The sequence below is a fragment of the Ruegeria sp. CH11 genome (assembly GCF_056537105.1).
This window is the reverse complement of the sequence record NZ_JBQFQX010000006.1, coordinates 53,425-109,561: the sequence shown is the minus strand read 5'-3', so window position 1 is coordinate 109,561 and position 56,137 is coordinate 53,425. Positions and strand designations below refer to the sequence as shown.

At 59.5% G+C, this 56,137-nt stretch carries 54 protein-coding genes, 1 tRNA gene and 1 other RNA gene (2 of these 56 running past the window's edge); 26 read left to right on the top strand and 30 right to left on the bottom strand.

Annotated features, from left to right (window positions below; translation table 11 throughout):
* A protein-coding gene (locus ACR0LX_RS11640; RefSeq protein ID WP_480783862.1) for an IclR family transcriptional regulator crosses the window boundary here: on the top strand, positions 1 to 815 show its 3' portion. 7 nt of this gene lie to the left of the window's left edge; 815 of the gene's 822 nt are visible here — the last part of the coding sequence; its start codon lies off the left edge, out of view; it ends in the stop codon at positions 813 to 815.
* 9 nt (positions 816 to 824) lie between these two features.
* On the opposite strand, the gene ACR0LX_RS11635 is transcribed toward ACR0LX_RS11640, so the two are convergent.
* Together ACR0LX_RS11635 and putA are read right to left on the bottom strand one after the other, a co-directional pair.
* Positions 825 to 1,568, bottom strand: coding sequence for a rhomboid family intramembrane serine protease (locus ACR0LX_RS11635; RefSeq protein ID WP_480783861.1), 744 nt, complete (start codon positions 1,566 to 1,568; stop codon positions 825 to 827).
* 42 nt (positions 1,569 to 1,610) lie between these two features.
* Positions 1,611 to 5,012 (bottom strand): bifunctional proline dehydrogenase/L-glutamate gamma-semialdehyde dehydrogenase PutA, encoded by a 3,402-nt coding sequence (putA, locus tag ACR0LX_RS11630; RefSeq protein WP_480783860.1) that lies wholly within the window; start codon positions 5,010 to 5,012, stop codon positions 1,611 to 1,613.
* A gap of 103 nt (positions 5,013 to 5,115) precedes the next feature.
* Here putA and ACR0LX_RS11625 point away from each other — a divergent pair, with 103 nt between their 5' ends.
* Positions 5,116 to 5,604 (top strand): Lrp/AsnC family transcriptional regulator, encoded by a 489-nt coding sequence (locus tag ACR0LX_RS11625; RefSeq protein ID WP_480572732.1) that lies wholly within the window; start codon positions 5,116 to 5,118, stop codon positions 5,602 to 5,604.
* A gap of 54 nt (positions 5,605 to 5,658) precedes the next feature.
* On the opposite strand, the gene ACR0LX_RS11620 is transcribed toward ACR0LX_RS11625, so the two are convergent.
* Positions 5,659 to 7,548: a PhoX family protein gene (locus ACR0LX_RS11620; RefSeq protein ID WP_480783859.1), complete on the bottom strand. Its 1,890-nt coding sequence runs from the start codon at positions 7,546 to 7,548 to the stop codon at positions 5,659 to 5,661.
* Positions 7,549 to 7,780: 232 nt separating this feature from the next.
* Here ACR0LX_RS11620 and ACR0LX_RS11615 point away from each other — a divergent pair.
* The 4 genes from ACR0LX_RS11615 (at position 7,781) to ACR0LX_RS11600 (ending at position 12,818) form a co-directional block, all read left to right on the top strand.
* Positions 7,781 to 7,854, top strand: a tRNA-Gly gene (locus ACR0LX_RS11615).
* A 158-nt stretch (positions 7,855 to 8,012) separates the two neighbouring features.
* Positions 8,013 to 9,833, top strand: coding sequence for an ABC transporter transmembrane domain-containing protein (locus ACR0LX_RS11610; RefSeq protein WP_480783858.1), 1,821 nt, complete (start codon positions 8,013 to 8,015; stop codon positions 9,831 to 9,833).
* Positions 9,834 to 9,989: 156 nt separating this feature from the next.
* Positions 9,990 to 11,879, top strand: a complete 1,890-nt coding sequence (locus tag ACR0LX_RS11605) for an acyl-CoA synthetase (RefSeq protein ID WP_480783857.1) — start codon at positions 9,990 to 9,992, stop codon at positions 11,877 to 11,879.
* Between the two features lie 15 nt (positions 11,880 to 11,894).
* A complete protein-coding gene (locus ACR0LX_RS11600; RefSeq protein WP_480783856.1) occupies positions 11,895 to 12,818 on the top strand; it encodes an alpha/beta hydrolase in 924 nt (307 codons plus the stop codon).
* A 4-nt stretch (positions 12,819 to 12,822) separates the two neighbouring features.
* Here the strand turns inward: ACR0LX_RS11600 and ACR0LX_RS11595 are convergent, their stop codons facing one another.
* The 12 genes from ACR0LX_RS11595 to ACR0LX_RS11540 form a co-directional block, all read right to left on the bottom strand.
* Positions 12,823 to 13,659 (bottom strand): alkaline phosphatase family protein, encoded by an 837-nt coding sequence (locus ACR0LX_RS11595; protein ID WP_480783855.1) that lies wholly within the window; start codon positions 13,657 to 13,659, stop codon positions 12,823 to 12,825.
* A gap of 144 nt (positions 13,660 to 13,803) precedes the next feature.
* Positions 13,804 to 15,441 (bottom strand): ABC transporter ATP-binding protein, encoded by a 1,638-nt coding sequence (locus ACR0LX_RS11590; RefSeq protein ID WP_480783854.1) that lies wholly within the window; start codon positions 15,439 to 15,441, stop codon positions 13,804 to 13,806.
* Positions 15,438 to 16,253, bottom strand: coding sequence for an ABC transporter permease (locus ACR0LX_RS11585; RefSeq protein WP_480783853.1), 816 nt, complete (start codon positions 16,251 to 16,253; stop codon positions 15,438 to 15,440). Before ACR0LX_RS11585 ends, ACR0LX_RS11590 begins: the two co-directional genes overlap by 4 nt.
* The gene (locus ACR0LX_RS11580) at positions 16,250 to 17,206 is read right to left on the bottom strand and encodes an ABC transporter permease (RefSeq protein WP_480572748.1); all 957 of its coding nucleotides are present in this window, start codon (positions 17,204 to 17,206) and stop codon (positions 16,250 to 16,252) included. Before ACR0LX_RS11580 ends, ACR0LX_RS11585 begins: the two co-directional genes overlap by 4 nt.
* Positions 17,207 to 17,218: 12 nt before the next feature.
* Entirely contained in the window at positions 17,219 to 18,808 is a 1,590-nt protein-coding gene (locus tag ACR0LX_RS11575; protein ID WP_480783852.1) for an ABC transporter substrate-binding protein, read from the bottom strand.
* Between the two features lie 356 nt (positions 18,809 to 19,164).
* Complete coding sequence (gene dtd, locus ACR0LX_RS11570; protein ID WP_480783851.1) at positions 19,165 to 19,602, bottom strand: D-aminoacyl-tRNA deacylase; 438 nt, start codon at positions 19,600 to 19,602, stop codon at positions 19,165 to 19,167.
* Positions 19,603 to 19,715: 113 nt separating this feature from the next.
* Positions 19,716 to 20,807 carry a TFIIB-type zinc finger domain-containing protein gene (locus tag ACR0LX_RS11565; protein ID WP_480783850.1) on the bottom strand — a complete coding sequence of 364 codons (1,092 nt, stop codon included), beginning with the start codon at positions 20,805 to 20,807 and terminating at the stop codon, positions 19,716 to 19,718.
* Positions 20,808 to 20,846: 39 nt separating this feature from the next.
* Complete coding sequence (locus tag ACR0LX_RS11560; protein WP_480783849.1) at positions 20,847 to 21,995, bottom strand: SPFH domain-containing protein; 1,149 nt, start codon at positions 21,993 to 21,995, stop codon at positions 20,847 to 20,849.
* 21 nt (positions 21,996 to 22,016) lie between these two features.
* On the bottom strand, positions 22,017 to 22,973 hold the full coding sequence (locus ACR0LX_RS11555; RefSeq protein ID WP_480572758.1) for a DUF2927 domain-containing protein: 957 nt from the start codon (positions 22,971 to 22,973) through the stop codon (positions 22,017 to 22,019).
* Between the two features lie 7 nt (positions 22,974 to 22,980).
* A complete protein-coding gene (locus ACR0LX_RS11550; protein WP_480783848.1) occupies positions 22,981 to 24,171 on the bottom strand; it encodes a toxic anion resistance protein in 1,191 nt (396 codons plus the stop codon).
* Between the two features lie 29 nt (positions 24,172 to 24,200).
* Positions 24,201 to 25,115, bottom strand: coding sequence for a 5-bromo-4-chloroindolyl phosphate hydrolysis family protein (locus ACR0LX_RS11545; RefSeq protein WP_480783847.1), 915 nt, complete (start codon positions 25,113 to 25,115; stop codon positions 24,201 to 24,203).
* Positions 25,116 to 25,288: 173 nt separating this feature from the next.
* Complete coding sequence (locus tag ACR0LX_RS11540) at positions 25,289 to 26,104, bottom strand: pseudouridine synthase (RefSeq protein WP_480783846.1); 816 nt, start codon at positions 26,102 to 26,104, stop codon at positions 25,289 to 25,291.
* A gap of 61 nt (positions 26,105 to 26,165) precedes the next feature.
* Here ACR0LX_RS11540 and ACR0LX_RS11535 point away from each other — a divergent pair, with 61 nt between their 5' ends.
* Complete coding sequence (locus ACR0LX_RS11535; RefSeq protein WP_480783845.1) at positions 26,166 to 26,615, top strand: nucleoside deaminase; 450 nt, start codon at positions 26,166 to 26,168, stop codon at positions 26,613 to 26,615.
* Positions 26,616 to 26,617: 2 nt separating this feature from the next.
* Here the strand turns inward: ACR0LX_RS11535 and ACR0LX_RS11530 are convergent, their stop codons facing one another.
* Positions 26,618 to 27,310 carry a metal-dependent hydrolase gene (locus ACR0LX_RS11530; protein WP_480783844.1) on the bottom strand — a complete coding sequence of 231 codons (693 nt, stop codon included), beginning with the start codon at positions 27,308 to 27,310 and terminating at the stop codon, positions 26,618 to 26,620.
* A 57-nt stretch (positions 27,311 to 27,367) separates the two neighbouring features.
* On the opposite strand from ACR0LX_RS11530, the gene ACR0LX_RS11525 reads away from it, so the two are divergent.
* Positions 27,368 to 28,033 carry a ceramidase domain-containing protein gene (locus ACR0LX_RS11525; RefSeq protein ID WP_480783843.1) on the top strand — a complete coding sequence of 222 codons (666 nt, stop codon included), beginning with the start codon at positions 27,368 to 27,370 and terminating at the stop codon, positions 28,031 to 28,033.
* 99 nt (positions 28,034 to 28,132) lie between these two features.
* Here ACR0LX_RS11525 and ACR0LX_RS11520 read toward each other — a convergent pair whose 3' ends face one another.
* Both ACR0LX_RS11520 and ACR0LX_RS11515 read right to left on the bottom strand, forming a co-directional pair.
* Positions 28,133 to 28,696 carry a DUF4202 domain-containing protein gene (locus tag ACR0LX_RS11520; protein WP_480783842.1) on the bottom strand — a complete coding sequence of 188 codons (564 nt, stop codon included), beginning with the start codon at positions 28,694 to 28,696 and terminating at the stop codon, positions 28,133 to 28,135.
* A 148-nt stretch (positions 28,697 to 28,844) separates the two neighbouring features.
* Complete coding sequence (locus tag ACR0LX_RS11515; protein ID WP_480572773.1) at positions 28,845 to 29,009, bottom strand: hypothetical protein; 165 nt, start codon at positions 29,007 to 29,009, stop codon at positions 28,845 to 28,847.
* A 195-nt stretch (positions 29,010 to 29,204) separates the two neighbouring features.
* On the opposite strand from ACR0LX_RS11515, the gene gatC reads away from it, so the two are divergent.
* From gatC to rnpB, 5 genes are all read left to right on the top strand, one after another.
* Positions 29,205 to 29,492, top strand: a complete 288-nt coding sequence (gene gatC / locus ACR0LX_RS11510) for an Asp-tRNA(Asn)/Glu-tRNA(Gln) amidotransferase subunit GatC (protein ID WP_050602932.1) — start codon at positions 29,205 to 29,207, stop codon at positions 29,490 to 29,492.
* Between the two features lie 3 nt (positions 29,493 to 29,495).
* Positions 29,496 to 30,983: an Asp-tRNA(Asn)/Glu-tRNA(Gln) amidotransferase subunit GatA gene (gene gatA / locus ACR0LX_RS11505; protein WP_480783841.1), complete on the top strand. Its 1,488-nt coding sequence runs from the start codon at positions 29,496 to 29,498 to the stop codon at positions 30,981 to 30,983.
* A 41-nt stretch (positions 30,984 to 31,024) separates the two neighbouring features.
* Positions 31,025 to 31,717 (top strand): hypothetical protein, encoded by a 693-nt coding sequence (locus ACR0LX_RS11500; protein WP_480572777.1) that lies wholly within the window; start codon positions 31,025 to 31,027, stop codon positions 31,715 to 31,717.
* On the top strand, positions 31,701 to 32,357 hold the full coding sequence (locus ACR0LX_RS11495; protein WP_480783840.1) for an N-acetylmuramoyl-L-alanine amidase: 657 nt from the start codon (positions 31,701 to 31,703) through the stop codon (positions 32,355 to 32,357). The genes ACR0LX_RS11500 and ACR0LX_RS11495 overlap by 17 nt, the downstream gene beginning before the upstream one ends.
* A 124-nt stretch (positions 32,358 to 32,481) precedes the next feature.
* Positions 32,482 to 32,881: RNase P RNA component class A (rnpB, locus tag ACR0LX_RS11490), an RNA gene on the top strand.
* Between the two features lie 9 nt (positions 32,882 to 32,890).
* Here rnpB and ACR0LX_RS11485 read toward each other — a convergent pair.
* The 3 genes from ACR0LX_RS11485 to ACR0LX_RS11475 form a co-directional block, all read right to left on the bottom strand.
* Positions 32,891 to 33,223, bottom strand: a complete 333-nt coding sequence (locus ACR0LX_RS11485) for a GYD domain-containing protein (RefSeq protein ID WP_480572781.1) — start codon at positions 33,221 to 33,223, stop codon at positions 32,891 to 32,893.
* A gap of 84 nt (positions 33,224 to 33,307) precedes the next feature.
* Complete coding sequence (locus tag ACR0LX_RS11480) at positions 33,308 to 34,135, bottom strand: DUF2182 domain-containing protein (RefSeq protein ID WP_480783839.1); 828 nt, start codon at positions 34,133 to 34,135, stop codon at positions 33,308 to 33,310.
* A 13-nt stretch (positions 34,136 to 34,148) separates the two neighbouring features.
* Positions 34,149 to 34,784: a DUF1326 domain-containing protein gene (locus tag ACR0LX_RS11475; protein WP_480783838.1), complete on the bottom strand. Its 636-nt coding sequence runs from the start codon at positions 34,782 to 34,784 to the stop codon at positions 34,149 to 34,151.
* A gap of 261 nt (positions 34,785 to 35,045) precedes the next feature.
* Between ACR0LX_RS11475 and ACR0LX_RS11470 the strand changes: the two genes are divergently transcribed.
* The 3 genes from ACR0LX_RS11470 to ACR0LX_RS11460 all read left to right on the top strand — a co-directional run bounded on the left by ACR0LX_RS11470 (position 35,046) and on the right by ACR0LX_RS11460 (position 36,749).
* Positions 35,046 to 35,750, top strand: coding sequence for a DUF533 domain-containing protein (locus ACR0LX_RS11470; protein ID WP_480572787.1), 705 nt, complete (start codon positions 35,046 to 35,048; stop codon positions 35,748 to 35,750).
* A gap of 116 nt (positions 35,751 to 35,866) precedes the next feature.
* A complete protein-coding gene (rpmG, locus tag ACR0LX_RS11465) occupies positions 35,867 to 36,034 on the top strand; it encodes a 50S ribosomal protein L33 (protein ID WP_005630270.1) in 168 nt (55 codons plus the stop codon).
* A gap of 208 nt (positions 36,035 to 36,242) precedes the next feature.
* A complete protein-coding gene (locus ACR0LX_RS11460; protein WP_480783837.1) occupies positions 36,243 to 36,749 on the top strand; it encodes a hypothetical protein in 507 nt (168 codons plus the stop codon).
* A 121-nt stretch (positions 36,750 to 36,870) separates the two neighbouring features.
* Here ACR0LX_RS11460 and ACR0LX_RS11455 read toward each other — a convergent pair whose 3' ends face one another.
* Positions 36,871 to 37,647, bottom strand: coding sequence for a Bax inhibitor-1/YccA family protein (locus tag ACR0LX_RS11455; protein WP_480783836.1), 777 nt, complete (start codon positions 37,645 to 37,647; stop codon positions 36,871 to 36,873).
* Between the two features lie 175 nt (positions 37,648 to 37,822).
* Positions 37,823 to 38,041 (bottom strand): DUF1127 domain-containing protein, encoded by a 219-nt coding sequence (locus ACR0LX_RS11450; protein ID WP_480783835.1) that lies wholly within the window; start codon positions 38,039 to 38,041, stop codon positions 37,823 to 37,825.
* 127 nt (positions 38,042 to 38,168) lie between these two features.
* On the opposite strand from ACR0LX_RS11450, the gene ACR0LX_RS11445 reads away from it, so the two are divergent.
* Positions 38,169 to 39,050 carry a LysR family transcriptional regulator gene (locus tag ACR0LX_RS11445; RefSeq protein WP_480572794.1) on the top strand — a complete coding sequence of 294 codons (882 nt, stop codon included), beginning with the start codon at positions 38,169 to 38,171 and terminating at the stop codon, positions 39,048 to 39,050.
* Between the two features lie 3 nt (positions 39,051 to 39,053).
* Here the strand turns inward: ACR0LX_RS11445 and ACR0LX_RS11440 are convergent, their stop codons facing one another.
* The gene (locus tag ACR0LX_RS11440; RefSeq protein ID WP_480783834.1) at positions 39,054 to 40,010 is read right to left on the bottom strand and encodes an NADPH:quinone oxidoreductase family protein; all 957 of its coding nucleotides are present in this window, start codon (positions 40,008 to 40,010) and stop codon (positions 39,054 to 39,056) included.
* 342 nt (positions 40,011 to 40,352) lie between these two features.
* Here ACR0LX_RS11440 and ACR0LX_RS11435 point away from each other — a divergent pair, with 342 nt between their 5' ends.
* The 3 genes from ACR0LX_RS11435 (at position 40,353) to ACR0LX_RS11425 (ending at position 43,012) form a co-directional block, all read left to right on the top strand.
* Complete coding sequence (locus tag ACR0LX_RS11435) at positions 40,353 to 40,724, top strand: helix-turn-helix domain-containing protein (RefSeq protein ID WP_480572798.1); 372 nt, start codon at positions 40,353 to 40,355, stop codon at positions 40,722 to 40,724.
* A 45-nt stretch (positions 40,725 to 40,769) separates the two neighbouring features.
* Entirely contained in the window at positions 40,770 to 41,561 is a 792-nt protein-coding gene (hisN, locus tag ACR0LX_RS11430; RefSeq protein WP_480783833.1) for a histidinol-phosphatase, read from the top strand.
* A gap of 116 nt (positions 41,562 to 41,677) precedes the next feature.
* Entirely contained in the window at positions 41,678 to 43,012 is a 1,335-nt protein-coding gene (locus ACR0LX_RS11425; protein ID WP_480783832.1) for an 8-oxoguanine deaminase, read from the top strand.
* On the opposite strand, the gene guaD is transcribed toward ACR0LX_RS11425, so the two are convergent.
* Positions 43,009 to 44,298 carry a guanine deaminase gene (gene guaD, locus ACR0LX_RS11420; RefSeq protein WP_480783831.1) on the bottom strand — a complete coding sequence of 430 codons (1,290 nt, stop codon included), beginning with the start codon at positions 44,296 to 44,298 and terminating at the stop codon, positions 43,009 to 43,011. The genes ACR0LX_RS11425 and guaD overlap by 4 nt on opposite strands.
* A 139-nt stretch (positions 44,299 to 44,437) precedes the next feature.
* Between guaD and mgtE the strand changes: the two genes are divergently transcribed.
* Both mgtE and ACR0LX_RS11410 read left to right on the top strand, forming a co-directional pair.
* Complete coding sequence (mgtE, locus tag ACR0LX_RS11415; RefSeq protein ID WP_480783830.1) at positions 44,438 to 45,832, top strand: magnesium transporter; 1,395 nt, start codon at positions 44,438 to 44,440, stop codon at positions 45,830 to 45,832.
* On the top strand, positions 45,829 to 46,386 hold the full coding sequence (locus ACR0LX_RS11410; protein WP_480783829.1) for a 5-formyltetrahydrofolate cyclo-ligase: 558 nt from the start codon (positions 45,829 to 45,831) through the stop codon (positions 46,384 to 46,386). Before mgtE ends, ACR0LX_RS11410 begins: the two co-directional genes overlap by 4 nt.
* Positions 46,387 to 46,392: 6 nt before the next feature.
* Here the strand turns inward: ACR0LX_RS11410 and ACR0LX_RS11405 are convergent, their stop codons facing one another.
* Positions 46,393 to 46,620: a putative hemolysin gene (locus ACR0LX_RS11405; RefSeq protein ID WP_480572810.1), complete on the bottom strand. Its 228-nt coding sequence runs from the start codon at positions 46,618 to 46,620 to the stop codon at positions 46,393 to 46,395.
* Between the two features lie 88 nt (positions 46,621 to 46,708).
* Between ACR0LX_RS11405 and ACR0LX_RS11400 the strand changes: the two genes are divergently transcribed.
* From ACR0LX_RS11400 to ACR0LX_RS11390, 3 genes are all read left to right on the top strand, one after another.
* On the top strand, positions 46,709 to 47,521 hold the full coding sequence (locus ACR0LX_RS11400) for a TIGR00282 family metallophosphoesterase (protein WP_480783828.1): 813 nt from the start codon (positions 46,709 to 46,711) through the stop codon (positions 47,519 to 47,521).
* A 91-nt stretch (positions 47,522 to 47,612) separates the two neighbouring features.
* On the top strand, positions 47,613 to 49,391 hold the full coding sequence (locus ACR0LX_RS11395) for an SLC13 family permease (protein WP_480783827.1): 1,779 nt from the start codon (positions 47,613 to 47,615) through the stop codon (positions 49,389 to 49,391).
* 96 nt (positions 49,392 to 49,487) lie between these two features.
* Positions 49,488 to 50,237 carry a YbaY family lipoprotein gene (locus ACR0LX_RS11390; RefSeq protein WP_480783826.1) on the top strand — a complete coding sequence of 250 codons (750 nt, stop codon included), beginning with the start codon at positions 49,488 to 49,490 and terminating at the stop codon, positions 50,235 to 50,237.
* Between the two features lie 10 nt (positions 50,238 to 50,247).
* On the opposite strand, the gene ACR0LX_RS11385 is transcribed toward ACR0LX_RS11390, so the two are convergent.
* The 4 genes from ACR0LX_RS11385 to ACR0LX_RS11370 all read right to left on the bottom strand — a co-directional run bounded on the left by ACR0LX_RS11385 (position 50,248) and on the right by ACR0LX_RS11370 (position 55,373).
* Positions 50,248 to 51,909, bottom strand: coding sequence for an FAD-binding dehydrogenase (locus ACR0LX_RS11385; protein WP_480783825.1), 1,662 nt, complete (start codon positions 51,907 to 51,909; stop codon positions 50,248 to 50,250).
* 11 nt (positions 51,910 to 51,920) lie between these two features.
* The gene (locus ACR0LX_RS11380) at positions 51,921 to 52,778 is read right to left on the bottom strand and encodes a bile acid:sodium symporter family protein (protein WP_480783824.1); all 858 of its coding nucleotides are present in this window, start codon (positions 52,776 to 52,778) and stop codon (positions 51,921 to 51,923) included.
* 71 nt (positions 52,779 to 52,849) lie between these two features.
* The gene (locus ACR0LX_RS11375; RefSeq protein ID WP_480783823.1) at positions 52,850 to 53,584 is read right to left on the bottom strand and encodes a glutamine amidotransferase; all 735 of its coding nucleotides are present in this window, start codon (positions 53,582 to 53,584) and stop codon (positions 52,850 to 52,852) included.
* Between the two features lie 16 nt (positions 53,585 to 53,600).
* Positions 53,601 to 55,373: an SLC13 family permease gene (locus tag ACR0LX_RS11370; RefSeq protein ID WP_480783822.1), complete on the bottom strand. Its 1,773-nt coding sequence runs from the start codon at positions 55,371 to 55,373 to the stop codon at positions 53,601 to 53,603.
* A 110-nt stretch (positions 55,374 to 55,483) separates the two neighbouring features.
* Here ACR0LX_RS11370 and ACR0LX_RS11365 point away from each other — a divergent pair, with 110 nt between their 5' ends.
* Positions 55,484 to 56,137: the 5' portion of a YebC/PmpR family DNA-binding transcriptional regulator gene (locus ACR0LX_RS11365; RefSeq protein ID WP_480783821.1), read on the top strand. Its footprint extends 87 nt past the window's final position; only the first 654 of its 741 coding nucleotides appear in the window; it begins with the start codon at positions 55,484 to 55,486; its stop codon lies off the right edge, out of view.

Below are 56,137 nucleotides of genomic sequence, written 5' to 3'. Positions count from 1 at the left end.
CTCAGAAAAGACCACGGGGCAGGCCCAAATCACAGTTCAAGGAAAGCTCGGCGGGGACGATGCAGTCGCTGGACCGGGCCTTGGGTGTTCTGACTGCGGTCGCCCGCGTCGAGCGCGCAGCGTTAAGCGATCTGGCGCGCGAAACCGGCGTGCCCACGGCCACCACGCATCGGATTCTGACCACGCTGCAAAACCATGGTTTCGTCACCTTCGACGACGAACGGCAGGAATGGATGATCGGGATCGAGGCATATCGGACCGGAGCGTCTTTCCTGCGCCGCAACAGCGTGCTTGAGGTTGGACGCCCGATCCTGCGTCGCCTTATGCAGCAAAGCGGTGAAACGGCCAATCTTGCGGTACCAGATGGGGCCGAGGTTGTGTTTGTGGGGCAGGTCGAAACGCAGAACCCGATCCGTGCCTTTTTCCCGCCGGGTGCGCGGACGCCCATGTATGCCTCGGGCACCGGTAAGGCGATCTTGTCAGAGCTTGGCGAAGGCGCTGTGACCAAACTGATGCAACGGTTGGACGCTGAGGCTTTTACTGAACATACGCGGTTGCCGGGCGATGACTTGATGCGGGATCTGGCGGAAACCCGTGCCCGGGGCTGGTCGCATGACCGGGAAGAACGATATTATGGCATGTCCTGTATTGGTGCGGCCATTTTCGACAACAAGGCTGAACCCTGTGCCGGTGTTTCGGTTTCGGGGCCGACGGTGCGGTTCGGGCAAGATCGTGCGGCGGATCTGGCCGCGCTGGTGGTTGAGGCTGCATCCGAGATCACCGACCTCAGCGGTGGCCACCGTCCATCGGACTGATCCCCGTCTTTACCTACGGGGCACGCGCGGTATGCGCGATTGCGACAGCTTGTATTTGTGTTCCGGGTGAGGCGGGTGCCCGTGTGTGCGCGTCCAATACTCGGTGCCGCCGCGTTTCAGCCAAAGCGGAATGCACAAAACAAGGCCCACGGCGAAGCCGCCGGTATGAGCCCAATAGGCAACTCCGCCCTGATCCGGGTCGCTGGCAAAGCTACCGACGAATTGCATCCCAAGCCATACGCCCAGCATTATGTAAGCAGGGATCGTGAAGATGCGAAAATAAACGATCAATATCAAAAGGATATCAACGCGGGCTTTGGGGAACAGCAGCAGATAGCCCCCCATCACCGCAGCGATCGCACCGGACGCGCCGATGGTCGGCACAACCGACCCCGGTGCGGTCACAACATGGACAAGCCCGGCCCCGATACCGGCGACAAGATAGAACAGAAGAAACGGCAGGTGACCCATTTCGTCCTCCAGATTGTCGCCGAAAATCCAAAGAAACAGCATGTTTCCCGCAAGATGCATCCAGCCGCCGTGCAGGAACATCGACGTCACCAGTGTTTCCAGCGCGAAACCATCCGCAATCCGGGCCGGGATGATGGCATAATCGAAATACAGCCGGTTGATCAGCCGAACCTCGTCCATGATCCCGACATAGCTGAGGAAGATCAGGATATTCAATGCCATCAACGCATAGACGACATAGGGCGTGCGGCCCGAGGGATTATGATCGCGGATCGGAAACATGGCGCGACGCTGGGCTTTTCGCGGCCCAGCGTCAAGGGCCGCTTACGCCGCACCTCCCAACAGGGCGGCATTGCCACCTGCTGCTGTGGTATCGACGCAGACATGGCGTTCGGCCAGAACCCGCGTCCTGTCCGGAAGACCGGGGATCAGCGGCAGGATCGGTCCGGGGCGGCGCGCCAGATGTTGCTCGATCTCGCGCGCGGTGCTGTCATCCCCCCACCAAAGGACGCCGGCAAATCCGGTCAGTTTCTCAAGCCGGTGCAGATCCAATGCGCCGGTCGCGCAGATCGCCCTACCACCTAGGGCCTGCACCGCCTTAACCTGAGCCTGCGTTGCTTCGTTTCCCGGCCCAAGGCACAAAAGCGGGGGGCGAGGGAATTCACTCAACCGGTTGGACTCACCGGTTGGTCCGGGCAAAGATCGGGTCTCTTCCTGAGCTGGGCTACCTGCGGCGGTGGGTAAGTCGGCCATTGTCGTGTCCCACGTCTCAGACGTCGCTTGCCGATCCGGAGCACAGAATCGAGCCAGATAGTTCGGCCCGCCCGCTTTGGGACCGGTGCCGGACAAGCCTTCACCTCCGAACGGTTGCGAGCCGACAATGGCGCCGATCTGGTTGCGGTTGACATAGATATTGCCCGCGTGGATGGCGTCGGTCACATGCTGTACGCGGTCGTCGATCCGGGTGTGCAGACCAAAGGTCAGACCATACCCAGTTGCGTTGATATCAGAGATGACTGCGTCGATCTCCTGCGCTTTGAACCGGGCGACGTGCAGGACGGGGCCAAATATCTCGCGCTCCAGCGCCGCGATGCCCGATACCTCGATCAGGGTTGGCGCGACGAATGTACCAATCGGCGGGGTCGGCAATTCTTTCAGAACCCGGCCCTCTAGGCGCGCCGTAGCGATGTGATCGGTGATCGTTTGCAGGGCCTGCGCATCAATGACCGGACCGCAATCGGTAGAAATCTTCCAGGGCTCGCCAACCTGCAAAGCATCCATTGCGCCTTGCAGCATGGTCAGCAGGTCGTCGGCGATGTCTTCCTGCACGTACAGGCAGCGCAATGCTGAACAGCGTTGTCCCGCCGACTGAAACGCGCTTTCGATGATCGATTGTACCGCTTGTTCGGGCAGGGCGGTACTGTCGACGATCATGGCATTCAGACCGCCGGTTTCGGCGATCAACGGCGTCCCGGGGCGCAGATTGTCCGCCATTGCAGATCGGATTTTCTGAGCCGTTGCCGTCGACCCGGTAAAGGCCACGCCAGACACGCGCGGATCCGACGTCAGCGCTGCACCGACCGACAGACCGCCGGGCAGCAATTGCAGCGCGTCGCGCGGCACCCCTGCCTCGTGCATCAACTGGACAGCGCGATGTGCAATCAGAGGCGTCTGCGGCGCGGGCTTTGCAAGCACTGCATTGCCAGTGGCCAAAGCGGCGGCAATCTGACCGCTGAAAATCGCCAGAGGAAAGTTCCACGGGCTGATGCAGGTGAAAATGCCAGCAGGGTCTGCCTGCGGGATTCTAGCGGCGTAGTAACGCAGGAAATCCACCGCCTCGCGCAGTTCCGCGACCGCGTCCGGCACGGATTTTCCAGCCTCACGCGCCAGTAAGGCAAAAAGCTCGCCATAGTGCGCTTCGTAGAGGTCGGCGGCGGCGTTCAGCACGCGGCTACGATCCTGGGGCGTCGCATTCCACGGTCGCGCGGACGCCAATGCAAGTTCCACATCAGAATCGCTGGCTGCAGCAACCGAGCCGACACGATCCTGAGGCTGCGCCGGGTTGATGACCGGGTGCTCATCCAGCGGCTTGGCATCACCGGACAACAGCGGGCAGGCGTACCAGTGATGCGCGCGGAACGCGTCGCGGGCAGCATCGATCCGGTCCAGCGTAGGTGTGTGCTGCAGATCGAACCCTCGGGCGTTCGGGCGTTCGGGTTCAAACAGTTGCGGCCCGGTCGGCAACGATGCAGATGGCCCCCCTACGGTCAGGAACGGATCGGCGGCCACTTCTTCGGGTGCAACATCTTCATCAACGATCTGGTTCACGAAGGACGAGTTCGCGCCGTTTTCCAACAGGCGCCGGACCAGGTAAGCCAGAAGATCACGGTGCGCACCAACCGGGGCGTATATGCGGCAACGTGTGTTTTGCTGATCCTTGACGATTTGATGCAACGTTTCACCCATGCCGTGCAGGCGCTGAAACTCGAACGGCTGAACATCTGCCATATGCAGGATGGCGCTGACAGTATGGGCATTATGCGTCGCGAATTGCGGATAGATCCGGTCGGTCATGCCCAGCAGTTTGCGGGCATTGGCGATGTAGGACACGTCCGTCGCGGCCTTTTGCGTGAAGACCGGAAACCCATCGACCCCTTCGACCTGCGCGCGCTTGATCTCAGTATCCCAATAAGCACCTTTGACCAGCCGTACCATCAGCTTGCGGTCATACCGTTCCGCCATGTCGTATAGCGTATCCAGAACCAAAGCCGCACGCGGGCCATAGGCCTGAACGACCACGCCAAATCCGTCCCATCCGGCCAGTGCGGGCTCGGCCATCACTTCTTCGATGACCTGAAGCGACAGGGACAGACGGTCGGCTTCCTCGGCATCCACATTCAGGCCCATACCTGCGGCTTTGGCCAGCAAGGCCAGCGCCCGCAGGCGCGGTACCAATTCCTCCATCACCTGCTGTTCCTGCGCCAATTCGTAGCGCGGGTGCAAAGCGGACAGTTTCACCGAGATGCCCGGATTGGCGCGGATATCGTCGTGGGTGCAGGCCTCGGCGATCGCTGCAATGGCACGCGAATAGGACAGATGATAACGCGCGGCGTCGGCTTCGGTCCGGGCGGCCTCACCCAGCATGTCGTAGGAATAGGTATAGCCTTTGCCCTCCATCCCGCTGGCGCGGGACATGGCGGACTTGATGGTCTCACCCAGAACGAACTGGCGCCCCATTTCTTTCATTGCGCGACCGACGGCGGTGCGGATTACCGGTTCGCCGAGCCGTTTGATCGCACCCCGTATGGCGCTGACGGGCGAGGTTTCGCCATCGTCCAGAACGCGCCCGGTCAGCATCAACGCCCAGGTCGATGCATTGACCAGTGGCGACGACGACTGACCCAGGTGCTTGCCCCAATTCGATGGTGCAATCTTGTCTTCGATCAAAGCGTCGATCGTGTCGGCATCAGGGACACGCAGCAGTGCTTCGGCCAGACACATCAGCGCCACGCCCTCGTCGGTGGACAGACCATATTCGGCCAGAAAGACCTCCATCAGACCCGGCGCGGTGCTTGAGCGGATGTCGCGCACCAACTGTGCCGCTGACTCGCAAATGGCGCTACGGTCGGCTGGTGCCAGATCGGCCTGCGCAATCAGCGCATCAAGAATGTCGGATTGATCGGCATAGGTCAGAGAGTCGATCTTTGTGCGCAGGCTGTGTGACATGTGTACTCCGGTGCTTTTGTCCAGTATAGCTGTGAATGACCGGGACGATGGACCGAAAATTGACATTTAGAGGTCGATTGGATCGAAATTAAGGGGATTTGCGATGCAAAAAGACTTGTCCGGTCTTGACCGCTTTGATCAGGCGATCCTGACCGCATTGGCCGAAGACGGACGGATTTCGGTGGCGGATCTGGCGCGTCGGATCGGGCTTTCCAAATCGCCAACGCAGGCGCGGCTCAAGCGGCTTGAGGCAGACCGGATCATTACCGGATATCGCGCCATGCTGGACCCGATCCGGTTGGGGCTGGATCACGTGGCCTTTGTCGAAGTTCGCCTGACAGACACACGCGAACGGGCGCTGGCTGAATTCAACGCGGCGGTTCAGCGGATTGCCGAGATCGAACAGGCCCACATGATCGCTTCAAATTTCGACTACCTGCTCAAGGTACGTACCGGTTCGATGTCGCAATACCGCGCTGTGTTGGCCGAAAAGATCTCATCGCTGCCGCATGTGGCCAACACGTCGACCTTCGTTGCGATGGAGGCGGTTAAGGAGACGGGTTTGATGGACCCACCGGGTTCAGAGGGTTGAGCCAAATTGAAAACGCCCCCAATTCTTGGGGGCGCTGTATTCTTATGGACAAGGTCAGCCGACCAAACCGTTGTCGGCCCGCTTAATCGCGATCACCGACGAACGGGGGGTGCCGCCGTCGGGCCAATTGCTGCCCGGGTGTTGGATGCCGACAAACATGGTGCGCCGATCGTTCGACCACGCCAGCCCGGTGACTTCACAGCCATTCGGGCCGGTCATGAAACGAGCAATCTCGCCGGTGACGGGGTCGCCAACCAGCATCTGGTTGTTGCCGTTGCCCGCGAAATCGTCTTCGTTGTCGTCATTGCCGTCGGTCTGAATCCAGACCAGACCGGTTGAATCGATGGCCATACCATCGGGCGAATTGAACAGGTTGCCTTCGTTCACGTTGGGCGAACCAGCGCGGTCATCCGAATGTACCGTGGGATTGCCCGCCATGACGTAGAGATCCCAGTCAAAGCCGGTGGCCGCGTGATCCTCGTCTGCCGGGCGCCAGCGAACAATCTGACCGTACTTGTTGGCGTCCCGCGGGTTGGGGCCGTTGGCAGCGGTGTCATCCCCTCCGGCATTTGGTTTCACGCCTCGGTTCTTGTTGTTGGTCAGGCAGCAATAGGCCTCGACCGTGACAGGGCTGGAGGCCACCCATTCGGGGCGGTCCATGGTTGTGCCGCCCGCAGCGGATGCGGCCATGCGGGTGAAAATCAGGATTTCGGCCGCGTCCATGCCAGTGGTTTCCGGCGTCAGCGGCAGCCATTCGCCGGACATGTCATCATTGAACTTTGCAACATAGAGCGTGCCGTCGTTCAGCAGGTACTGGGTATCGACACCGGGCGCGTAGGCGGCGTTCGAGACGAACTTGTACAGATACTCACCCCGCTCATCATCGCCCATATAGACCACGACACGACCGTCCGCTGACAAGGCTACTTCAGCATTCTCATGCTTGAAACGGCCCAGGCCAGTGTGCTTGACCGGGGTGCTTTCGGGCTTGGTCGGGTCGATTTCAACAATCCAGCCCGCGCGGTGCGGCTCGTTTGGGTTTTTCGACGTGTCAAAGCGCGGGTCGAACAGCTCATAGCCGTTCCAGCTTTCGGCTTTCACGCCATAGCGCTTGAAGCCGTCGGCAACTTTTTGGTCGTAGTTGGCATTTTCGTCGGACGAGCCAAAGTAGCCGTTGAAGTTCTCTTCGCAGGTCAAATACGTGCCCCAGGGTGTTTTGCCTGAACCGCAGTTGTTCATCGTTCCCAGCGATGCGGTACCGGTCGGGTCGGCTTCGGTCTTCAACAGGTCATGACCGGCGGCGGGGCCGACAATTTTCATCGGGCTGTTGTGGTGGATACGACGGTTGAAGGGGCTGTCCTTGACAACCGACCAGCCGTCGGGGCCTTCTTTGATCTCCATCACCGTCACGCCCTGAATGTTCTGAAGTTTCAGGACATCGTCGGCGCTGGCCGGTACACCATCTTGCGCGGCGGGCAGGTTGATCTTGCGGTTCGGGTATTCGTGATTGATCGCGATCAATTCATGACCCCGGAACGAGAAGGTCTCCATTCCATCGGTGTTCTCGCCAAAGATTCGGTCGGAGTTTTCGACCGCACCGCCGTCGGTCAGATCATAGCCCTGCGCATCCGAAAACAGCGGATCGCCCCAACGCATCAGCATTTTCCACTCGTACCCCTCCGGTACGTGGACATTACCGTCGGTTTGCGCAGCAATCGGGGTAAAGGCAAAGCGCGACGCTTCGACAGCCTGCGCGGCGGTCGAGCTTAACAGACCTGTGCCCATCGCGGCAGCGCCGGACCCAAAGGCCACGACTCCGGCCAAAAATCCACGCCGGGAAACGGCGGCTTCCACAACCCGGTCAAAGTCGTTTTCCGCAGGGCGTGGGAAATGCAACTCGTCCCAGTCGTCGGCAGACAATGTGGTGGGGTTGATGTCGGTCATGGATAGCTCCTGGCTGTCTGAGTCGGTAGAATGAGCCGGATGTAGCTGTGGATTGTGACAGGAAAGTTAAACATGTCTTAAGGCAAGGTGCAGCATTTGTCCGCGCGCGTCTGTGTCTTGGAACAAGACTATTCAATCGGTATCGCTGATGATGCAGCATGGCTGAGCGGAAAGAATTCCAACTTCCTGCTTGACGACAGTTGGCACATAAAATAATCAGCCAAGACGCTGAGCGGGTATAGCTTAATGGTAAAGCCCCTGCCTTCCAAGCAGGCTATGTCGGTTCGATTCCGTCTACCCGCTCCAGCTCAGCCAGACAGCTTTGTACAGGATTTTGCTTGCGTCAAATGGCCCCCAATGGACGTGGCAATCGGGTTGACCGCTTGACCCCGGGTGCCCGTATCGCCAAGAAGTTTTGACACCGGGGACACCCCGGTCCCGAAATCTGAAGGCAAGGGCCAAAAATGGCAAGATCACGTACCGATACCCAGGTTCAGACCCAGGCCCCCGGTGCCCAGGAAGAGCGGGCGAGCTCGAAAAAGCTGGGTGTTCTTGCGTCTTTGTGGCCCTTCATGAAAGCCTATCGTGGGCTGATGATCGGTGCCACGCTTGCGCTGGTGTTGACAGCCGGGATGACCTTGACGCTGCCACTGGCGGTGCGGCGGGTCGTCGACAATTTCCGCATCGAGGACGGAGAGCTGCTGGATTGGTATTTTCTGGCGGCGCTGGGCATTGCGGCCATTCTGGCGGTGGGAACGGGTGTGCGCTACGCGCTGGTCACGCGGCTAGGCGAACGGGTCGTGGCCGATATCCGCAAGGCGGTGTTCGACCGGGTCATCGGGATGAGCCCCGAGTTCTACGAACGCATCATGACCGGAGAGGTCCTGAGCCGCATCACCACCGACACGACCCTGATTCAATCGGTCATCGGCTCGTCGGTGTCGATTGCATTGCGCAATTTGCTGATGTTCATCGGCGGGCTAGTCCTGATGTTGCTGACTTCCGCCAAGCTGACCGGTCTGGTGTTGTTGCTGATCCCGATCGTCATCGTCCCGATTTTGGTTCTTGGGCGCCGCCTGCGCGTCATCAGCCGCGAAAATCAGGATTGGATCGCAGCATCTTCGGGCAATGCAGGCGAGGCGTTGGGTGCGGTGCAGACCGTGCAGGCCTTTACACACGAACAGGCCAGCCGCAAACAATTCGGTGACATGACCGAGACGTCCTATCTGGTGTCTTTGAAACGCATCTGGACGCGCGCGATTCTGACGGTCATCGTCATCTTTCTGGTGTTTTCGGGCATTGTCGGCGTGCTGTGGATGGGTGCCAACGACGTGCGAAACGGCATCATGACCGAGGGCGTTCTGATCCAGTTCGTGATCTATTCGGTCATCATGGCGGGCTCGGTTGCGGCGCTGTCGGAAATCTGGAGCGAATTGCAACGCGCCGCCGGGGCGACCGAACGCCTGGCCGAGTTGCTGAATGCGCAAGACACCGTGACCGATCCGTCGCGGACCGTGGCTCTGCCGCAGCCGGTACGTGGCGAGATTTTGTTCGACGACGTCACCTTCCGCTATCCGTCGCGGCCCGAACATGCGGCGCTGGAGCAACTCAACCTGTCGATTAAACCGGGGGAAACCGTGGCATTTGTCGGCCCGTCCGGTGCGGGCAAGACAACTGTCATCCAACTCATTCAGCGGTTCTACGATCCCGAGGCGGGGCAGGTCTGTCTGGACGGTGTGAACCTGCGCGATCTCGACCGTGCGGAATTTCGCAAACACATGGCGCTGGTGCCGCAAGACCCGGTGATCTTTGCCGCCTCGGCCCGTGAAAATATCCGGTTCGGGCGTCTGGACGCCACCGATGCCGAGGTTGAAGCCGCCGCCCGTGCCGCCGCAGCACATGACTTCATTGCCGCCTTGCCGCAAGGCTATGACAGTTTCGTCGGCGAGCGCGGCGTCATGCTGTCTGGTGGTCAAAAGCAGCGTATCGCCATCGCACGGGCCATTCTCAGGGATGCGCCGGTCCTTCTGCTGGACGAGGCGACCTCGGCCCTTGATGCCGAAAGCGAACGTGCGGTGCAGGGCGCGGTCGACCAGATGCGGGCTGGTCGGACAACGTTGATCGTGGCACATCGGCTCGCGACCGTAAAAAAAGCGGATCGGATCGTGGTGCTTGAGGCAGGCCAAATCGTGGCGCAGGGCGCGCATGACGATCTGGTGGCTCAGGACGGGCTTTATGCCCGCCTTGCGCGGCTTCAGTTCACCGATGGTGTGGCCGCCGAATGAAGTGACGTACCGGCATTCCGGGACTCGCCGTAGCGTCATTCTACATTTTGTTGCTTTCCATAGCTAAGCCCTTGCTTGCGCGGGCCCTCATTTGCTTCCATCTTGGAGCGAACAGAAGCCCGTGCACGACACGGGAGAAAAATGGGGAGGAGCCACATGGCCTTTGTGGGATTGGAAGACAAAGCGCGCATCGAACAGGAAATGCCATGGGAGGATCGGGATGTGCCGGTCACATTCCATCAGTTGTTGTCGCGTACCGCGGGAAAGTTCCCGAACCACAAGGCGATCAGTTTTCAACTGTTGTCCGGTCCGACGGACAAGGCCGAGACGCTGACATGGTCCGAACTACTGGGCAAGGTCAATCAGGCGGCTAACCTGTTCCGCTCGTTGGGTATCGGGGAAAAAGACGTGGTTGCCTATGTGCTGCCCAATTGCAACGAGACGCTGGTCACCATGATGGGCGGTGCTGTCGCCGGGATCGTGAACCCAATCAACCCGCTGCTGGAACCCGAACAGATCGCGGCCATTCTGCGCGAAACCGGTGCCAAAGTTGTTGTCACGCTGAAATCCTTCCCCAAAACGGATGTGGCCCAGAAGGTTGAAGAGGCCGTGCGTCACGCGCCCGGGGTCAAGACCATTCTGGAAATTGACCTGAACCGATATCTGACGCCGCCAAAATCGTGGCTGGTCCCGTTTCTGCGCCCCAAAATGGGCGACAAGGAAAAGCTGGCACACGCAAACTATCTGAACTTCAACAACGAACTGGCCAAGCAGCCGACGACCTTGGGTTTTGAAGACAGCAAGGAAGATCGGGTCGCCTGCTATTTCCACACCGGCGGCACGACGGGCATGCCGAAAGTGGCGCAGCACAAGTATTCGGGCCTGATTTACAACGGCTGGCTGGGCAACACGCTGCTCTTTGACGAAAATGACGTCATCATGTGCCCGCTGCCGATGTTCCACGTCTTTGCGGTACATGTGATTGTCATGGCCGCTGTGTCGTCGGGCGCTCATGTCATATTCCCGACACCCGCCGGGTATCGCGGCGACGGCGTGTTTGACAACTTCTGGAAGCTGATCGAACGTTGGAAGGTGACATTCATCATCACCGTCCCGACCGCAATCTCGGCCAAGATGCAGCGGCCCGTCGATGCTGATATCTCAAGCGTGAAAACTGCGTTCTCAGGCTCGGCACCTTTGCCGGTCGAACTGTTCCGCCGCTTTGAAGAAGCGACTGGTGTCACCATCGTCGAAGGCTACGGCCTGACCGAGGCGACCTGTCTGGTGTCGTGCAATCCGGTGGACGGTGAGAAAAAGATCGGCTCAATCGGCATTCCGTTCCCGTACACGGATGTCAAAATCCTGAAGGACGGACCGAATGGGCCAGCCGAGTGCGGCGCGGATCAGATCGGTGAAATCTGCATCTCGAACCCCGGCGTTTACGCGGGCAACACCTATACCGAGGTCGACAAGAACGCGAATCTCTACCATTTCGACAAATACCTGCGGACCGGAGATCTGGGACGGTTTGATGAAGATGGCTATCTGTGGATCACAGGCCGCGCCAAGGACCTGATCATCCGCGGCGGCCACAATATCGACCCGGCTGAAATTGAAGAGGCTTTGCTGGGCCATGACGCCGTCGCTTTTGCAGGGGCAATCGGCCAGCCGGACGCGCATTCGGGTGAAGTTCCTTGCGCCTTTGTGGAGCTTGTCGAAGGGGCGACCGCAACCGAAGAAGAATTGATGGAATTCTGCAAGGTGCACGTGCATGAACGCGCGGCGCAGCCAAAGCACATGACCATCCTGGGCGAGTTGCCCAAAACAGCCGTTGGCAAAGTTTTCAAGCCCGATTTGCGGAAACAGGCGATCACCCGCGTTTACAACGGCGCGTTGGAAACCGCCGGCGTCGCTGCCCGGGTCGTTTCGGTCGTTGACGACAAGAAACGCGGGCTTGTCGCGCAGCTTGACGCGAACGGCTCCTCCGAGGACGATGTTTCGAAAGTGCTGGGCTCATTCACCCGGCCGTGGGAATGGTCTGACTAAAGAGCCGGAGGAACAATGGACTATGAACGCCTGATCGACGAAGAGACCTGGGCGTTCATACGCCGTTCCAACGAAAGCTATCCAGACAACGCGGTTGATTTGTCGATCGAGGATCAGCGCCGCGTCTACGACGCGATGTGCGCCGATTTCCAACAGCCAAGGCCGAAGGGTGTTAGCACCAAAGACCAGATGGCCGACGGCGTGCCGGTTCGTGTCTATACGGCCGGAGACCCCACCCGAACCGTCGTCTATTTTCATGGCGGCGGTTTTGTCGTTGGGGGATTGGACAGCCATGACGATATCTGCGCCGAGATATGTGCCCAGACCGGGTACCGGATTGTTGCCGTCGATTATCGTCTTTGCCCCGAACATGCGCATCCTGCGCAGTTTCAAGACAGCTGGACGGCAACCAACTGGGCCGCTCGGGAATTTGGCGATCCTCTGGTACTGGCGGGCGATAGCGCGGGTGGCAATCTTGCTGCGGCAGTTGCGCATCATGCGCGCGGTCGGTTGCCGAATGTGTTGGGGCAGGTTCTGATTTATCCCGGCTTGGGCGGAGACAGCGACAAGGGCTCGTATGTCGAACACGCCCAAGCGCCACTTCTGACGCGCGACGAGATCGCATTTTACGACAAAGTGCGATGCAACGGCACAGCCCCCCAAGGCGATCCGACATTTGCGCCTTTGCACGACTCGGATTTCTCAGGCCTGCCACCAACTGTGGTGGTGACTGCGGATTGCGACCCCTTGCGGGACGATGGCCCCGTCTATTGCGACAAGATCACCGCCGCTGGCGGGCAGGCGTGTTGGATCAACGAACCCGGTCTGGTCCACGGCTATCTGCGCGCGCGCCACTCGGTCAAACGTGCGGCGGATAGTTTTGAACGCATCTCGGTCGCGATTGAGGCGCTGGGGCAGGGGCTTTGGGCCTACGACTGATCGATTACCTCAAAAACGGTGCCGCTTTCATCGTCTCCGCCAGAGGAGCGCCCAAACGGTTCAGGATCGTAGGCGCAAGCTGTAGCTGGTCGATCACCGCATCGGCCTCGGGGCCTTCGGCATCGCCGAAGTAGTACAGAGCGGTTTCCTGTTGCAGCGGGTCCCTGCCACCGTGGTGGCCACGTTCGTCTTGCCCATGATCGGCGGTCACGATGACCTCGTAGCCCATCTGCCGCCAACGCGGGATGAACGGGGCCAGCATTTCGTCCATGACGAAGCAGGCATGGTCCATCTCTTCACAGTCGTGAAAGAACCGGTGTCCCATGCTGTCCAGCGTGCAGGTATGCAGGATGCCGTAATCCAGCCCGAACCGCAGGCACAGATTTGTGAGCGTTGCAAACAGGTCCAGATCACATGGCGTCATCTGGTTCGCCTTGCCGTAGCCGGTCATCGAGTGAAACCGGCCATGGTTGATCGTCATGCTGTCCGGTTCGTCATATTCCACGTCGCGGACATAATCAAAGGGATGGCGATTGAAGAACGAGGACCAGAAACTGTGGGTGACTGCGCCGGTCACGCCACCGGCCTCGCGGACCTGGCTGAAGATATCCTTGTGTTTCAGGCGAAAGACATTTCCGTTGCCGGTGCAGCCGTGCTCTTGCGGGGTCACGCCGGTGTGGATCGATGCGTAGCAACTGGCCGAGGTCGAAGGCAACACCGAGCGATGTTTCCAAATCCGCGCCGTGCCGTCGTCGACCCAGCCTTCGAGATTGCCGAAGAGGCGACGAAAATTGCGGTAGGGAACGCCGTCCAGGATGATCAGCAGCAGTTTGCGGTCCATGCGTGGTCTTTCTTGATGCAGTTTCGTTTGGCACTCTACGCGTACGCTTCAGGTGCGGTCGCCTGTTCGCGCCCTGGATAGCAAAATCCCGACACTTGATTGTGACAAGCGCCGGGATTTTGAAGTTTTGCAGGCAGGACGAGCTCAGTTCCCAGCGCTTTCCATCTTGCGGTGGGCAACGACCTCTTCCAGCCAACCCAGATGCATCTCGGGCACCGAGCTGAGCAGAAGGTCGGTATAGTCGTCGAATGGCGGCGTCAGCACTTCGCTTTTTGAGCCATAACGCGCCACGCGCCCCTGATACATCACCGCGATGCTGTCGCTGATGGCACGCACCGTTGCCAGATCGTGGGTAATGAACAGATAGGCCACATCCTCGATCTTCTGCAGTTCCAGCAGCAGCTTGAGAATGCCGTCCGCCACCAGCGGATCCAGCGCCGAGGTGACCTCGTCACAGATGATCATCTTGGGCTTGGCCGCAAGCGAGCGCGCAATACAGACACGCTGTTTCTGACCACCGGACAGTTCCGCCGGATAGCGGTCGATGAACTTCTCGCCCAACTCGATCTCATCCAGCAATTCGATGATCCGCTTGCGTTTTTCAGCGCCCCGCATGTTGAAGTAGAACTCCAACGGACGGCCAATGATCGTGCCAACTGTCTGACGCGGGTTCATCGCCACATCGGCCATCTGATAGATCATCTGCAACTCGCGCAGATCCTCGCGAGAGCGGCCCGCGAGGTCAGAAGACAGCTTGCGCCCGGCAAATGTTATCTCACCTTCGCGCGGTGGCAGCAGCCCGGTGATCACTCGCGCCAGTGTCGACTTGCCCGAACCGGATTCTCCGACAATCGCCAGGGTTTGACCCGGATGAAGCTCGACATTGACGTTGTGCAGCACATCGAAATTCAGCCCCTTGTAGCGCGCGGTGATACCGTCGACGCTCAGCACCGGTTCCGGCGTGGGTTTCTTTTCTTCGTGCTCGATCGACCGTACCGAAACCAGAGCCTTGGTATAGTCTTCCTGCGGGTTGTTGATGATCTGATCGGTGGTTCCGTATTCGACCGTGTTCCCCATGCGCAGCACCATGATGTCGTCGCTCACCTGCGCCACAACCGCCAGGTCGTGGGTGATATATAGCGCGGCAACACCGGTATCCGCGATGGCTTCCTTGATCGCCATCAGAACGTCGATTTGGGTGGTCACGTCCAGCGCAGTTGTCGGTTCGTCGAACACGACCAGATCGGGCTCGGGACACAGCGCCAGCGCGGTCATGCAACGCTGCAACTGACCGCCCGAAACCTGGTGCGGATACCGCTCACCGATATTGTCCGGGTCGGGCAGGCCAAGCTTGGCGAACAACTCGCGCGCGCGGGCCTCGGCCTCCTTGCGCGAGAACTTCTTGTGTTCGACCGCAGCCTCGATCACCTGATCCATGATCTTCTTGGCCGGGTTGAAGGACGCAGCGGCGGATTGCGAGACGTAAGTGACTTCGCCCCCGCGCAGGTTGCGGATATCCCCCAGGCCTGACTTCAGAATATCACGGCCATTTACCCAGACCTCGCCGCCGGTGATCTTCACACCACCCCGGCCATAGGCCATCGAGGCCAGACCGATGGTTGATTTACCGGCACCGGATTCACCGATCAGCCCCAGCACCTTGCCGGGCGCGAGGTCAAAGCTGACCCCGTGCACGATCTCGATGTCATGGGGCTTTTCGCCTGGCGGATAGACGGTCGCGCCGATCTTGAGGTCGCGGACCTTGAGTAGTGGATCGCTCATCCCCGGCCTCCTTTCAGCGATGTGGTACGGTTCAGGACCCAGTCAGCCACAAGGTTGACCGAGATCGCCAGCGTCGCAATGGCCACAGCCGGCAACAGAGCCGCTGGAATGCCGTAAACGATGCCTTCCTTGTTCTCTTTCACGATACCACCCCAATCAGCCTCGGGCGGTTGTACGCCAAGACCCAGGAACGACAGCGTCGATACGAACAGAACCGCAAAGATGAACCGCAGGCCCATTTCGGCGACCAGCGGCGACAATGCGTTGGGCAAAATCTCGCGGAACACGATCCAGCTGCGGCCTTCACCGCGCAGTTTGGCCGCCTCGACATAGTCCATGACATTGATGTCCACTGCGACCGCGCGGGCCAGGCGATAGACCCGGGTGGAATCCAACAGGCCCATGACGATGATCAGGATCGGGACCGTCACCGGCATGACCGACAGAACCACCAATGCGAAGATCAGCGTCGGTATCGACATGATCAGATCGACAAAGCGCGACAGAACCTGATCGACCCAACCACCGATCACGGCGGCGAAGAAGCCCAGAACCGAGCCGGTTATGAAGCTGATGAGCGTTGCAGCCGTGGCGATGAAGATCGTTGTCCGACCACCATAGATCATCCGGCTGAGCAGATCGCGACCGATATTGTCGGTCCCCAGCAGAAATTCGGATGACGAAGGCTCCCACACATCGCCGACAACTTCGGCCATGCCATAGGGTGCAAGGATCGGCGCGAATAGGGCCATCAGAAAGTACAGGGCCATGAGGAACAGCCCGATCATTGCGGAAATTGGGATGTTCTTCATTTCGGGTGCCTCAGTCTCGGGTTCGCCAGGATCGCAACGATGTCGGCGATCATGTTGAGGCCGATATAGACGGCCGCGAAGATCAGACCGCAGGCCTGAACAACCGGAACGTCACGTTTGGACACATGGTCAACCAGGTATTGGCCCATTCCGGGATATACAAAGACCACTTCGACAACCACGACGCCCACGACCAGATAAGCCAGGTTCAACATCACGACGTTGACGATCGGCGCGATGGCGTTCGGGAAAGCGTGCCGGTAGATGACCATGAAGGTGCTCAGGCCCTTCAATTCAGCTGTCTCGACATAGGCGGATTGCATCACGTTCAGGATCGCTGCGCGCGTCATGCGCATCATATGCGCCAGAACAACCAGCGTCAGAACGATGACAGGCAGGGCGATTGACCGAAGCCGTTCTAACACGCCCATGTCATCGTCGAGCATGGCCACGGATGGGAACCAGCCCAGCCGCACGGCCAGAAAATACATCAGCAGATAGCCGATCAGGAATTCCGGGATCGAGATCGATGTCAGCGTGACCGCCGAAATCAACTTGTCAGGCCAGCGGTCGCGATAGCGAACAGCAAGCAGGCCCAGCAGAATAGCAAGCGGCACCGAGATGAGTGCAGCCCAGAATGCGAGGAACAGAGTGTTGTTCAGACGTTCGCCAAGGCTTTCGGCGATGTCGCGGCCATTGGTCAGCGCGGTGCCAAGGTCGCCTTGCATCGCACCGAACAGCCAATCGAAATAGCGGGTCAGTGCAGGTTTGTTCAGCCCAAGCTCTTCCCGCAGGTTGGCAAGCGATTCGGGGGTGGCGGATTGTCCGAGAATGGATTGAGCCACATCGCCCGGCAGGATCATCGTTCCCGCAAAGATCAGGGCGGAGGCCGCGATAAGCAAAAGGGCACTCAGCGCAAAGCGCTGAGCCACCAGTTTTATAATGGGATGCATCGACCTGGTACCTTAGGCTTTCCAGGTGTATTTCGGAGCATACCAGTACATCATTGCGCCGTTTGGATCAGGCACATACCCTTGAACTTCATTGCTGACCGCGTCGATGAAGTCGTTGAACATCGGCAGGATCAGGCCGCCTTCATCACGCACCATCTGACCCATTTTCGAGTAGATTTCCTTGCGCTTGGCATTGTCCAGCTCGCTGCGTGCCTCCAGCAGCATCTCATCGAATTCAGTGTGTTTGAACCGGGTGTCGTTCCAGTCCGCAGTCGACAGATAGGCCGTAGCATACATCTGGTCCTGAACCGGGCGACCGCTCCAGTACGATGCGCAGAACGGCTGTACGTTCCAGACTTCCGACCAGTAGCCATCATTGGGTTCGCGCTTGACTTCGAGCGGAATGCCAGCGGCCTGTGCCGATTGCTGGAACAGCGCTGCTGCGTCCACCGCACCCGGGAAAGCGCCATCTGCGACACGCAAAATGATTGGCGAACCGTCGTGGCCGGATTTTTTGTAGTGCTCAGCAGCTTTGGCCGTATCGAACTCTCGCTGCGGGATTGTATCGTCAAACAGCGGATACGCGGCGTTGATCGGCATGTCGTTTCCGATACCGCCATAGCCACGCAGGATCTTGTCGACCATTTCCTCGCGGTTGATTGCATATTTCAGCGCCAGCCGCAGTTCGTTTGAATCAAACGGCGCAGTGTCCACATGCATGATGAACACGTAATGTCCACGACCCGAGACGTTCTGTACCGACAGGTTCGGCGCCCGGTCCAGAAGTTGTGCAATCTTGGGCTCGACCCGGTTGATGATGTCCACCTGACCCGACTGTAGCGCCGCGGTACGGGCGGTTGCGTCGTTCAGAGTGATGACCTCGACACCATCATAGTGAGCAACCGCGTCGCCGCCCCAATAGTTGGGGTTGCGGACAAACTCCATACGGACGCCCGGCTCGTCGCTTTCGAGCACATAAGGTCCTGTGCCCACGGCCGAGTTCGGATCGTCGAAGCCTCCATCCGGCTGAATTTTCAGGTGATAGTCCGCAAGCAGGTAAGGCAAGTCGGCGTTGCCGATTTCCATTGTAACTTCAAACGTATCGCCATCGACCCGCATCGACTCGATGCCCTGCACGATACCCAGCGCACCGGATTGCGAATCTTCGTTCGTATGACGTTCCATTGTACGCATGATGTCTTCTGGCGTCACGGTCTTGCCGTTGGAAAACTCGATTCCGTTGCGCACCTTGAAGCGCCATGTCTTGGCGTCAGACGAACCTTCCCAGCTTTCGGCGACCAGACCTTCCAGTTCGCCCTTGCCGTTCACCTCAACAAGCGTCTCGCCCCATTGCTGCCCACCGGCAATCGGTACATCCGATGACCACAGCGCCGGGTCTTGTGTATTTGTGCTTTCGCCGCCCTGAACGCCCATTTTGAAGGTGCCGCCCTTGACGGGGTCGGCCGCGCGGGCCGCATCCGCGAACAGGGTGCTTGCCATCGCTGCGGATACACCCAGTGCGGCTGCCTTTCCCATGAACTCGCGACGAGTCAGCTTGCCGGCTGTCACCTCTTTGGTCATGTGAGTGAGTTGTTCGTTCATCCAAATTCTCCCAATTGGTTGGATCATGCCCCTTGCGGGCTTTTTATTGACGTCCGAGTCAACGTTGGCGCAATTTTGTTTCGCGGGCAAGGTGAAATCTGGGTGGAATGGGCATTGGTGATACACCTCTGCGCGAGGTGTTCAGTACACTCCGCCGCGTGTGCTAACCGGTTGCACGGTTTTGGTGCTCGATGAATCGCTTGTCTAATACAGCATTCTTAAGCTGTATCGCTTAGAACACCGTGACTGGATTTGCCGTTTTCACTGCGGAAGACCGCCGCTCGCGTACAGAACCAGCCTAAATGAAATCGCGCCGAGACACGCCAGTTTTGTCTTATGCGCAGCACTTATTGGGCTCAGGTTTCCATCCAGATCGTAACTGGCCCATCATTCACCAATTCGACCGACATATCGGCCCCGAATGCCCCTGTTTCGACCGCTATCCCATGCCCGGCCAATTGTTGGGCAAACGCTTGATACAATCGTTCACCTTCGACGGCTGGCGCGGCCTGGGAAAAGCCGGGCCGGTTCCCGCGCGACGTATCAGCTGCCAATGCGAATTGGCTGACCACCAAGGCCGAGCCGCCGATATCCAGAACAGACCGGTTCATCTTGCCAGCGTCATCCTTGAAGATCCGCAGCTTGGCAATCTTTCTTGCCATCTCTTCGGCTTGTGCCACGTCATCGCCCTGCATGGCGCAAACCAGGATCAAAAGCCCTGGACCCGATTTTCCGATCACCTGGCCCTCGACCGAAACTGAGGCGCTTGAAACTCTCTGCAACAGGGCGCGCATGACTGGGGTTTCCTTTCTTTTGGGGCGGTCAGAGGTGACCGCCTCGGTGGCCGAGCTTTACCAGGGTCAATGTTTGCAAAAACTCAGGTTCAAATCGGGCGACATGTGGCGGATCACTGCTGCCCCGTCGCGACCAGATAGCCAACGCCCGCCGCAACCAGAAGCCCCAGAACAACAGCAATTGTGATCTTGATGGCGGACCAGGGTCGCTCTCCCTGCACGCGGCCGGTCCTGCCGTTAACGACAAAGCGATAGGTCTGTCCGCGGTACTTGTAGGCCGCCATCCAGACCGGCAGCAGGATATGCTTGAACGTGACATCGCGTATGTCGGTATCGACCGCGTGAATGCGTTGACGATCCCCACCGATGTCGAACCGGACATCCCGTTCGATCACCCGCGCCATATGCGCGCGCGCCTCGGTGTAGCCGTCATCTAGATCGACGGTATAGGCTTCGGCCCGGAAACCGGCCAGATATTCTGGCTGATAAGGCTCGAGCGCGGGCAGATCCCAAGGCTCCAGCGCGTCGGTATACCTTTTGGGCAGCGACCGCGAGGCAAGTACAAGCACATCGTCGAAGAAACGCGCCACGCGCCCTGATTTCCGCGTCCAACGTACCTTTGGCACCTGCTGCTGAACACGCTTGCCATCCCGCATGACAGAGCGCGTTTCATAGTAGACCGTTCCGCGCTCGCCCCGATAGCTCGACTTGGTGTCTGCGTCGAAGGTCCAGTAAGGCACATAGATACCCTGCATCTTGCGCCCTTTCCGGGCGTAATCCTTCAATCCGTTTGGGGCGAACCACAGCCGACCCAGCCAGTCTCCCATCGCCTTGTGGGCGGCGCGTTCGTCCAGCGCGAAAGGCAACACCCCGCGCGGCTTGATATGTCGGCTGACCCCGGTATCCGTGACAACCGGCGTTGCGCAAAACGGGCATTCAGCCGCATGTGTGTTCGGGTCGAACTCGACCTGAGCCGCACAATTGGGACAGGTCAGAACGCGCGTTTCCTCGATCTCGCTGTCTGGCAGGCGATCCGCGACCGCCGCGTCGAAATCCAGCTCTTTCAAGCTGGCACCGCCCCAAGGTCCGGCTCCGATAGACTCGGAATGCCCGCAATGGTCGCAGGTAAGCGTTCCGTTGGACGGATCAAACCGGTAATCCGCACCGCATTGCTCGCAGGGGAAACGGTGTTCGTCGATGCTCATGTTGCGGTTCCGCGTGTCGAGTTCGCTGGCATTTGGGGCCTACGACCCCGGCGGCGGAGGCGGCAGAATAGTGAACAATTGCGCCAGTTCCTGCACATCGCCCGCCTTCTTCCAGCCATCCTGACCGGCAGTCCAAACAAAAGTGTCCCGGGTAATTTCCTCGTCGGTTGCCATGCGCCCCATCTTGGCCTTCGAGAACGGCCCGCTGGTCTGGCCATCCACCGCGACATGCCAAACATGTTCAACGGGTGGCGGAGGCGGCGGTGCCGCATGTGCCGCCGGTTGCGGGGCAGCGGGCGCTGGGGTGCCCCACGGACCGCTCGGTTGACCCGCTGCCATGTTCGACATCTGCTGCGCCATCGCCATGCCCATACCCATGCCAAGACCTGCGCCCATGCCGCCGCCCTGACCCGGGTTGTTGGCCGCCGCCGTCATCGCCTCGGCCGCCGAGTACTGGGTGAACTTGCCCAGATCACCGGCCAGACCCATCGAAGTTCGCTTGTCCAGCGCCGCCTCGACCGCAGGCGGCAATGAGATGTTTTCGATGTAAAATTCCGGCATCTCCAGCCCATAGCCTTCCAGAACAGGCGACACCTCAGCGGCGATCAGTTTGCCCAGATCAGCAGTATTGGCGGCCATGTCGAGCACCGGGATGCCCGATCCGGCGATTACGCGGGAAAACTCCTGCACGATGATGTTGCGGACCTGAAAGCTGATCTCGTCCATGGTGAACTCACCATCGGTACCCACGATCTCGACCAGAAACTTCGCCGCGTCCTTCACCCGCACCGTATAGGTTCCAAAGGCCCGAATCCGCGTTGGTCCGAATTCGGGATCGCGCAGCATGATCGGGTTCTTCGTACCCCATTTCAGGTCGTTGAAGCGGGTGGTGTTGACGAAATAGATCTCGGATTTGAACGGCGACTGAAATCCGTGATCCCAATGCTGCAATGTCGTCAGGATCGGCATGTTGTTGGTTTCAAGCATATAGAGACCGGGCGTGAACACGTCCGCCAATTGGCCCTCATGTACAAACACGGCGGCCTGACCTTCGCGAACGGTCAGTTTGGCACCGTATTTTATCTCGTGACCCTCGCGCTCGAACCGCCAGACCATCGTGTCGCGGGTGTCGTCGACCCAGTGGATGACGTCGATGAATTCTCCGGTCAGAAAATCAAAAATTCCCATAAGGTTCTCCTGTTTCCGGGGTCAGAGCGACTGCCCCATCAATTCGCGTGCAATGATACGAGCCACCGGGCGGGCCTCTTCCCCGGACATGCCGGGTTTCAGGCGGGGATCATACAACATCGACAGCAGTTTTTCGTCATGGCTGGTCAGCAATGCAAACTCGTCATCGTCGTTGAAGATCGACGGCCGCGCTGACGGGCTGTCATTGGACAGGCCCAATCCTTGCGCGATTTCTTCGTGGATACAGCTGAGCCTCAGCAGGTCCGAATTTTCCGCCCGGATAAAGGCCACGGCTCGGGTGATCGTATCCGCCGCATTCGGGCTGGCGAAAGTAAAGACAAAGCAAAAGTACGGGCGCTGAAGATTTCGCAGCAACGCAAGCCTGTCGGGTGGAATGTTCGGAACCAGCGTTTTCAGCCTTTGCTGAACATAGGTGGTATCGTCCTTTCCTGCGACAACCACAATAAAGTTCCCGTCGCGCTGGACACCGCGAATATTGTGCCCAGTTACGCGCGCCAGCCGTTCGGCGAAACGATCAATTTCGGCGCGATCTGCTGAACGTGTGTCCGGGGGTACCGTCGGGCCGAAATCCGTCATTATACGGACCGGCTTCTCCCAGCGTGTAAGCTTTACCTCGGATTGACCTCCGGCATAAAGACCGGTCCGGCCCGAATGTTCGTTCACAAAGGCGATGGCTTCAAAGTTGCGCGCCAGATCGTCGGCGTCATAAGGCGTATCCGGCCCGCCTCCGTCGGTCCGCAACAGGCCGCGCGTCAGCAGATCGTTTTCGACCCTGCTGTAATAGCGCGCCAATTCCTGGCTGGCCTCTGATGGCGGCACATAGGCGTTTGATGCCTCCAGCGGTTGCGCCGGTCTGGGCGGAGGCACGATCGAGGTCGGCAACGCGGTCTCACACCCCGCCAGAGCGAACAGCAACAGGACCCCGAAGGCCGTTCTGAGATGCCCAGCGGGGACCATGCCGACCTCAGCCGGGAACCGAGGTGCTGGCCGTGTCGCCCAGCCCGTCCTTGCGTGCCTTGGCCGAGGCCAGCGTGTTGCGCAGTTCGACTTCCATTTTCTGCAATTCGGCTTCGGCAGCGGCGCGTTTGGCTTTGCCTTCGTCCGCGATCGCCAGGCTTTCGTTAATGGTGCCGATCAGGTCCTCGTTTGCCTGTTTAACAGCTTCGATGTCAAAGACGCCGCGCTCCATTTCCTCGCGGATCATCTTGTTGGATTCGCGCAGATTGGCCGCGTTCGAGGTCAGCAATTCGTTGGTCAGATCATTGGCATCGCGAACGGCAGCGGCGGCTTCGGCGCTGCGCTGGATGGTGACCGCCTGCGCCAGCTGCGTTTCCCACAGCGGTACGGTGTTCACCAAAGTCGAGTTGATCTTGGTGACTAGAGACTTGTCGTTCTCCTGCACCAATCGGATCGAGGGCAACGATTGCATCGTCACCTGCCGCGTCAGTTTCAGGTCGTGGACCCGCCGCTCGAGATCGTCGCGCGCGGCGCGCATGTCGCGCAACTCCTGCGCTTTCATCACCTGTTGATCCTCGGGCGCCGCCTGAACTTCGGCCTCTTTTTCCGGAATGTCCTGGCTATCCAGTTCAGTCAGTTTTTCCTCACCCGCTGCGATATACAGAGCCAATTCATCGTAGAAATCCAGGGTCTTTTCATAGAGCAGATCCAACGACTTGATGTCCTTCAGCAACGTGTGCTCATGCCCCAGAAGATCGTCGGTGATCCGATCAATCTGCCCCTGAACCTCTTCGTATTGTGCGGTGAACTTGGCAAAAGGCGCGGCTTTGCCGAGCAGTTTCTCCCACCAACTGCGCTCGCGGCGGACATCCAGTTCGCTGACCGAAAAGCCGCGAATGGTTGTCACGATATTGCGCAGGCTGTCACCAGCCGGGCCCACATCCTTGTTGCGCACATCCGCCAGCATGGCCTGACTGATTTCCTGCAGCTCGGCCTGCGCTGATGAACCGAACGCGACGATCGAGTTGGTGTTGTCCATGTCGATCTCATTCATGCGCTTGCGGATCTCGGCGCTGACGGGCTCGTCGGCCTCTTCAAGCGGCACGATCTCGGCCTTTGGCTCGGGCAGCGCAACAGCGGTTACTTCCTGCACCAGAGACTCGGCCTGAACCGCCTTGTTCTTGATATCTTCGGACATGGGGTAATCCTCGCTCAAATAATGGCCGGTCAGTCCGGCCGCACTCCTTCGCGCTGCAACCGTTCGCGCAACACATCGATTTCGACCGTCAGATCGCTGCGGTCATCCAACAGCATTTTTCGGGTGCGGGCTGCAAAATTCTGTTCGAGATCGTCGAGCAGCGCAGTGTAATCCGCCAGCGCCTGAGCATCACGAGTGCGGGCGTAGACATCGGCGAATTTTATCGACGCATCCCGTGCCCCTTGCAGGTAAACCGTCAGGTATTTCCGTGCACCCGCCAGATCACGCGGATCTTCCTCAACCGTGCGAAACAGATCGCGGGCGGTGTCCTGAAACCGTTCGACGCGTGCCTCGACCCTGCGGTCGCCGGCGCGTTTGATGGCGTCGGTCATTTCGGACAGATGCGCCTCGGCGTCTTCGACCACACGGGCAACGCGGTCCTGCTGGAAGGTGTCGATCCCTTCCATCCCTTTGTCTTTCATCGGGTCGATGCCGAAAGCCAGCGCGTGCAAGGTGGTTGCCACGACGCCGAACAGGATCGGCGCGATAACACCTGCCTGCGCTGCCGTTTCCGCATCCAGAAACTCGGTCCGGTAGGCGGCCAGAGCCGTGCCCAGGCCTGTCAGCACGCTGGCAAAGATCTTGCGCGGAAAGGCAGGGCGACGGGCGGTCCGTCGTGCGTGATAGGCCGCTTCGGCGCGCAACCCCTCGCGCAGAAGAAAGGCGGCGGCGATCAGAATCCCGGCGGCAATAAAACCGATGGTCATGCCAATCGCGCCATCATTGATCGAGAAAAAGATCAGCGGAATTGCCGGAAGGAACAGGAGGTTTGCCCGCGCGCCTGCCGGTTCAACGCGCGCGCCGTCGAACTGGCCGCGTGGCAGAGGCTGGTTCGAATCGTCACCGTCTTGTGGGCTGTATTTGCCGCCAAACCGCTTGGCCATGACCTACAAGCCCCCCAGCACGCCGGTACAGACGCCGAATAGCAGCACAAGCAGCGCCGCATAGGCCAGTTTTTGCATTCCGGTCCCGGACATCAGGTCCCCCACTGAAACTTTCAAAGAAAAGGTAGTGGATGCGCAGGCTTGGCGCTAGGGGGAAGGTCGCGAAACATGCATCAGTTTCGATGTTTCTTGTTGGCGATGGAGCGTTTTCTTTGCGGCCGCGATGGCCGCTTTGCGGCGGCTTGCGGTTTGGCATCTCCATCAAGCCCCAACTGGTCGCGCAGCACACGGCGGCGGATTTCCTCGACCTCTCCGGGTTTCAGCTTGCCAAGCTGGAACGGGCCGTACGAGACGCGTAGAAGGCGGTTCACGCTGAACCCGATATCTTCCATCGCCCGGCGGATTTCGCGGTTTTTGCCTTCGCGCAGCCCGATGGTCAGCCAGGCATTTGCGCCTTGCTGGCGGTCAATGGAAACCGTCATGGGCTGAAACCGTTCACCCTCAATCACCAGCCCCTGACGCAGCGGCGCGAAATCTTCGTCCTTTGGTCGCCCGTTCACGCGTACACGGTATTTGCGCAGCCACCCTGTCGCGGGAAGTTCCAGCTTGCGCTTGATGCCGCCATCATTGGTCAGCAACAACAGCCCTTCCGAGTTCAGGTCTAGTCGCCCGACGCTCATGACACGCGGCATGTCCTCGGGCAGATTGTCGAAGATCGTGGCACGGCCCTTTTCGTCGCGGGTCGTTGTCACCAAGCCAGAGGGCTTGTGATACAACCAAAGGCGCGACGGTTCGGGTTCGGACACAGGCTTGCCGTCGACGGTGATCTTGTCCTTGGCTGTGACGTTCAGCGCAGGGCTGTCGATCGCGGTGCCATTCACGGCCACACGTCCGGCCTCGATCATGCGCTCGGCCTCGCGGCGCGAGGCAATGCCCGCGCGGGCCAGTACTTTGGCGATCCGGTCGCCGGGAGGAGGGGTTTTGCTCATCCGCAGGCCATAGCGCATCCCGTCCGCTTGCGAAAGTCAGGTTTCTGATGCAGTCAGGGGCATGACGTTCAGATCACATATGGACAAGGCGTTGGCCGAGGCGCGGGCGGCGGCAGAACGCGGTGAGGTTCCGGTCGGGGCCGTCATCGTTGCGCCCGACGGTCGTGTTGTGGCGACCGCAGGCAATCGCACACGCGAATTGAACGACCCCACCGCTCATGCCGAGATATTGGCGCTGCGCGCGGCCTGCGCCGCGGCCGGATCGGAACGGCTGCCGGACCACGATCTCTATGTCACGCTAGAGCCTTGCGCGATGTGCGCAGCCGCATTGGCGGCAGCGCGAATTCGGCGCATCTATTACGGCGCGTCCGATCCCAAATCCGGCGGCGTGGCGCATGGCGCGCGGGTGTTTTCTCACCAGCAGGCGCACCATGTCCCGGAGGTTTATGACGGCATCGCAGCGCAGGAGGCTGCGGATCTGCTAAAGGCGTTCTTTGCGACGCGGCGGTGAGGTCACAGCGTAATCGGCTGCATCACCTCGGGCTCGATCACGTCGACACCAGGTAGGCCGTCGGTGAGCGCTTGGGCCGATTGTTCCAGAATCGGAAATGTCTTGTAGTGGCAGGGAATGACGGTTTTGAAGTTGAAATACCGCTTGGCCGCGTAGGCGGTGCCTTTCATGTCCATTGTGAAATGCCCACCGGCTGACAGAATGCCGATATCGGGTTTGTAGTAATCCCCCATCCACTCCATATCCGCCATGATGTCCGTGTCGCCAGAGAAGTACAGCATCCGACCTTCGGCTGCGATCATGAACCCAACCTCGGTGCCACCGGTCCGCAGCCCGTCAGGCGTCGAGAAAGTCGAGCTGTGAGAGGCCGGAACCATCGTGACCTTGACGCCATTCAAATCGACCGTGCCGCCCTTGTTGAAACCGACGGTCTCGATGCTTTCGGCCTCGGCCCAATAACCCATCAGGTCATATTGGCCGACCACAGGAACGCCCAGATGCTTGGCCAGTGGCAGCACGTCGACCACATGATCAAAATGCGTATGTGTCAGAAGGATATGCGTTGCACCATTAACCGCTTCGTCATGCTGGTCCTCGGACAAGGAAGGGTTCCCGGTGAGCCATGGGTCGATCAACAGAACCTGACCTTCGGTTTCGATACGAAAGCTTCCATGACCCAGCCAAATGATATTCATCAACAATCCTCCCGATATTGGTTTGGCACCACCCTAGCATCGGCTATGTAAAAATCCATGAACTGGATGCAGCAGATTGACGGCTATTGTGAGCGGTTGTCGCCCGCCTATTGGGCCGAACCGATAAACGCGGTGACAAATGCTGCCTTTCTGTTGGCGGCTTTTGTCATGTGGCGGCGGATGCGCGGGCATCAGGCCCCGCTGGCGCAGGTTTTGATCTCCTTGCTGGCGATCATCGGCGTCGGCAGCTATTTGTTTCACACCCACGCCCAAGTCTGGGCCGCGATTGCGGATGTCACACCTATTCTGCTGTTCGTGCTGGTCTATATCTTTGCCATCAACCGCGATGTCTGGGGGATGCGGCTCTGGCCCGCTTTGGGAGTGACAGTGCTATTCTTTCCCTATGCCGCCGCAACAGTCCCTGTATTCCAGCAAGTACCCGGGTTGGGCGGTTCGGCGGTTTACGCGCCGATTCCGCTGCTGATTCTGATCTACGCCATGCTGTTGCGCCGTCGCACGCCCGAAATTGCGCGCGGTTTGGCAATCGGGGCTATGATCCTGATAGCCTCAATCACGTTCCGCGCCATCGATCAGCCGCTCTGTCAGCAGTTTCCACATGGCACGCATTTCATGTGGCACATTCTAAATGCCACTATGCTGGGCTGGATGATCGAAGTTTATCGCCGGGCACTGTTGCGCGTTCCCGCGACTAGAAGGCTGTAACTGACCTCTGCATTTGGGCGTCACAAATGTCACCAACCGAGAAACGGCTTGACTGGGCCGATCCGGATGCGCCTTTTCCTGCGCTTGGATCAGCGTTGTTCACGTCCGAAAGGCGGCAGCCAGCGTGTCAGGCAGATCGAATTCCGACAAAACTCGCGCGCGGGCCTCATCCGACATTTTCCGGGCGGTCTTTTCGACGATCCGCTGGATTTTCTCGGCCGAATGCTTGGCGGCGAAGGGCTGGAAGTACCATTTCAGAAAGACGAAACAGATCACGTCCTCAAGCGCCTGAACGTCGGCATCGCGTTTGATACCCTGCTTGCGCAGCATGCGACCAGCGGTTTCGATCCTTTCGGCGTCATACCCCGCCTCGTTCATCAGGCCCATGACAACGTCTGCGTGAAAGACGCCTTGTGCCTTGCGCCAGGCCAGATACCCGGCGCGACCTTCGGGATATTCGGTCCGCTTCAGTTTCCAGCGTTCCACATGCTGTCCGCGCGCTGCGATCTGCAGTTCTTCGGATGCGTCCGGAAACAAACGGCTCAACTCTTCGCTCATCCGTTGGCCGTACAAAAGCGCCTCGGGCGTGCCGTCTTCAAGATTGGGATCTTGCGAGTTGGCCGCATCGATCGCGTCCAGAACGGTTTGTTTTTGTGCGCTCATCTACTGCTCCGCTGGCATGCCTGTTCCAAGGGTCTGTCGCATCTGACAGACGACCTCAGTCTAGCGGTCCGGGGCAGGCAGCGCATCATCCAATTGCGCAATCCCCGGGCAAGGCGCGGTGCGCCCTGTCCGGGGTGCTGTGGGCAAATCAATTGCCCGAGGGGGTTCTGTCTTTGGTGACCGGCTGCGCAACCGGAGTGGGGAAATTCAGATCGCGGGTCAGAGTGTCCATTGTCGGACCAAATGATCCGGCCTGTACCGGTGCTGCCAAAACTGCAAGGGACAATACAACTGCGGTTGTCAGGGATTTCATTGTCTTTCTCCGAATTGACGTATGTCGTAAATATGAAATGAACTGTTTAGTTCAGATTTCAAGAGGCAAAGTGAACCGATCAGTTTATTTTTTTGAGGCTGGTTCGGAAATGGACCCGGCAAGACTGTTGCCCAGCGGTCTTGCGACCCGTGCAGCAGACGGGTAAACGCCCTCTAACGCATATGAGGAAATCCGATGTCGATTGACCAAAGCACCGCCGCCAAGGTGGCCAAACTGGCCCGGATCAAGGTCGAGGATGACGCGCTGCCGGCGCTGGCATCCGAGTTCAACACCATTCTGGGGTTCATCGAGCAACTGAACGAAGTGGACGTTGAAGGCGTTGAGCCTATGGTCTCGGTCGAGCCGATGCGCCTGAAACGTCGTCAGGATGAGGTCACCGACGGCAACCAGCAAGACAAGGTTCTGGCCAACGCCCCTGACGCCCGCGAAGGGTTCTTCGCAGTTCCCAAAGTGGTGGAGTAAGACATGAGCGATCTGAACAAACTGGGCCTGGCAGAAGCTCGCGACGCGCTGCGCGCCGGTGACGTGACATCGGTCGAGCTGACCGAATCCTGCCTCAAGGCCATCGACGAAGCCGATGCGTTGAACGCCTTTGTCCACAAGACGCCAGAGATCGCTCTGGACCGCGCCCAGGCTGCGGACGCGCGGATCAAGGCGGGCGATGCTCCGTCAATGTGCGGCTTGCCGATCGGCATCAAGGACCTGTTCTGCACCAAGGGCGTACCGTCGCAGGCGGCCTCGAAAATCCTCGAAGGATTCAAACCGGAATACGAATCCACCGTGTCGCAGCAACTGGCCGATGCCGGAGCGGTTATGCTGGGCAAGCTGAACATGGACGAATTCGCCATGGGGTCGTCCAACGAAACTTCGGTCTACGGCAACGCAGTCAGCCCTTGGCGGCGCGGCAATGACGACACGCAACTGACGCCGGGTGGGTCTTCGGGTGGATCAGCATCGGCTGTGGCGGCTGATCTGTGTCTGGCGGCCACCGGTACCGACACCGGCGGCTCGATCCGCCAGCCCGCTGCGTTTGTCGGGATCACGGGCATCAAACCGACCTATGGGCGGTGCTCTCGCTGGGGCATTGTGGCCTTTGCCTCCTCGCTGGATCAGGCCGGTCCGATGACCAAGAACGTGCGCGACGCGGCGATCATGTTGGAAACCATGTGCGGTCACGATCCCAAGGATTCCACCAGCGCCGAACTCGCCGTCCCGAATTTCGAGGCGATGCTGACCGGCGATATCAAGGGCAAGAAGATCGGTATCCCCAAAGAATACCGGATGGACGGCATGCCCGCCGAGATCGAAAAGCTCTGGTCTGAAGGGGCCGAGATGCTGAAAGCAGCAGGTGCCGAGATTGTCGATATCTCGCTGCCCCACACCAAATACGCGCTGCCCGCGTACTACGTGATCGCGCCGGCCGAGGCGTCCTCGAACCTCGCCCGCTATGACGGCGTGCGCTACGGCCGCCGCGCGCAGCTGGCGCAGGGCGACGGCATCACCGAGATGTACGAAAAAACCCGCGCCGAAGGCTTTGGCCACGAGGTACAGCGCCGCGTGATGATCGGCACCTATGTGCTGTCGGCAGGTTTCTACGACGCCTATTACAACCGCGCGCGCCGCGTCCGGACGTTGATCAAGAAAGACTTCGAAGACGTGTTCGCCGCCGGTATCGACGCGATCCTGACCCCGGCGACCCCGTCCGCCTCGTTTGGTCTGGGTGAGATGACCGAGGCTGATCCGGTTCAAATGTACTTGAACGATGTTTTCACCGTCACCGTGAACCTTGCGGGCCTGCCGGGTATTTCGGTGCCTGCGGGCCTCGATAAACAAGGGCTGCCGCTGGGTCTGCAGCTGATCGGGCGTCCCTGGGACGAAGGCGATCTGCTCAACACCGCCTATGCGCTGGAAAACGCCGCCGGGTTTGTGGAAAAGCCCGGAAAATGGTGGTAAGCCTGCGGGCGATTAGGCAACGCAAGACGACGGAGCGGCCCATGCGCAAGATGCTTCTGATCCCCGCCCTTGGCCTGCTCGCCGCCTGCGAAACGGTGGCGCCGGTGCAGGGCACTGGTTTCAACACGCCAGAATACCAGGCGCAGCGCGAGGCACAGCTTGCCGGGCAGGGGTACGGCGGAAATCCGTTGCTGCCCCCCGAGGATGTGTCGCAGCAGCCGTTGTCCGCGCAGGGTGCGACGGGCGACAGCGCTGCCGACATCGCCAACCAGACCGCCGCCGCCCTGGCCAGCACTTCGGGTCAGGCCGCACCTGTCAGCGCCGCACCAGCGGCCAACAATACCGGCATCTCGGATGAACAGGATTTTGCCGCCGTCTCTAACCGGCGCAGCATCGAATCCGACGCGGCGCGCATCGAACAGAACCGCCAGACCTATGAGGTCGTCGCCCCCACTGCGGTGCCGGAGCGCGGCTCGGATGGTCAGCCAAATATCGTGCAATATGCGCTGAGCACCTCGAACCCGGTTGGCACGCCGGTCTATAGCCGCGCGGGATTCAACCTCGAAGCCAAAGCAGAACGCAACTGCGCTCAGTTCCCGTCGCCCGATCAGGCTCAGATCGAATTCCTGTCCAGTGGCGGCCCGCAACGCGACCGCAAAGGGCTTGACCCGGACGGCGACGGTTATGCCTGCGGTTGGGATCCGAGCCCGTTCCGAAGTGCCGTCAATAACTGAGCCTCTGACACCGGTCTGGCACCCGTCGCCCAATTTCGGACCACGCCGGGATGGGCTGCTGCCTTCGCTCATCGTCCTGCACTACACTGCGATGGACAGCGCAACAGCCGCCTTGGAACGCTTGTGCGATCCTATCCACGAGGTTTCGGCCCATTACCTGATCGGCGCAGATGGTAAGCTTTGGCAGATGGTGCGCGAGGAAGACCGCGCCTGGCATGCCGGGGCAGGGGAGTGGCACGGGCAGAGCGACATTAACTCCCGCTCAATCGGGATCGAGCTCGACAACGCCGGAATCCATCCCTTTTCTGAGCGCCAACTGGCGGTACTCGAAACGCTGCTCAACGATGTCATGGCGCGCTGGAACATTGCGCCCGAGGGGGTTATCGGCCATTCCGACATGGCTCCGGGGCGCAAATTTGACCCTGGTCCTCGATTTGACTGGCATAGGCTGGAACGACAGGCCCTCGCAGCCAAACGTGGCGGCACGCCTGTAACCTCCGAAGAATTCCGAGCCCTGGCCCAATCCCGTGGCTACACCGCACCTGTTGATGACGCCACCCTGCTCGCAGCAACCCGCTTGCGCTATCGCCCCTGGGCCAAAGGCCCACTGGAAGCTGCCGACCTCACAGCACTTAGCTGATCCGCCCTTCTTCTGTTCAAAAATACCTCGGGGATGAATTGGCCGCAGGCCAAGAAGGGGCTGGCCCCTTTGCTTCGCCTCCACTCTTGACGCGACCTGACGCAGCGCATACCCACGCCTTCGCGCGGAGGGCCGGATGGCCGCTGGTGTCGCAAGGCGCCAGAGGAAAGTCCGGACTCCACAAGACAACGGTGCCGGGTAACGCCCGGGCGGGGTAACCCGACGGAAAGCGCCACAGAAATCAGACCGCCTGCGACTTCGGTCAAAGGTAAGGGTGAAACGGTGGGGTAAGAGCCCACCGCGCCCCTGGCAACAGGGGCGGCACGGCAAGCCCCACCGGGAGCAATGCCAAATAGGGTCCCCGCGCGGGCCGGTCGGCGTCAGCCGATACCGCCGCTAGGTATGTCCTGACCAAGAGGGACCGGGTTGGCAGCTAGAGCCGCGCAGCAATGCACGGCCCAGAGGAATGGTCATCGAAGGGGGTAACCCCGGAACAAGATCCGGCTTACAGGCCCTCCGCGCGTATCAGCCGATCAACTGCCCGGTGGTGTGTATGCACCGGTCAATTTTGCGGCCTTCTTGGCGATGGCCGCGAAGTCCTTGGCCTTCCACGCGCGCACGGTGTGGATATTCGACACCGCGCCTGAGGCTGCAACCGCCATGCCAACCGCTACGGCATCCGTTCCATCCGGGACTTCACTGATGACGACGACGTCGTTTTCGCCGGTGGTCATGTAAAAGGCCAGCAGCTTACCCCCGACCTTTTTCAACAGCGCCCTGACGGGTGCGGTGCGGTCTTTTGGCTTTTTCATCATGCCTTTGACGCCGTCTTCGGAATAGGATGCGTAGGTAATGAAAATGGGCATTGATACCTCCTGCAATGCAACGTGTTGAAGGACCCGTAATTTGGCCGGTCCATTGGCCGTCAAGTACGCCCGAGCGTACTGATTCTAAGCGGTCGCGATCAGCCAGATTCCCGCGACGATCAGTGCGAGACCGGTGATAGGGGCAAGCCACCACGCCCGCGGCAACAGCTTTTCCAACGCGACATAGACTGCGATCCCGGCGATCCAGTACAGATTCATGATCCCGCCCACGAACAGCAGGGCCATCAAGGCCCAGCAGCAACCCAGGCAATATGCCCCGTGCAGAGCGCCGACGCGGAACGCACCGTAGCCTCCCGGTCGGTTATGCGCGGTCAGAAAACGGGCCGGACTTTGGCAGTGCCGCAGACAGGCTGTCTTCAGGCTCGAAAGCTGATAAGCGCCGGCTGCCAGTAGAATGCAGCCGGCAAAGCTGCGCGATCCGATCGTCATCATCGGACCGTCAGACAGGCCAATCCGCTCAAACCCCCATTGCGCCACGGTGGCGACAAGGCTGAACACGGCCCAGGCGACCAGATAACCGACCAAAAAATACAGGCTGAACCGGGCGGCGCGATCCTTCTCGGGGCCTGCGCGTTTCAGTGCAGTGTACAGCAGCACCGCAGGGGCGGCGCTGGGCGTCATCATGGCGACCATCATCACCCACCACATAAGAAAGATCAGAACAGTGTACGACAGGTCCCATATCGGCGCGCCGACCATCTGCATGGGTTGCCCGATCGGACCAGCCATGCGGGTCATCTCGACCGCGCTCATGTTCATCCCGATCCCGGCAATGGTGTACCATGCGGACGCCAGGATGATCAGAAACACGCTGCCAAGGACGATGGCGCGATCCTGCCGCAACAACCGCTCGACCGGCCCGGCGCGGGGCGGGATGGAGTGTAACGTCATGATGTGCCTCGGATCAGGCGCCCACGACACCGTGGCCAGAAATATTCAGATGAGCCATATGCGCATGGGTTGCGTCAAAGTTCAGGCTTATCGCGCCGCCGGTGGTTTTTCCTGTGCCCGAGGCGGCCTCGGCATGGCGGTATTCGAATCCGTTCGGCAGTTGAATCGATGCACGATGCGGCGCGCCGGACACAATATGCGGTATCGGGCTGACTTCGACATCAAACAGACCCGACGCCTTGGCGTATCCTGATCGCTCATCCCGATTCCAATCAAGCTCGATCGGAGCATACAGAGTTTCATGTTTGGTCGGGGCCATGGCGCTGTAGACGTACCAGAATGTCGCCATCTCATCGGTGTCTTCACCGGTCATGATGGCCTGTAGCGCCGCACGCTGATCGGCGCTGGCGCTCTCGTCGATGATCAATTGCATCTGACCATTGCCCTCATGGATCGGTCCGGGCCAGTAATAGACCCCAGCGGCACGCAACCCGCCCAGATCGGTGTCGCCATAGTGGCCGCTTTGAATACCGAATGCGACTACGGCCTCGCAATTGCCGTGTGTCGGTAGAACGCTGAACTGGCACGGACAGCCAAAGTTGCAGTTGCAATTGGCCAGCTCTTCGCCCTGAATAACCCATTCTGTCATGATGCCCCCCCGGAAACGCTTTACAAAAAACGCTGCACGATGCGGAAACAGCCTGTGATCAATGCCTCGGGGAACGAGCCTGAATTTGGCTTCTTGGAATAAAGCGCACACATATCACGAAATTACAATTCGTTCAAATGAACACAATTCGCGCGCGTCTAGGGTGCGTTATTTTGCCGGAACCGAGCGACCTGTATCGCCAGCCCCGATCAGATGGTATCCTGCGAAACCATACAGAATTTGTTCATTGGGAGGGTCACCATGAGTTTCATGAAAGCACTTGCATCCGTCGCGGTCGGATTTGCCGCTGCCAAAGGTTTGGAGAAGTACAAGCAGATGGGTGGCATGGCCGGTTTGCAGGACATGATGCAGGGCGCAGGGGGCGGGTTCGGCATGGACCAATTGGGCAAAATGGCCGAACAGTTCGGAATGCCCGGTGGCGCGGGCGGATTGCAGGACATGATCGGCAAGCTTGGTATGGCAAACCCGGTTGGGGCAGCCGGTCTCGGCGGTCTGATGAATGCGATGCAGGGCGCTGCAAAAACCGGCAGTCAACAAACCGTGGACATGATGGAAACAGTGTTTGGGGGAACTCCGGGTGGTGCCATGATGGAGGAGCAGGCCAAGTTGATGCTGCGCGCCATGATCCAGGCCGCCAAGGCAGATGGCGAGTTGGACGCGCATGAAAAGGAAACCATCCTCGGAGAGCTTGGGGACGACATCAGCGACGAGGAACGTGCATTTGTTCAGGAACAGTTGGAGGCCCCGATCGACGTGATGGGTTTGGCTGCCGATTCTGGCGCGCCGCTCAAGACGCAGATCTACGCAACCTCGCTGGCGGCGATTCGTCTGGATAACCAACGCGAGGCCTCTTATCTGCACCAATTGGCCACGGCGCTGGGCTTGTCAGACGCTGAACGCGATCAGATTCACACCTATATGGGCGCACCGACCTTGTCGGCCTGATTTCCGGCGTAGCCCCGGCGCGAATGTCCTTGACATGGGCGGTGCAGGGCGTAAAAGCGCACGCTCAAGAGGATTCAACCGAAAGGCCCCTGCCTTTTCGGACGCAGGAGATAACCATGGCGAAGCCGACGACAATCAAGATCCGTCTGAACTCGACCGCGGGCACGGGCCACTTCTACGTGACCAAGAAAAACGCGCGCACCATGACCGAGAAAATGACCGTTCGTAAATACGATCCGGTTGCTCGGAAGCATGTTGAGTACAAAGAAGGCAAGATCAAGTAATCTGCCTTTTTGACGTGGAATGCAAAAAGGACTCTGCCGCCGGCAGGGTCCTTTTTTCTTGTGTGCCTGCCATTTCGTTGCTGAACGTGCCGATATCGGGCCGTTGCAGTGGCGCATCAGCCCTACGGGTATTCTGATCCGGGGCGGCTTGCATTTTCGCGCTACCTACCGCTACGCTTGAGGTAACCGTTCCAAAATGTTGACCGCCATGAAAAAAATCATCTTGCCAGCTCTTGCTGTTTTGACCCTTTCGGCTTGTGACGACCCTTTCAATCGCGAAGGTGTCGGCTTTACCGGAATTGACGGCGAACCCCGCACCATCTCCGACGTGGAAGGCGCGGCGGCTTTTGTTCCTAGCGCAACCAATGTCCCGGCCGAGCTTGCCAAGTTACCAACGGTTCAAGTGACTTCTGACAAAACCGAGTTGGAAAAGCTGGCGGGCGTTGCGATCGACAATGGCGGGCGCAGCGATACCACAGCCGTGCAGCTGTCAGGCAGCGCGACAACCCTGTTCCTCAGCACCGTGTCGGTGAATGGGCAATTGTTCGGGGTTCTACGGACCCCCAACAACAGCACCAAAGTAGATAACTCGGTCGGATCCGTCTTCGGCGCCGAGGCCGAGCGGTTCACCGGATGCCTGTCTGCCGGTCAGGTCTACCGCAAAGGCAGTTCTGAAAAGAGCTCGGGCTTCGCCGTTCCGCTGAACTGCAGCTAATCGACTTCTCTCTCAAGTCCAAAGCCCCCGCCGAATTTGGCGGGGGTTTTTGTTTGGCGTGCGACAAAGAAAAAGGGCGGACCCGAAAGGCCCGCCCTTTGAACTTGAGTATTCCGACCGCTTATTCGCGATTGCCAAACAGTTGCAGCAGGAACATGAACATGTTGATGAAGTCCAGGTACAGGTTCAACGCGCCCATGATCGCGGCCTTGCCCAACCATTCCTGATCTCCCGAGTGGGCCATTTGCAGATAGGTGGTCTTGATGTTTTGCGTGTCATAGGCTGTCAGACCGGCAAAGATCAGTACGCCCAGAACCGAGATCGCAAACGCCATTGCCGACGAGGCGATGAAGATATTCACGATCGAGGCGACAATCAGGCCGATCACACCCATGATCAGGAACGTGCCCATTGCGGACAGGTCTTTCTTGGTCGTGTAGCCATAAAGCGACAGACCCGCAAAGGCGATCGCAGTGATCAGGAACACCTGAATGATCGACTGGCCAGTGAAGACCAGGAAAATCCAGCTGATCGAAACGCCCATGACGGCGGCAAACACGTAGAATACGGTTTGTGCGGCCGCTGCCGACATGCGATTGATCCCGGCGCTGAAGCCAAAGACAAACAGCAGAGGGGCAAACATGATGACCCATTTCAGAGGCGACGCGAACAACGAGTAACCCAGCGATGTCAGATATTTGCCCTCGCTGAGCTGAGCTGCTGCCGCTGACGGATCGGTTGTCGTTGCCAGGCCCGAAATTGCCCAGGCCGCTGCAAAAGTGATCAGCATGCCAACGGACATGGTGCCGTAGACTTTGTTCATATGGGCGCGAAGGCCCGCGTCAATCTCGGCAGCGCGCGCACCGGTCGCTGTCCGGATCGTGTCGAATTGTGCCATTAAAAGGGTCTCCCTTCATTCATCTGTTCCCGGCCCGCGTCTGCGGGCAGGTTTCCAAGCAAATATCGGAGAGTACGCCCTCTGTTTCAAGGGTTTTACGCTTAAAACTCAGCAAAACCATCAACAAAATCGGCAGGTCGCCCAATCCGGCGGCCTGCCAGCGCAACATGCACGATTAATACAGGTCCTTGAACCAGTTATCCGGCGCATCCCAGAACGGGCGGGCGGCTTCGGAATCTGCCTGGCGGCGGGTTACGCCGATGTCTTCGAGGGCCCGGCTATCCAAGCGCGCAAGCGTCCGGCGTTGCCGCGCCAGAGACAGAAAGTCCCAAATTCTCAGGCGACGAGTGGCAGGAACACCGCATTTGGACTGTGACAGCGCAATTTGGGTCATAATGTTTGTCCTTTCGTGTTTGGGTGATGCCATTTCCGAATTGCATCAATTCTGTTGATCTATATGGCGGAGCATGGCACATTATTAAAACGAATGTTTTTGATGGCACTCATAAGGAATCGTGAAGTTGAGAAATTTGGACATCACCACACTCAGATCCTTTGTCGCCGTGGCCGACCACGGCGGGGTCACCCGCGCGGCAGGGTTTCTGCACCTGACGCAATCCGCCGTCTCGATGCAGCTTAAGCGTCTTGAGGAGCTGCTGGACCTGGACTTGCTGGATCGCAGCGGACGGACCATCGCCCTGACGGCGTCGGGCGAGCAATTGCTGGCCTATGCCCGACGTATGATTGCTTTGAATGACGAGGTGATCTCGAAACTCACAGATCAGGCGTTCGAGGGTGAGGTGGTGCTGGGCGTGCCGCATGATATTGTCTATCCGGCGATCCCCCGCGTCTTGCAGAGGTTCAACGCGGATTTCCCCCGCGTCCGCGTGCAGTTGGTGTCTTCCTATACCGTGCAGTTGAAAGAGATGTTTCAGCGCGGCGAATGCGATCTGATCCTGACAACCGAAGCATCAGCTTCCGACGGGTCTGAAACCATTGCCGAACTGCCGTTGCGGTGGATCGGCGCGCCGGGTGGATCGGCGTGGCGCAAGCGCCCGATCCCTCTGGCGCTTGGACGTCGTTGCATGTTCCGCCCACAGGTCATAGCCGCGCTGGATACGGCGGGCGTGTCCTGGGAATTGTCTGTCGAAACCGAAAACGACCGCACGATCGAGGCCACTGTCAGCGCCGATCTGGCGGTTCACGCCATGCTCGACGGCACCGAGGCTGCGCACCTTGAACAGATCGACTCGGGCGGTGCATTGCCCGAGCTTCCGGCGCACCGGATCAACCTTTACGGCGGTGATAGCAGCCGAAACCCGGTTGTGGACGCGCTTGCGGCGCTGGTCCGCCAGAACTTCCTGATGCTGGGAGGCACACCGCTCAGGGCTGTGGCGGGGTGATGGTCACGGCGTAATCACGATCTTTCCGGTGGATCTACGCTCTTTCAGCAATTGCATCCCCTCTGCCACATCGGTCAGAGGCAGGACGTGGCTGATATGCGGTTTGATCCGGCCTTCGCCGTGCCAGCGAAACAAGGTTGAAAAGCTGTCCTTTACGACCTCGGGCCGGAACCGCAGATAGCCGCCGATGTAGACGCCGATCACGGTCAGGTTCTTGACCAGTAGATGATTGGCAGGGATCTGGGGGACCTCTCCCCCAGCGAATCCAATCGGTAACAGACGACCTTCGGGATTGGTGGCGCGGAAAGCGGCCTTGAAGACATCGCCGCCAATCGCGTCATAGACCACATCAGCGCCGCCGAGCGCCAGAACCTCCTCGCGCAGGTCTTCGTCGGCATCGATCAGATGATCGGCCCCTGCCTGTTGGGCGACGGCCAACTTATCTGACCCGCGCGCCTGCGCGACAACGGTTGCGCCCATCAGCTTGCCAATCTCGACGGCCGTCAGGCCGACACCGCCTGCGGCGCCGGTGACCAACAGCGTCTCACCGGGTTGCAGATGCGCACGATGTGCCAGCGCAATGTGGCTGGTGCCATAGGCGATCTGAATCGCCGCCGCATCCTCGTAGGGCATGGTGTCGGGTAAAGGAATCGCTCGCTCGGCATCAAAGATGCCATATTCGGCCAAACCACCTTGGCCGCAATAAACGGCGACTCTGTCGCCGGGGCTGAGGTCTGTGACATTGTTTCCGATTTCGTCAACAATGCCTGCGACCTCCATACCCAGGGTAAAGGGGGCTTCAGGCGTGTCCTGATAGGTTCCCTTCTGCATGAGAAGGTCGGCGAAATTCAAGCCGCAGGCTTTGATCTGCACGCGAATCTGACCGGAATCTGGCCTGGGAAGCCCTGTGTTGCAAAGCTCTGCAGCGCTGCCTTTGGAAATTACGCGGTATGCAAGCATGTAGGCTCTCCGGTTCTGTGACTGCATAGGCCTGTCTGTGGGCGGGAATGTCAAATCGAAAGGTACGCACGGTCTGGCGCCCAACTGACCAGGCGCCGAAGTGTTGCCAAATTAGAAACAAACCTGTGTCAGGCGCGCTTTGTACAACCGTAAACAACTATTCGTAATCCGGAATTCAACCCTGCTTGAAAAAATACAGGAATGCGTCAATATTGGTCACAGGTGCCGTTCGGGGGGCATGTTCCGCGTTAGGAAGTCCTTAAGCAGCGACCCGCTACGTTGGCGGGGCAGCATTCGTAGCGAGTTCCTGAACGGTTGTTTGAGTTAAAGAGGAGACTACCAATGACCCATCACGTCGATGTCCATGTGGGCAAACGCGTCCGGCATCGCCGCTGGCTGATTGGCATGACCCAACAGCAACTGGCGCAGCAGGTTGGCATCAAGTTTCAACAGATCCAGAAATACGAAACAGGGGCCAACCGGATCAGCGCGTCGCGCCTTTGGGACATTGCCGAGGCTTTGGAAGTTCCTGTCAGCTTTTTCTTCGAGGGTCTGGAGGAGGCCCAGAAGGACGAAGCGGACAAATCGTCGGTACCTGCTGATCTGATGGGTGATAAAGAGGCGCTGGACTTGGTCCGCTCTTACTATGCCATCCCGGAAAACCAGCGCCGCCGCCTGTTCGAACTGGCCCGTGTATTAAGCGAAGTTGCATAATCGAACCGGCTTGACAATGCGGGGCGGTGATTGCACGGGTAGGCCATGCAACACTCCCCTTCCAGCGACCTAGAAATTGCCGAAGAAATGGCCGACGCGGCGCGGGCGGCCATTCTGCCTTTTTTTCGACAGCCAAATCTGGAAGCCGACAACAAGCTTGAGGGCGGGTTTGATCCGGTGACCATCGCCGATCGCGAAGGCGAAAAGGCCATGCGCGCCGTTTTGGCGCGTCATCGGCCCAACGACGGGATTCTAGGCGAAGAATTTGGCGAAAGCGCCGGCTCAAGCGGGCGAACCTGGGTTCTGGATCCAATTGACGGAACGCGTGGCTTTATCAGCGGCACCCCGACTTGGGGTGTTCTGATCGCACTTGGAACAGCTGCGGGGCCGTTTCTGGGTGTGATTGATCAGCCATTTATCGGCGAAAGGTTTACCGGGGTCGATGGTATTGCCGTTTCCGAAGGACCGGCTGGCACGACGCAGCTTGCAACACGCAAAACCAAATCAATCGAGGATGCGATTGTCTTCACCACCTTTCCCGAGGTTGGCACCAAGGCCGAAGCTGAGGCATTCCAAGCCGTTTCCCGAAACGCAAAGCTGACGCGTTTTGGCATGGATTGTTATGCCTATGCGCTTTTGGCGGCCGGGCAGGTCGATCTGGTGATCGAGGCCGGTTTGCAATCTTACGATATTCAGGCCCCCATTGCCTTGATCCAAGCTGCAGGTGGTATTGTGACCGACTGGCAGGGCAATCCCGCGCATCGCGGCGGGCGCGCCTTGGCTGCGGCCAACGCCGAATTGCACGCCGCAGCGCTTGAGATTTTGCGCCACTATTGAACCCTGTTGCCGCCACTCCGATACCCGGCTAAAATGGACTTGGCTGGTTCTTGAGCCCGTTTTCCACCAGCTGCGCACTTCCATTGCATGAGACGGGCGAATGCAGGAGTGCAAAAATGCCCGAAATTCTGATCCGAAACGCCGATAGTATTCTGACTATGGATGATACCCGGCAGGAGTTGGCTCAGGCCGATCTGCTGATCCGGGATGGCCAGATCGTGCAGGTGGGCCACGGTCTTGAAACTACCGGTGAAATCCACGACGCAAGCGGGTGCGTCGTTACGCCGGGTTTGGTGAACACCCACCATCACCTGTACCAGACCCTGACCCGCGCCGTGCCCGGCGGTCAGGACGCTTTGCTGTTTGGCTGGCTCAAGACCCTCTATCCGATCTGGTCACGGTTCGGTCCGGAAGAGATGTTTGTCTCGGCCCAGATCGGTTTGGCCGAACTGGCCCTGTCGGGCTGTACGCTCAGTTCCGATCACCTCTACCTCTATCCCAACGGGTCGCGGCTGGACGATACGATCGCCGCAGCGGCAGAGGTTGGTCTGCGGTTCCATCCGACGCGCGGTGCCATGAGCATAGGCGAAAGCGCAGGCGGTCTGCCGCCCGACAGTCTGGTCGAGGCCGAACGCGCGATCCTCGACGATATGATCCGGGTCGTCGATGCGTTCCACGATCCGTCCGAGGGGTCTATGTGTCGCGTCGGGCTTGCGCCGTGCTCGCCATTTTCGGTCAGTCAGGACCTGATGCGGGATGCCGCCCTTCTGGCGCGTGACAAAGGCGTGATGCTGCATACCCATCTGGCCGAGAATGATGAAGACATTGCGTATTCGCAGGCCCAGTTCGGGTGCCGCCCCGGCCAATATGCCGAGGATCTGGGCTGGACCGGAGAGGACGTCTGGCACGCTCATTGCGTGAAACTGAATGGGGTTGAGATCGACTTGTTTGCCAAGACCGGGACCGGCGTGGCCCATTGCCCCTGTTCAAATTGTCGTCTCGGGTCCGGTATCGCCCCTGTACGCGACATGCGCGATCAGGGCGTGAATGTCGGCCTCGGTGTCGACGGTTCGGCCAGCAACGACAGCGGAAACCTGATACATGAGGCGCGGCAAGCAATGCTGCTGCAGCGTGTCGCGCGCGGCGCTGATGCTATGTCCTCGCGCGAGGCGTTGGAGATTGCGACGCGTGGCGGTGCCGATGTCCTGAACCGACCCGATTGCGGACGGCTGATGCCCGGCAAGCGGGCTGATATCGCCATCTGGGATACGCAAGGGATCGAAAGCGCAGGCAGTTGGGACCCGGCGGCCCTGTTGTTGGCAGGGCCGACCCGCGTCAAACACCTGTTTGTTGAAGGGCGTCAGATCGTGCGCGACGGTCAAATCACGACGATTGATCTGCCGCACATGATCTCTCGTCAGAACCGTTTGGCTCAGGCCCTGCGGGGCTAGCGGTCAACGCGGTTCCCGCCGATCCAGACATCAGCCACGGCCCGATCGTCGCCCATCATGATGGTCGGGAACACCGCTTCCCAAAGGTCGTCGGCCGTGGCTTCGCGTTGGGCGATATCGGGTGTCGAGGCCAGATCTAGCACAACCAAATCGGCCTCCATCCCTGGCGCGACGTTGCCGATACTGTCCGCCATTTGCAGCGAGCGTGCAGATCCAACCGTGCCCAGCCACAGCAGCTGTGCCGGATGCAACGGCGTGCCGCGCAGCTGGCCGATCTCATAGGCCGCTGCCATCGTGCGCAGCATCGAGAAACTGGACCCGCCGCCTGTATCCGTGGCCAGCCCGACCCGGTGACCGCTGCGCATCAGGCCTTCCATATCGAACAGGCCTGAGCCGATGAAGGTATTAGAGGTGGGGCAGTGGATCAGGGCCGCGTCAACCTCGCGCAGCCTGTCGCGTTCGCGCGCATCCAGATGGATCGCGTGACCGTAAAGCCCGTTTTTCCCGAGCAGACCAAACTGCTCGTAGGTGTCCAGATAATCGCGCGCATTCGGGAACAGGGACCGGACCCACTCAATCTCGTCGGTCTGCTCACTCAGATGCGTCTGCATCAGACAATGCGGGTATTCGGCCCACAAAGCGCCCATCGCCTCAAGCTGTTCGGGGGTTGAGGTGGGTGAAAACCGGGGCGTGATGGCATAGGACAGCCGGTCAATCCCGTGCCATTTTTCCAACAGGGCCTGGGACTGATCATAGGCTGTCTGGGCGGTGTCTTGCAGGCCGTCAGGCGCGTTGCGGTCCATGCAGGTCTTGCCCGCGACAACGCGCTGACCCCGCGCTTGCGCGGCGGAGAAAAAGGCCTCCACACTTTCGGGGTGGATCGTGCAAAAACTGCACATTGTCGTCGTGCCATGCGACGCTGTCAGGTCAAGATAGCGGTTGGCGATTTCGGCAGCATAGGCCGGGTCGCTGAACTTCATCTCTTCGGGGAATGTATAACTGTTCAACCAGTCGATCAGGCGTTTGCCCCAACTGGCGATCATCGCGGTCTGCGGATAATGCACATGCGGATCAACGAACCCGGCCATGATCAGGTGCTGCCCATAATCTTTGACCAGCGCGTCCGGATATGTCTGCGACAACTCTGCAGCAGACCCCAGCGCTGCAACGCGCCCGTCCTGAACCACCACCGCTTCGTGTGTTTTTGCAGCCTCGGTCGGTTCCGTTTCGAAGGGTGAGCCCTCAAAGCTCAGAACGCGCCCTTTCAAAAGCGACTGTTGCGCCATGTCGTGCTTACTCCACCCAAATTGTTGCCGCGCCACAGCATAGTGAGGCGAAACTTGCGGGTAAATTGGCGCATTGTCATTGTTTTCCGGTAGCTGCTTCTTCTATTTGTACGCCAATCGACAGGATAGGGGGCAGCGCATGACCACAGGCATTGACGAGGCCAAGCCGGAGCAGCACGGCGATGAAGACGCCTATGCGCTGGACCGCCGAACCGTCGCGGCGATCCTGTATGCGGTTGACGTAGAAGATCGCGACAAGCTGATCGAGTTGATGGATCCGCTGCACCCGGCGGATATTGCTGACCTTCTGGAGCAGATCAACCCTTATGACCGGACGCGACTGATCCGGCTGTTCGACAAGGAATTCGACGGGGATATTCTGTCGGAGCTGGATGAAGCTGTCCGCGAAGAGGTCATCAACGTCCTGCGCCCCGACGTTCTGGCCGAAGCCGTCCGCGAGATGGAAAGCGACGATGTTGTCGATCTGCTCGAGGATCTGGAAGAGCCACAGCAGGAAACAATTCTGGACGCGCTGGAGGATTCCGAGCGTCATGCAGCCGAGCAGGCGCTGTCCTATCCCGAGAACTCGGCCGGTCGCCTCATGCAGCGCGAGGTTGTCATGGCGCCCGAGCATTGGACGGTGGGGCAGGCGATCGACTTCATGCGCGCCAACGATGATCTGCCGGAACAGTTCTATCACGTGGTGCTGGTCGACCCCCGGCTTAAGCCCATGGCGCAAGTCGCGTTGGGCAAGCTGATGGCCACGCGGCGCGAGCGGCAACTGACGGACATTGCCGACGAAGAGTTCCACACCATCCCGGTCGATCAGGATGAAGAGGACGTGGCCTATGCGTTCAACCAATACCACCTGATTTCTGCGCCCGTGGTGGACGAGGATGGGCGTCTGGTGGGTGTAATCACCATTGATGACGCCATGGTCGTTCTGGACGAGGAACACGAAGAAGACATCTTGCGCCTTGCCGGTGTAGGCGAAGAAAGCTCGATCTCGGACAGTGTTTCCGCGACCAGCAAGCGACGACTGCCATGGCTTGCGGTCAATCTTTGTACAGCCATCTGCGCCTCGCTGGTGATTTCACAGTTCGAGGCAGCGATCGATCAACTGGTTGCGCTGGCAATTCTGATGCCCATTGTCGCGTCGATGGGCGGCAATGCCGGAACCCAATCGCTGACGGTTGCCGTGCGCGCACTGGCGACCCGCGACCTGACCGCAGCAAACGTCGCGCGCGTGATCCGACGCGAGTTGCTGGTTGGGCTGCTCAACGGTCTGTGTTTTGCGATTGTTCTGGGAACTGTCGGAATGTTGTGGTTCGACTCTCCGATGCTGGGTGTCGTGATCGGGACCGCTTTGGTCGTGAACATGATCATCGCCGGGTTCGTGGGTACGGTAGTACCGGTGGTGCTGGACCGTCTGGGTGCGGATCCGGCGCTGGCGTCCGGAACCTTCGTAACGACAACCACGGATGTCATGGGGTTCTTCATATTCCTTGGCCTTGCAAGCGTGGTGCTGTTGTGACCGATCTGACTGAAATCAAAGCTGCCGCGCGCAAGGCGGCCTTTGCCCGTCGCAAAGCGGCGTTTGACGCCCGCTTGCCCGGCGCGGCAGGTCGCTTGTCCGAAGTTCTGGCGGGGCACCGCGGCGTCCCTCTGTCCGGTTACATGCCGATCCGAACCGAGATTGACCCGCTGGCCGCCATGGCCGAAGCAACGGCCTATGGTCCGGTTGGCGTACCCGTCATTCAGGCTGCTGGGCAGGCGCTGAAGTTTTCCCTCTGGACGCCCGAGGGTGCATTGAAGGATGGCCCTTTCGGCGCAATGGTGCCCGAAGTCGACGACTATTTCGACCCAGAGATTCTGATTGTGCCTCTGGTCGCATTTGACACGCAGGGCGGGCGGCTGGGCTATGGCGGCGGGTTTTATGACCGGACGCTGGAGGGGCTGCGCGCCAAACGCCCAACCTTGGCCATCGGCTTTGCCTTTGACGCACAGGAAGCCAGCGACCTGCCGCTGGAGCCGACCGACCAGCCGCTGAATATGGTGGTTACCGAAAGCCGGGTGCTGACGTTCTGAACTTGGTCAGGCCGGGTTCTTTTCTCGGAAATACTCCCAGGCATCCACTTCGCGACCGTCGGGCAGAATGCAAACACCGGTCTGACCGTTCTCGCCATCGCGAATTTCATACTTTGCGCCGCTTTCGATGCAAAAGGTAGCGGCAGGGTTTGCCAACTCGGTCGATTGCTCGGGCACCGGGTCGCAAGCGGCAAGCGGTGCAAGAATGGCAACAGGAAAAAGAAAACGGTGCATGTAAGCCCTCCGATCGAAAGAATTTGGTCGTTTATGGCCACGGTTAAAGCACTTGTGCTTGTGGGATACCACACTTAGGACGGGTCGGATGAGGATATTGTTTCTAGGAGACGTCATGGGGCGCGCCGGTCGCGCCGCCGTGCAGCAGCATCTGCCGCGCCTGCGCGATGAGTGGCGGCTGGATTTCGTCGTGATCAACGGCGAAAACGCCTCGAACGGAATGGGGCTGTCAGGGGATCATGCAAAGCTGCTGCTGGATGCAGGGGCCGATTGTCTGACGCTGGGTGATCATGCCTTTGATCAGAAGGACATGCTGCAATTCATCGAATCCGAGCCGCGTATCGTGCGGCCTGTCAACTTTGCCAAAGGTGCCCCAGGCCGGGGGCATCGCCTGTTCACCGCGCCGGGCGGTCGCAAGGTGCTGGTGGTTCAGGTGCTCGGGCAGGTGTTCATGAAACGCCCGTTTGACGACCCGTTCTCGGCCATCGAACCGATCCTGAAATCGCACCCGCGCGGGGGCCAGGCGCAGGCGATCATCGTCGACATGCATTGCGAGGCGACCTCCGAGAAGATGGCGATGGGGCACTATTGCGACAAGCGCGCCAGTCTGGTGGTGGGGACCCATACTCATGTGCCAACCGCGGATGCCCAGATTTTACCCGGTGGCACGGCCTATCTGACTGATGCGGGAATGTGCGGAGACTACGACTCGGTCATTGGAATGGACAAGCAGGAACCCATGCGCCGTTTCATAACAGGCATGCCCAAGGCGCGGTTCACGCCGGCCACTGGCGAAGCGACGCTGAGCGGCGTATTTGTTGAAACCGATGACCGCGACGGTCATGCCAAAAGCGTAAAAATGGTGCGTGTGGGCGGCCGTTTGCAGCAAGCCGAACCCTGACGCCCATGTCGGGCTTGCCCTGTTGCTCGCAATGGGGGACACTGGGAACAGGGCATATGTGCCAGGCCAGGGTTCGGACAGAATACCAAGAATGCAATTCCTTCACCTGACAGAAACGGGCAGCGCGATACTGGCGCTGGTGATCGTTGCGGGCATGTTCGTGATGTTCCTGCGCGAGGTCTACCCGACCGAGGTGGTCGCCATCGGTGGCGTCGCACTGATGCTGATGACGGGTATTTTGCCTTATCAAAGTGCGCTGGCGGTGCTGTCGAACCCGGCGCCCTGGACCATCGCGGCCATGTTCATCATCATGGGGGCTCTGGTCCGGACAGGGGCGTTGGACGCCTTTACCTCAGTCGCGCAGAAACAGGCGCAGGTGAACCCGCGTATCGCCATTGGTCTGTTGATGGGATTCGTTATCGTGGCATCGGCGGTGGTGTCGAACACGCCCGTCGTCGTCGTCATGATCCCCGTTTTTGTTCAGATCGCGCGTACATTGAACGTACCGGCATCGAAGCTGCTGATCCCGCTGAGCTATGCGGCGATATTGGGCGGAACCCTGACGCTGATCGGCACTTCGACGAACCTGCTGGTCGATGGTGTGGCCCGTGCCGAAGGCATGGCCGCATTCACGATTTTCGAGGTTACGCCCCTGGGTATCGCTTTGGTGATCTACGGCATGGTCTACCTGCGTTTCATTGCCCCGCATCTGTTGCCGGAGCGGGACAGCATGGCAACCATGCTCAGCGACCGGTCAAAGATGAAGTTTTTCACCGAGGCCGTCATTCCCCCCGACAGCAACCTGATCGGGCGTGAGGTGACGGGCGTGCAGTTGTTCAAACGCCAAGGGGTTCGCTTGATCGACGTCGTTCGCGGCGATGAATCGCTGCGCCGCAACCTCAAGGGCGTGACGCTAAACGTAGGGGACCGCGTCGTTCTGCGAACCGAAATGACCGAGTTGCTGAGCCTGCAAACCAACAAGGAACTGAAACGGGTCGATCAGGTCTCGGCGGTCGAGACCAAGACGGTTGAGGTTCTGATCACGCCGGGGTGCCGCATGGTTGGTCGCACGCTGGGCGCGATGCGCCTGCGTCGGCGTTATGGTGTCTACGTGTTGGCGGTGCATCGTCGGAACCAGAATATCGGACGGCAACTGGACGATCTGGTGGTTCGCGTGGGCGATACGTTATTGCTGGAGGGCGCGCCGGGAGACATTCAAAGGCTTGCCGCCGATATGGATATGGTCGATGTCTCTCAACCCTCGGCCCGGGCGTTTCGGCGCAGCCATGCCCCGATCGCAATCGGCGCATTGGTTGGGATCGTGGCCCTGGCGGCGCTGGGTATCGCGCCGATCCTGCTTTTGTCCGTGATGGCTGTTGCGGTTGTACTGATGTCCCGGTGCATTGATGCGGACGAGGCGTTTTCCTTTGTCGAAGGCCGCCTGCTGGCGCTGATATTCGCGATGCTGGCCATCGGCGCGGCGCTGGGCGAATCCGGCGCGGTTTCTCTGATCGTCGAGGCCGTTGCCCCGGGCCTGAGCGCTCTGCCGCCCTTCCTGATCATCTGGGCTGTCTACCTGCTAACCTCGGTCCTGACCGAGCTGGTGTCAAACAACGCCGTGGCCGTTGTCGTAACGCCCATCGCGATCGGGCTCGCCGGGGCGGTCGGGATCGACCCGCGACCGCTGGTCGTGGCGGTGATGGTGGCCGCGTCGGCGTCCTTCGCCACACCCATCGGGTACCAGACGAACATGATGGTCTATGGCCCCGGCGGGTATCGTTTCACCGATTTCCTGAAAGTCGGCGTACCACTGAACCTGACCGTTGGTCTGCTGGCGTCGTTGCTTATTCCGCTGATCTGGCCGCTCTGAAATCGGCGCAGAACCGCTGGTTTCGCAGCGTCATTCTTGTAAACTCATAGTAACTCACAATCTTTGATTCATGAATTTGCAAAAGGGGATTAACCCATGGCCAAGACAAAACAGACTGTGATGTATGCAGCCGTTATTGCAACGGTGATTGGCACCACGGTCGCCGCCGGAACGATCGAAGGCACGGCCACGTATCGCGAACGCATCGCGGTGCTGCCCGAGACAACCTTGTATGTCGAGCTTCAGGATGTATCCCGTGCAGACGCCCCCGCGATCACGCTGGCGTCGCAACGCTATGCTCTGACGGGTGTGCCAGCCCCGTTCTCGCTGACCTATGATGACGCGTTGATACAAGAGGGCGCGCGATACAGTGTCCGGGCGACGATTGCGCATGGCGACAAGATGTTGATGACCACGGATCAGACCTATCCGGTTCTGACAAACGGGGCCGGAACCGCGGCCGATCTTGTGCTGGTGCAAGCCGGCGGGGCCAGTGATCAGGGGTCAGTCATGCTTGAAAACAGCAAGTGGACAGCCGTTGGCATCAACGGCGAGGTCCTGAATGCCGAGCGGCAGCCGCAGATCGAATTTACCGAGGGCGGGGCGTTTGGTGGCACTGGTGGCTGCAACCGCTTTACAGGGCAGGCCGAGATTTCCGGCAACGCGATTGATTTTCCTGACAACATGGCGGCGACTCTGATGGCCTGCCCACCGGCTCAGGAAGAGGTTGAACGGCAGTTTTTTGACGCCTTGCAGCAAGTGACAACCTACGCAGTTGCAGGCGACAGTCTGGTGTTTCTGGACGGGGCAGGCGAACCCGTTCTCAAGTTCATCCGTACCCCATAAGCACTGGCCATCACGCGACAGCCCGCGACCTGCCTGCGTTTCGGCCCGAGAAGATGCAACCGCCCAGGAATGTACCCTCAAGTGCGTTGTATCCGTGGTAGCCACCACCGCCAAAGCCTGCGACTTCCCCGGCTGCAAACAGGCCGGGGACCACTTGACCGTCCTCCCCAATCATCTGGCTGTCCAGATTTGTCTGCAATCCGCCCAGAGTTTTGCGGGTCAGAACATGTAGCTTGACCGCGATCAGCGGTCCGTTTGCCGGATCAAGGAATCGGTGTGGTTTGGCCGTCCGGATCAGCTTGTCACCGCGATAGTTGCGCGCGGCAAGGATCGCCATCATCTGCGCGTCCTTTGAAAACGGATTGTCGACCTGAGAATCCCGCGCCTCGATCTGCGCGCGCAGATGCGCTTCGTCGATCAGACCGCCACCCAGATGGTTCATGCCGTTCACCAACTCGGTCAGAGTATTGGCGACGATGAAATCCTCGCCCTTCTCCTTGAATGCCTCGACCGGGGCGGTGGCTTTCGCGCCCGAGAGTATCCGCTGGCGGATCACTTCCTTCCAGCTGCCCGAGGTGAAATCCGGGTTTTGTTCCGACCCGGACAGGGCGAATTCCTTTTTGATCACCTTCTGCGTCAGGACAAACCAACTGTATTCATAGCCGGTTTTCAGGATCGCCCGCAGCGTGCCCAGCGTGTCGAACCCCGGCAGGCACGGCGGTTGCAAGCGATTGCCACGGGCGTCAAACCACATCGAACTTGGACCGGGAAGGATGCGGATACCATGCGCGGGCCAGATCGGATCCCAGTTGCGCACGCCTTCGGTGTAATGCCACATACGGTCGCCGTTGATGACATGACCCCCGGCCTTTTCGCTGATCGGAATCATCCGCCCATCGACGTGGAACGGAACACCCGCCACCATGTCTTGCGGCGGCTCACCCAGGCGATCGCGTGGCCAGCTCTTGCGCACCATCTCGAAATTTCCGCCAATTCCACCCGATGTGACGATGATTGAGGGCGCGTAGACCTCAAACTCGCCCACCTCATCGCGGTTGGTTTTGCCGCCTCGCTGGCCGTCATCCTCTGCCAGTACTTCGCCGGACACGCCCTTGGCGCTGCCGTTTTGCATGATGATGTGGCTGACTTGATGGCGGAACTTCAGCTGGATCAGCCCGGCCTCTTCATGTTCTTTCACGCGGCGAATGAAATGTTCCAGTACACCCGGTCCGGTGCCCCATGTAATGTGAAAGCGTGGAACCGAATTTCCGTGACCATCCGCATAAGATCCCCCACGTTCCGCCCATCCGACCACAGGGAACCAGCGCAGGCCCATCTGATGCAGCCAAGGCCGCATCTCACCGGCTGCAAACTCGACATACGCCTCGGCCCATTTGCGCGGCCAGAGGTCATCGTCCCGGTCGAATTGCGCGCTGCCCATCCAGTCACGCAGGGCCAGCTCGCGGCTGTCGCGAATGCCCATCCGACGTTGTTCCGGCGTGTCGATCATGAACAACCCGCCCAGGCTCCAGAACGCCTGACCACCCAGAAAATGCCCGGGCTCTTGATCCAGAAGGATCACCTTCTTGCCGCGATCTCCCAGCTCTGCCGCTGCCGCCAGCCCGGCAAGGCCGCCACCCACAACAATCGCGTCCGCCGTGTTGTTGGTCATGGGCTGTCCTTTCAGCGGCTGCGGAACCAGATGAGGAACGGAACCGCGACAACATACATCATGATCCCGTAAACGGCCGAGGGCAGGGCAAGCGGGCTGAATCCGCTTTCCGTTCCGGTAATCAACGCAGCCAGCGTAATACCCATCGTTGCGTTCTGAATGCCGGTTTCGATCGAGATCGTCTTGCTTTCGGTCCAAGAAAGCTTCGCGGCGCGCGCCAGCCCCAGACCAATGAGCAGCAGACCGATGTTCAGCGTGATCAGGCCCGCGCCCATGATGCCTAGGTTCTCGACGAAAATCTGCCAGTTTCCGGCCAGTGCGGCGATGACGATCAGAACAAAAAGAACGGTGGCAAGCTTGGACAAGGGCCCTTCAATCCGGTTTGCAAACCCGGTTGCAAAGCCGCGAATTGCCACCCCGATGGTCACCGGCAGGGTGGTGATCAGGAACATTGCCACCGCAAGACTGCTAATCGAAACCTCGGGTGCCGCGTCCCCCATAAAGTGGACGACGGACCACGCCGCAAGGACAGGGACCGTTATGATCGACAGCAAGCTGATGACCGCTGTCAGGCTGACGGACAGGGCGACATCACCCTTGGCCAGTTTCGACAGGATGTTGCTGGTGACACCGCCGGGGCAAAAGCTAAGAAGCATGAAGCCGACCGCAATTTCGGGCGGCAGGCCGAACAGTTTGACTGTGACAAAGGCGGCGAGGGGCAAAATCACCACCTGGCTCAGCGCACCTATTGCGAACGGGTACTTACGCCCCAGGACGCGTCGAAAATCCGCGACCTCAAGCCCGATACCCAAAGACAACATGATAATGGCCAGCGATAGCGGCAGGCCGACATTGATAAGCAGATCCAAGAACAACTCCTCCCCAGTCGTTCCTGTCAGCCTATGCGAGTGGTCAAGGGTCAGGCAACCGCGCCGTTAGGTCAGTCGTACCGTTCGACAAATCGGCGTAGGATTTCGCCGGGTTGTGTGACATCGGCGGAATGGCAGATATCGATCAGAGATTGCGCATCTTGGGGCGGGAAATAGCCGTGGTCTTTGTAGATGTTGATGCGCTGTTCAAAGTCTTTTGCATCAGCCTCGGGGTGGAACTGTGTGGCATAAACGTTCTGTCCCCATCGGATCATCTGAAAGGGGCAGGGGTCGGATGCGACCAGATGCACACAGCCTGGGGGCAGGGACTGAACGGCCTCTTTATGGCCGACAAAGGCGTCGAATTGTGGGGTCAGCTCGGCTGTTAACGGGTCCCGCAGCCCGTCTTCGGTCAAGTGGCAGGCCGAGGGACCGACCGGTTCACCATATTGCGCTTTGCTGACCTCGCCGCCCAAATGCGCGGCCAGTATGCCGAGGCCGTAGCAACAGCCCATAAACGGGTGATCCAGCGCTGTGATCTGTGGCATCAAGCCCATGATCGCGCGTTCAATCCGCGCATCCAGCGGCGATTTGGATTCCGGATCGTCGCTGACGCATCCCGGACCACCACCAACGATGACCCCCGCATAGTCAGACACATCCAGGTCTGCGGGCAAATCCTCGCAATCCAGACGTATGCGGTGGGTCTGATCGGGCGACAAACCGCTGCGATTCAGGATCGAGGCGAATTCAGCGTCGGAGGCATCGGTTTCAGGGCGCAGTTGCAGGATCAAAAAACGTTTCATGGGCGGCTCTTACCTGTCAAAGCGGCCAGAAGACAAGAATTGCCGGTATGGAAACCGCGATGATCAGAATTTCAAGCGGCAGACCCATGCGCCAATAGTCACCGAACCGATACCCGCCGGGCCCCAGAACCAGCGTGTTGTTCTTGTGCCCGATCGGGGTCAGGAACGCGGCCGACGCTGCAACCGCCACAGTCATCAGGAACGGGTCGGGCGAAACCTCGAGCGTGCGCGCCATCTGAATACCGACCGGAGCCGCGACAATCGCGGTTGCTGTGTTGTTCAACACATCCGACAGCGTCATCGTCACCACCATCAGAACCGTCAGGATCGCCCAGGCTGGCAGCCCATTCGTCAACTGGATAAGCGCATTTGCGATCAACTCGGTTCCGCCTGACGATTCCAGTGCGCTGCCCAGAGGGATCATAGAGCCCAGCAACACCACGACCGGCCATTCGATGTGGTTGTAGATATCGGCAATGGGCATGATCTTGGTCAGAACATAGGCGATAACCACAAGCCCCAGCGCCACCGGCAAGTAGATCAGCCCGACGCTTGCGGCCAGAACGGCGGCGGCGAACAGCCCGATCGCCAGCCAGGCCTTTTCGTTTGCAGTCACACTCAGCCCGCGTTCCGCAAGTGGAAGGCAGCCCAGCCATTCCGTGACGTCTGCTCCCCGATCGCGCGGGCAAAGCAGCAGAAGGATATCGCCCGGCTGCACCTCGGTCTTGCGGACCTGGCTTGTGATGCGGCGACCCTGTCGGGAAATTCCCATCAAAACTGTGCTTTGCCGCCAGGCCAGACCCAACGCCTGTGCCGTTCGACCGGTGATACGCGCGCTTTCAGTGGCGACAACCTCGATGACCTCAAGCCCTTCGCCTTCGGCCGTCAGCACTTCTTGCCGACGCGAATCCGAGAAATCCAGGTTGAGTGCTGCGCGGAACTCGTCCAGCGCTTCGGGCTTTGCTTCCAGAACCAACGCGTCGCCTTCGTACAGCGTGGCATTTGCCGCGCGCCCATAGCGGCGCTTGCCGTCCCGGATCAGGCCGATGATCGCGACATCTGACTTTTCTGCTGTGTCATAAAGTTCGGCCACGCGTTTGCCGATATGCGGTGACTCGGCCGGGACCGTCAGTTCGGCGATGTAATCTGCCAGAACTTCCGATGTTTCTTTCTCTACCCCTCGGTCCGGCAGCAGCCGCCATCCAACCAACGCGACGAATGCAAGGCCCGCAATCGCGGCAATCCCGCCGACCGGGGCGAAGTCGAACATGCGGAACGGCTCGCCCATGGTTTCAGCCCGGATCGAGGCGATGATGATATTCGGAGGCGTGCCGATCAGCGTCGCCATACCACCCAGAATGGTGGCAAAACTCAACGGCATCAGGCTGAGGCCCACAGACCGCCCGGCCTTGCGCGCGGTCTGAATGTCAACTGGCATTAGCAAGGCCAACGCAGCGACGTTGTTCATGAAGGCCGACAGAACCGCGCCGATACCGCCCATCAACGCGATATGCGCGCCCAGTCCGCGCGACGCGTCAACCAGAGTGCGAGTGATCAGGAACACCGCGCCCGATCGGACCAGCCCGGCTGAGACAACCAGCACCAGCGCCACGATGATTGTCGCCGGATGGCCGAACCCCGAAAACGCATTGTCGACCGGAACCACACCCAACACGACACCGATCATCAGCGCCGCGAAGGCAACCAGATCGTACCGGAACCGTCCCCAAAGCAGCATTCCGAATACGCTGATGAAAAGGGCAAAAAGAATAATTTGATCTGTCGTCATACGGTCACCATAGCTGCGGATACCGCCCGGGCAAGCCGGTCTCTTGATCCTGCCCCTCGCAAACGTCTATATGAGCGCCAAATACGCAATCACGATGACGAGGACGCACTATGGCAGGCCATTCCAAATGGGCCAACATCCAGCACCGCAAGGGGCGTCAGGACGCCGCGCGGTCCAAGCTGTTTTCCAAACTTTCCAAAGAGATCACCGTTGCCGCCAAGATGGGTGACCCCGATCCCGACAAGAACCCGCGCCTGCGTCTGGCGGTGAAAGAGGCAAAGTCGAATTCGGTCCCCAAGGACGTGATTGATCGCGCGATCAAGAAATCCGTAGCGGGTGAAGGCGATGAATACGAAGAAATCCGGTATGAGGGTTATGGCCCGAGCGGTGTCGCCGTGATCGTCGAAACGATGACCGACAATCGCAACCGCACCGCTTCGACCGTGCGTTCAACCTTTTCCAAGAATGGCGGCAACCTGGGCGAAACCGGCTCGGTCGGGTTTATGTTCGACCGCAAGGGCGAGGTCGTTTACCCCTCTGACGCCGGAGACGCGGATACGATTTTCGAAGCTGCCATCGAGGCTGGCGCGGAAGACGTCGAAAGCTCGGAAGACGGCCACATCATCTGGTGCGCCGATACCGATCTGAACGACGTTTCGAACGCTCTGGAAGGTGCGTTGGGCGAGTCTGAATCGACCAAGCTGATCTGGAAGCCCACAACCACCACCGAATTGGGTCTTGAGGACATGCAGAAGCTGATGAAG

Coding starts and splice junctions, on each gene's coding strand:
- ACR0LX_RS11635 (WP_480783861.1), bottom strand. CDS start 1,568: ATGTTTCCGATCCGCGATCATAATCCCTCGGGCCGCACGCCCTATGTC.
- putA (WP_480783860.1), bottom strand. CDS start 5,012: ATGTCACACAGCCTGCGCACAAAGATCGACTCTCTGACCTATGCCGAT.
- ACR0LX_RS11625 (WP_480572732.1), top strand. CDS start 5,116: ATGCAAAAAGACTTGTCCGGTCTTGACCGCTTTGATCAGGCGATCCTG.
- ACR0LX_RS11620 (WP_480783859.1), bottom strand. CDS start 7,548: ATGACCGACATCAACCCCACCACATTGTCTGCCGACGACTGGGACGAG.
- ACR0LX_RS11610 (WP_480783858.1), top strand. CDS start 8,013: ATGGCAAGATCACGTACCGATACCCAGGTTCAGACCCAGGCCCCCGGT.
- ACR0LX_RS11605 (WP_480783857.1), top strand. CDS start 9,990: ATGGCCTTTGTGGGATTGGAAGACAAAGCGCGCATCGAACAGGAAATG.
- ACR0LX_RS11600 (WP_480783856.1), top strand. CDS start 11,895: ATGGACTATGAACGCCTGATCGACGAAGAGACCTGGGCGTTCATACGC.
- ACR0LX_RS11595 (WP_480783855.1), bottom strand. CDS start 13,659: ATGGACCGCAAACTGCTGCTGATCATCCTGGACGGCGTTCCCTACCGC.
- ACR0LX_RS11590 (WP_480783854.1), bottom strand. CDS start 15,441: ATGAGCGATCCACTACTCAAGGTCCGCGACCTCAAGATCGGCGCGACC.
- ACR0LX_RS11585 (WP_480783853.1), bottom strand. CDS start 16,253: ATGAAGAACATCCCAATTTCCGCAATGATCGGGCTGTTCCTCATGGCC.
- ACR0LX_RS11580 (WP_480572748.1), bottom strand. CDS start 17,206: ATGCATCCCATTATAAAACTGGTGGCTCAGCGCTTTGCGCTGAGTGCC.
- ACR0LX_RS11575 (WP_480783852.1), bottom strand. CDS start 18,808: ATGAACGAACAACTCACTCACATGACCAAAGAGGTGACAGCCGGCAAG.
- dtd (WP_480783851.1), bottom strand. CDS start 19,602: ATGCGCGCCCTGTTGCAGAGAGTTTCAAGCGCCTCAGTTTCGGTCGAG.
- ACR0LX_RS11565 (WP_480783850.1), bottom strand. CDS start 20,807: ATGAGCATCGACGAACACCGTTTCCCCTGCGAGCAATGCGGTGCGGAT.
- ACR0LX_RS11560 (WP_480783849.1), bottom strand. CDS start 21,995: ATGGGAATTTTTGATTTTCTGACCGGAGAATTCATCGACGTCATCCAC.
- ACR0LX_RS11555 (WP_480572758.1), bottom strand. CDS start 22,973: ATGGTCCCCGCTGGGCATCTCAGAACGGCCTTCGGGGTCCTGTTGCTG.
- ACR0LX_RS11550 (WP_480783848.1), bottom strand. CDS start 24,171: ATGTCCGAAGATATCAAGAACAAGGCGGTTCAGGCCGAGTCTCTGGTG.
- ACR0LX_RS11545 (WP_480783847.1), bottom strand. CDS start 25,115: ATGGCCAAGCGGTTTGGCGGCAAATACAGCCCACAAGACGGTGACGAT.
- ACR0LX_RS11540 (WP_480783846.1), bottom strand. CDS start 26,104: ATGAGCAAAACCCCTCCTCCCGGCGACCGGATCGCCAAAGTACTGGCC.
- ACR0LX_RS11535 (WP_480783845.1), top strand. CDS start 26,166: ATGACGTTCAGATCACATATGGACAAGGCGTTGGCCGAGGCGCGGGCG.
- ACR0LX_RS11530 (WP_480783844.1), bottom strand. CDS start 27,310: ATGAATATCATTTGGCTGGGTCATGGAAGCTTTCGTATCGAAACCGAA.
- ACR0LX_RS11525 (WP_480783843.1), top strand. CDS start 27,368: ATGAACTGGATGCAGCAGATTGACGGCTATTGTGAGCGGTTGTCGCCC.
- ACR0LX_RS11520 (WP_480783842.1), bottom strand. CDS start 28,696: ATGAGCGCACAAAAACAAACCGTTCTGGACGCGATCGATGCGGCCAAC.
- ACR0LX_RS11515 (WP_480572773.1), bottom strand. CDS start 29,009: ATGAAATCCCTGACAACCGCAGTTGTATTGTCCCTTGCAGTTTTGGCA.
- gatC (WP_050602932.1), top strand. CDS start 29,205: ATGTCGATTGACCAAAGCACCGCCGCCAAGGTGGCCAAACTGGCCCGG.
- gatA (WP_480783841.1), top strand. CDS start 29,496: ATGAGCGATCTGAACAAACTGGGCCTGGCAGAAGCTCGCGACGCGCTG.
- ACR0LX_RS11500 (WP_480572777.1), top strand. CDS start 31,025: ATGCGCAAGATGCTTCTGATCCCCGCCCTTGGCCTGCTCGCCGCCTGC.
- ACR0LX_RS11485 (WP_480572781.1), bottom strand. CDS start 33,223: ATGCCCATTTTCATTACCTACGCATCCTATTCCGAAGACGGCGTCAAA.
- ACR0LX_RS11480 (WP_480783839.1), bottom strand. CDS start 34,135: ATGACGTTACACTCCATCCCGCCCCGCGCCGGGCCGGTCGAGCGGTTG.
- ACR0LX_RS11475 (WP_480783838.1), bottom strand. CDS start 34,784: ATGACAGAATGGGTTATTCAGGGCGAAGAGCTGGCCAATTGCAACTGC.
- ACR0LX_RS11470 (WP_480572787.1), top strand. CDS start 35,046: ATGAGTTTCATGAAAGCACTTGCATCCGTCGCGGTCGGATTTGCCGCT.
- rpmG (WP_005630270.1), top strand. CDS start 35,867: ATGGCGAAGCCGACGACAATCAAGATCCGTCTGAACTCGACCGCGGGC.
- ACR0LX_RS11460 (WP_480783837.1), top strand. CDS start 36,243: ATGAAAAAAATCATCTTGCCAGCTCTTGCTGTTTTGACCCTTTCGGCT.
- ACR0LX_RS11455 (WP_480783836.1), bottom strand. CDS start 37,647: ATGGCACAATTCGACACGATCCGGACAGCGACCGGTGCGCGCGCTGCC.
- ACR0LX_RS11450 (WP_480783835.1), bottom strand. CDS start 38,041: ATGACCCAAATTGCGCTGTCACAGTCCAAATGCGGTGTTCCTGCCACT.
- ACR0LX_RS11440 (WP_480783834.1), bottom strand. CDS start 40,010: ATGCTTGCATACCGCGTAATTTCCAAAGGCAGCGCTGCAGAGCTTTGC.
- ACR0LX_RS11435 (WP_480572798.1), top strand. CDS start 40,353: ATGACCCATCACGTCGATGTCCATGTGGGCAAACGCGTCCGGCATCGC.
- hisN (WP_480783833.1), top strand. CDS start 40,770: ATGCAACACTCCCCTTCCAGCGACCTAGAAATTGCCGAAGAAATGGCC.
- ACR0LX_RS11425 (WP_480783832.1), top strand. CDS start 41,678: ATGCCCGAAATTCTGATCCGAAACGCCGATAGTATTCTGACTATGGAT.
- guaD (WP_480783831.1), bottom strand. CDS start 44,298: ATGGCGCAACAGTCGCTTTTGAAAGGGCGCGTTCTGAGCTTTGAGGGC.
- mgtE (WP_480783830.1), top strand. CDS start 44,438: ATGACCACAGGCATTGACGAGGCCAAGCCGGAGCAGCACGGCGATGAA.
- ACR0LX_RS11405 (WP_480572810.1), bottom strand. CDS start 46,620: ATGCACCGTTTTCTTTTTCCTGTTGCCATTCTTGCACCGCTTGCCGCT.
- ACR0LX_RS11400 (WP_480783828.1), top strand. CDS start 46,709: ATGAGGATATTGTTTCTAGGAGACGTCATGGGGCGCGCCGGTCGCGCC.
- ACR0LX_RS11395 (WP_480783827.1), top strand. CDS start 47,613: ATGCAATTCCTTCACCTGACAGAAACGGGCAGCGCGATACTGGCGCTG.
- ACR0LX_RS11390 (WP_480783826.1), top strand. CDS start 49,488: ATGGCCAAGACAAAACAGACTGTGATGTATGCAGCCGTTATTGCAACG.
- ACR0LX_RS11385 (WP_480783825.1), bottom strand. CDS start 51,909: ATGACCAACAACACGGCGGACGCGATTGTTGTGGGTGGCGGCCTTGCC.
- ACR0LX_RS11375 (WP_480783823.1), bottom strand. CDS start 53,584: ATGAAACGTTTTTTGATCCTGCAACTGCGCCCTGAAACCGATGCCTCC.
- ACR0LX_RS11370 (WP_480783822.1), bottom strand. CDS start 55,373: ATGACGACAGATCAAATTATTCTTTTTGCCCTTTTCATCAGCGTATTC.